The sequence below is a fragment of the Streptomyces sp. NPDC050548 genome (assembly GCF_044457385.1).
Classification (GTDB): domain Bacteria; phylum Actinomycetota; class Actinomycetes; order Streptomycetales; family Streptomycetaceae; genus Streptomyces.
Genome location: NZ_JBITGV010000001.1, coordinates 113,746 through 169,385, shown reverse-complemented (window position 1 = coordinate 169,385; position 55,640 = coordinate 113,746). Strand labels below are relative to the sequence as shown.

At 68.3% G+C, this 55,640-nt stretch carries 54 protein-coding genes, 1 pseudogene and 1 riboswitch (2 of these 56 only partly in view); of the genes and pseudogenes, 23 read left to right on the top strand and 32 right to left on the bottom strand.

Going from position 1 to position 55,640, the window contains the following annotated elements; all coding sequences use genetic code 11:
- The 5 genes and pseudogenes from ACIBJH_RS00780 to ACIBJH_RS00760 form a co-directional block, all read right to left on the bottom strand.
- Nucleotides 1-774: the 5' portion of an ABC transporter permease gene (locus tag ACIBJH_RS00780; protein WP_399114717.1), read on the bottom strand. 90 nt of this gene lie to the left of the window's left edge; the window shows 774 of its 864 coding nt (coding positions 1-774); the start codon lies at nt 772-774; its stop codon lies beyond the left edge, outside the window.
- Nucleotides 771-1,571: pseudogene (locus tag ACIBJH_RS00775) on the bottom strand (ABC transporter ATP-binding protein). The gene ACIBJH_RS00780 and the pseudogene ACIBJH_RS00775 overlap by 4 nt, the downstream one beginning before the upstream one ends.
- 158 nt (nt 1,572-1,729) lie before the next feature.
- Nucleotides 1,730-2,146, bottom strand: a complete 417-nt coding sequence (locus ACIBJH_RS00770) for a Fur family transcriptional regulator (protein ID WP_200689012.1) — start codon at nt 2,144-2,146, stop codon at nt 1,730-1,732.
- A gap of 97 nt (nt 2,147-2,243) precedes the next feature.
- A complete protein-coding gene (locus tag ACIBJH_RS00765; RefSeq protein WP_200710842.1) occupies nt 2,244-2,636 on the bottom strand; it encodes a cyclic nucleotide-binding/CBS domain-containing protein in 393 nt (130 codons plus the stop codon).
- Between the two features lie 525 nt (nt 2,637-3,161).
- Nucleotides 3,162-3,734 carry a TIR domain-containing protein gene (locus tag ACIBJH_RS00760; protein WP_399114716.1) on the bottom strand — a complete coding sequence of 191 codons (573 nt, stop codon included), beginning with the start codon at nt 3,732-3,734 and terminating at the stop codon, nt 3,162-3,164.
- A 490-nt stretch (nt 3,735-4,224) separates the two neighbouring features.
- Here ACIBJH_RS00760 and ACIBJH_RS00755 point away from each other — a divergent pair, with 490 nt between their 5' ends.
- Nucleotides 4,225-4,977, top strand: coding sequence for a TIR domain-containing protein (locus ACIBJH_RS00755; protein ID WP_399114715.1), 753 nt, complete (start codon nt 4,225-4,227; stop codon nt 4,975-4,977).
- Nucleotides 4,978-5,021: 44 nt separating this feature from the next.
- Here the strand turns inward: ACIBJH_RS00755 and ACIBJH_RS00750 are convergent, their stop codons facing one another.
- Nucleotides 5,022-5,744, bottom strand: a complete 723-nt coding sequence (locus ACIBJH_RS00750) for a hypothetical protein (RefSeq protein WP_399114714.1) — start codon at nt 5,742-5,744, stop codon at nt 5,022-5,024.
- A 430-nt stretch (nt 5,745-6,174) separates the two neighbouring features.
- On the opposite strand from ACIBJH_RS00750, the gene ACIBJH_RS00745 reads away from it, so the two are divergent.
- Nucleotides 6,175-7,938 (top strand): IS481 family transposase, encoded by a 1,764-nt coding sequence (locus ACIBJH_RS00745; RefSeq protein ID WP_399115568.1) that lies wholly within the window; start codon nt 6,175-6,177, stop codon nt 7,936-7,938.
- A gap of 91 nt (nt 7,939-8,029) precedes the next feature.
- Here the strand turns inward: ACIBJH_RS00745 and ACIBJH_RS00740 are convergent, their stop codons facing one another.
- The 4 genes from ACIBJH_RS00740 to ACIBJH_RS00725 all read right to left on the bottom strand — a co-directional run bounded on the left by ACIBJH_RS00740 (nt 8,030) and on the right by ACIBJH_RS00725 (nt 10,846).
- On the bottom strand, nt 8,030-8,986 hold the full coding sequence (locus ACIBJH_RS00740; protein ID WP_399114713.1) for an IS481 family transposase: 957 nt from the start codon (nt 8,984-8,986) through the stop codon (nt 8,030-8,032).
- Nucleotides 8,987-9,210: 224 nt separating this feature from the next.
- The gene (locus tag ACIBJH_RS00735; RefSeq protein ID WP_399114712.1) at nt 9,211-10,062 is read right to left on the bottom strand and encodes a helix-turn-helix domain-containing protein; all 852 of its coding nucleotides are present in this window, start codon (nt 10,060-10,062) and stop codon (nt 9,211-9,213) included.
- 24 nt (nt 10,063-10,086) lie between these two features.
- Nucleotides 10,087-10,614: a DUF6879 family protein gene (locus ACIBJH_RS00730; protein WP_399114711.1), complete on the bottom strand. Its 528-nt coding sequence runs from the start codon at nt 10,612-10,614 to the stop codon at nt 10,087-10,089.
- A complete protein-coding gene (locus ACIBJH_RS00725; protein WP_399114710.1) occupies nt 10,586-10,846 on the bottom strand; it encodes a hypothetical protein in 261 nt (86 codons plus the stop codon). Before ACIBJH_RS00725 ends, ACIBJH_RS00730 begins: the two co-directional genes overlap by 29 nt.
- A gap of 226 nt (nt 10,847-11,072) precedes the next feature.
- Between ACIBJH_RS00725 and ACIBJH_RS00720 the strand changes: the two genes are divergently transcribed.
- The gene (locus ACIBJH_RS00720) at nt 11,073-11,462 is read left to right on the top strand and encodes a DUF6415 family natural product biosynthesis protein (RefSeq protein WP_399114709.1); all 390 of its coding nucleotides are present in this window, start codon (nt 11,073-11,075) and stop codon (nt 11,460-11,462) included.
- Nucleotides 11,463-12,047: 585 nt separating this feature from the next.
- Here ACIBJH_RS00720 and hisN read toward each other — a convergent pair.
- Nucleotides 12,048-12,848 carry a histidinol-phosphatase gene (gene hisN / locus ACIBJH_RS00715; protein WP_019072141.1) on the bottom strand — a complete coding sequence of 267 codons (801 nt, stop codon included), beginning with the start codon at nt 12,846-12,848 and terminating at the stop codon, nt 12,048-12,050.
- Between the two features lie 252 nt (nt 12,849-13,100).
- Between hisN and ACIBJH_RS00710 the strand changes: the two genes are divergently transcribed.
- Nucleotides 13,101-13,721 (top strand): TetR/AcrR family transcriptional regulator, encoded by a 621-nt coding sequence (locus ACIBJH_RS00710; protein ID WP_381242997.1) that lies wholly within the window; start codon nt 13,101-13,103, stop codon nt 13,719-13,721.
- 4 nt (nt 13,722-13,725) lie between these two features.
- Here the strand turns inward: ACIBJH_RS00710 and ACIBJH_RS00705 are convergent, their stop codons facing one another.
- The 4 genes from ACIBJH_RS00705 to ACIBJH_RS00690 all read right to left on the bottom strand — a co-directional run bounded on the left by ACIBJH_RS00705 (nt 13,726) and on the right by ACIBJH_RS00690 (nt 17,293).
- A complete protein-coding gene (locus ACIBJH_RS00705) occupies nt 13,726-14,049 on the bottom strand; it encodes a multidrug efflux SMR transporter (RefSeq protein ID WP_200710829.1) in 324 nt (107 codons plus the stop codon).
- 75 nt (nt 14,050-14,124) lie between these two features.
- Nucleotides 14,125-15,135, bottom strand: a complete 1,011-nt coding sequence (rsgA, locus tag ACIBJH_RS00700) for a ribosome small subunit-dependent GTPase A (protein ID WP_200689025.1) — start codon at nt 15,133-15,135, stop codon at nt 14,125-14,127.
- A gap of 12 nt (nt 15,136-15,147) precedes the next feature.
- Nucleotides 15,148-16,470 (bottom strand): 3-phosphoshikimate 1-carboxyvinyltransferase, encoded by a 1,323-nt coding sequence (gene aroA, locus ACIBJH_RS00695; protein WP_399114708.1) that lies wholly within the window; start codon nt 16,468-16,470, stop codon nt 15,148-15,150.
- A gap of 100 nt (nt 16,471-16,570) precedes the next feature.
- Nucleotides 16,571-17,293 (bottom strand): M50 family metallopeptidase, encoded by a 723-nt coding sequence (locus ACIBJH_RS00690; protein ID WP_399114707.1) that lies wholly within the window; start codon nt 17,291-17,293, stop codon nt 16,571-16,573.
- Between the two features lie 105 nt (nt 17,294-17,398).
- On the opposite strand from ACIBJH_RS00690, the gene ACIBJH_RS00685 reads away from it, so the two are divergent.
- The 10 genes from ACIBJH_RS00685 (at nt 17,399) to ACIBJH_RS00640 (ending at nt 27,414) form a co-directional block, all read left to right on the top strand.
- Nucleotides 17,399-18,214, top strand: coding sequence for an SOS response-associated peptidase (locus ACIBJH_RS00685; protein WP_399114706.1), 816 nt, complete (start codon nt 17,399-17,401; stop codon nt 18,212-18,214).
- A 1-nt stretch (nt 18,215) separates the two neighbouring features.
- Complete coding sequence (locus ACIBJH_RS00680; protein WP_399114705.1) at nt 18,216-18,842, top strand: alpha/beta family hydrolase; 627 nt, start codon at nt 18,216-18,218, stop codon at nt 18,840-18,842.
- 290 nt (nt 18,843-19,132) lie between these two features.
- Nucleotides 19,133-19,816, top strand: coding sequence for an RNA polymerase sigma factor SigR (gene sigR, locus ACIBJH_RS00675; protein WP_019058309.1), 684 nt, complete (start codon nt 19,133-19,135; stop codon nt 19,814-19,816).
- Nucleotides 19,813-20,115 (top strand): mycothiol system anti-sigma-R factor, encoded by a 303-nt coding sequence (gene rsrA, locus ACIBJH_RS00670; RefSeq protein ID WP_262055769.1) that lies wholly within the window; start codon nt 19,813-19,815, stop codon nt 20,113-20,115. The genes sigR and rsrA overlap by 4 nt, the downstream gene beginning before the upstream one ends.
- A gap of 115 nt (nt 20,116-20,230) precedes the next feature.
- Nucleotides 20,231-21,538, top strand: coding sequence for an HD-GYP domain-containing protein (locus tag ACIBJH_RS00665; protein ID WP_399114704.1), 1,308 nt, complete (start codon nt 20,231-20,233; stop codon nt 21,536-21,538).
- Nucleotides 21,535-22,791: an HD-GYP domain-containing protein gene (locus tag ACIBJH_RS00660; RefSeq protein ID WP_399114703.1), complete on the top strand. Its 1,257-nt coding sequence runs from the start codon at nt 21,535-21,537 to the stop codon at nt 22,789-22,791. The genes ACIBJH_RS00665 and ACIBJH_RS00660 overlap by 4 nt, the downstream gene beginning before the upstream one ends.
- Nucleotides 22,792-22,895: 104 nt before the next feature.
- Nucleotides 22,896-23,876, top strand: coding sequence for a tetratricopeptide repeat protein (locus ACIBJH_RS00655; protein WP_399114702.1), 981 nt, complete (start codon nt 22,896-22,898; stop codon nt 23,874-23,876).
- 123 nt (nt 23,877-23,999) lie between these two features.
- Nucleotides 24,000-24,650 carry a peptide deformylase gene (def, locus tag ACIBJH_RS00650; RefSeq protein ID WP_399114701.1) on the top strand — a complete coding sequence of 217 codons (651 nt, stop codon included), beginning with the start codon at nt 24,000-24,002 and terminating at the stop codon, nt 24,648-24,650.
- A gap of 299 nt (nt 24,651-24,949) precedes the next feature.
- The gene (gene cyc1, locus ACIBJH_RS00645; RefSeq protein ID WP_399114700.1) at nt 24,950-26,047 is read left to right on the top strand and encodes an epi-isozizaene synthase; all 1,098 of its coding nucleotides are present in this window, start codon (nt 24,950-24,952) and stop codon (nt 26,045-26,047) included.
- Nucleotides 26,044-27,414, top strand: a complete 1,371-nt coding sequence (locus tag ACIBJH_RS00640) for a cytochrome P450 (RefSeq protein WP_399114699.1) — start codon at nt 26,044-26,046, stop codon at nt 27,412-27,414. The genes cyc1 and ACIBJH_RS00640 overlap by 4 nt, the downstream gene beginning before the upstream one ends.
- Before the next feature lie 16 nt (nt 27,415-27,430).
- Here ACIBJH_RS00640 and ACIBJH_RS00635 read toward each other — a convergent pair whose 3' ends face one another.
- On the bottom strand, nt 27,431-28,393 hold the full coding sequence (locus ACIBJH_RS00635) for a GlxA family transcriptional regulator (protein WP_399114698.1): 963 nt from the start codon (nt 28,391-28,393) through the stop codon (nt 27,431-27,433).
- Between the two features lie 93 nt (nt 28,394-28,486).
- On the opposite strand from ACIBJH_RS00635, the gene ACIBJH_RS00630 reads away from it, so the two are divergent.
- On the top strand, nt 28,487-28,645 hold the full coding sequence (locus ACIBJH_RS00630; protein ID WP_399114697.1) for a hypothetical protein: 159 nt from the start codon (nt 28,487-28,489) through the stop codon (nt 28,643-28,645).
- On the opposite strand, the gene ACIBJH_RS00625 is transcribed toward ACIBJH_RS00630, so the two are convergent.
- The 10 genes from ACIBJH_RS00625 to ACIBJH_RS00580 form a co-directional block, all read right to left on the bottom strand.
- The gene (locus ACIBJH_RS00625) at nt 28,620-29,081 is read right to left on the bottom strand and encodes a hypothetical protein (protein ID WP_399114696.1); all 462 of its coding nucleotides are present in this window, start codon (nt 29,079-29,081) and stop codon (nt 28,620-28,622) included. The genes ACIBJH_RS00630 and ACIBJH_RS00625 overlap by 26 nt on opposite strands.
- A 141-nt stretch (nt 29,082-29,222) precedes the next feature.
- The gene (locus ACIBJH_RS00620; protein WP_399114695.1) at nt 29,223-31,298 is read right to left on the bottom strand and encodes a putative Ig domain-containing protein; all 2,076 of its coding nucleotides are present in this window, start codon (nt 31,296-31,298) and stop codon (nt 29,223-29,225) included.
- A 286-nt stretch (nt 31,299-31,584) separates the two neighbouring features.
- Complete coding sequence (locus ACIBJH_RS00615) at nt 31,585-32,598, bottom strand: ribonucleotide-diphosphate reductase subunit beta (protein WP_399114694.1); 1,014 nt, start codon at nt 32,596-32,598, stop codon at nt 31,585-31,587.
- The gene (locus tag ACIBJH_RS00610) at nt 32,598-35,012 is read right to left on the bottom strand and encodes a ribonucleoside-diphosphate reductase subunit alpha (protein WP_399114693.1); all 2,415 of its coding nucleotides are present in this window, start codon (nt 35,010-35,012) and stop codon (nt 32,598-32,600) included. Before ACIBJH_RS00610 ends, ACIBJH_RS00615 begins: the two co-directional genes overlap by 1 nt.
- Before the next feature lie 144 nt (nt 35,013-35,156).
- Nucleotides 35,157-35,234: riboswitch (cobalamin riboswitch) on the bottom strand.
- A 77-nt stretch (nt 35,235-35,311) separates the two neighbouring features.
- Nucleotides 35,312-35,818: a GNAT family N-acetyltransferase gene (locus tag ACIBJH_RS00605; protein WP_399114692.1), complete on the bottom strand. Its 507-nt coding sequence runs from the start codon at nt 35,816-35,818 to the stop codon at nt 35,312-35,314.
- Between the two features lie 133 nt (nt 35,819-35,951).
- On the bottom strand, nt 35,952-37,553 hold the full coding sequence (mctP, locus tag ACIBJH_RS00600; RefSeq protein ID WP_399114691.1) for a monocarboxylate uptake permease MctP: 1,602 nt from the start codon (nt 37,551-37,553) through the stop codon (nt 35,952-35,954).
- Nucleotides 37,550-37,813, bottom strand: coding sequence for a DUF3311 domain-containing protein (locus ACIBJH_RS00595; protein ID WP_399114690.1), 264 nt, complete (start codon nt 37,811-37,813; stop codon nt 37,550-37,552). Before ACIBJH_RS00595 ends, mctP begins: the two co-directional genes overlap by 4 nt.
- Before the next feature lie 127 nt (nt 37,814-37,940).
- Nucleotides 37,941-38,141 carry a YbdD/YjiX family protein gene (locus ACIBJH_RS00590; RefSeq protein WP_399114689.1) on the bottom strand — a complete coding sequence of 67 codons (201 nt, stop codon included), beginning with the start codon at nt 38,139-38,141 and terminating at the stop codon, nt 37,941-37,943.
- Nucleotides 38,113-40,260: a carbon starvation CstA family protein gene (locus tag ACIBJH_RS00585; RefSeq protein ID WP_399114688.1), complete on the bottom strand. Its 2,148-nt coding sequence runs from the start codon at nt 40,258-40,260 to the stop codon at nt 38,113-38,115. Before ACIBJH_RS00585 ends, ACIBJH_RS00590 begins: the two co-directional genes overlap by 29 nt.
- A 68-nt stretch (nt 40,261-40,328) precedes the next feature.
- On the bottom strand, nt 40,329-41,093 hold the full coding sequence (locus ACIBJH_RS00580) for a GntR family transcriptional regulator (protein ID WP_019072168.1): 765 nt from the start codon (nt 41,091-41,093) through the stop codon (nt 40,329-40,331).
- Nucleotides 41,094-41,402: 309 nt separating this feature from the next.
- Here ACIBJH_RS00580 and ACIBJH_RS00575 point away from each other — a divergent pair, with 309 nt between their 5' ends.
- From ACIBJH_RS00575 to ACIBJH_RS00560, 4 genes are all read left to right on the top strand, one after another.
- Nucleotides 41,403-42,689 carry an extracellular solute-binding protein gene (locus tag ACIBJH_RS00575; RefSeq protein ID WP_399114687.1) on the top strand — a complete coding sequence of 429 codons (1,287 nt, stop codon included), beginning with the start codon at nt 41,403-41,405 and terminating at the stop codon, nt 42,687-42,689.
- Nucleotides 42,690-42,787: 98 nt separating this feature from the next.
- Nucleotides 42,788-43,771, top strand: coding sequence for a carbohydrate ABC transporter permease (locus ACIBJH_RS00570; RefSeq protein ID WP_399114686.1), 984 nt, complete (start codon nt 42,788-42,790; stop codon nt 43,769-43,771).
- Nucleotides 43,768-44,631 (top strand): carbohydrate ABC transporter permease, encoded by an 864-nt coding sequence (locus ACIBJH_RS00565; protein WP_019072171.1) that lies wholly within the window; start codon nt 43,768-43,770, stop codon nt 44,629-44,631. The genes ACIBJH_RS00570 and ACIBJH_RS00565 overlap by 4 nt, the downstream gene beginning before the upstream one ends.
- Nucleotides 44,632-44,640: 9 nt before the next feature.
- On the top strand, nt 44,641-46,161 hold the full coding sequence (locus ACIBJH_RS00560; protein ID WP_399114685.1) for a glycoside hydrolase family 3 protein: 1,521 nt from the start codon (nt 44,641-44,643) through the stop codon (nt 46,159-46,161).
- 76 nt (nt 46,162-46,237) lie between these two features.
- Here ACIBJH_RS00560 and nagB read toward each other — a convergent pair whose 3' ends face one another.
- Nucleotides 46,238-47,023 (bottom strand): glucosamine-6-phosphate deaminase, encoded by a 786-nt coding sequence (gene nagB / locus ACIBJH_RS00555; RefSeq protein WP_399114684.1) that lies wholly within the window; start codon nt 47,021-47,023, stop codon nt 46,238-46,240.
- A gap of 180 nt (nt 47,024-47,203) precedes the next feature.
- Between nagB and ACIBJH_RS00550 the strand changes: the two genes are divergently transcribed.
- Both ACIBJH_RS00550 and ACIBJH_RS00545 read left to right on the top strand, forming a co-directional pair.
- Nucleotides 47,204-48,274: an SIS domain-containing protein gene (locus tag ACIBJH_RS00550; RefSeq protein ID WP_399114683.1), complete on the top strand. Its 1,071-nt coding sequence runs from the start codon at nt 47,204-47,206 to the stop codon at nt 48,272-48,274.
- A gap of 349 nt (nt 48,275-48,623) precedes the next feature.
- On the top strand, nt 48,624-50,099 hold the full coding sequence (locus tag ACIBJH_RS00545; RefSeq protein ID WP_399114682.1) for a sensor histidine kinase: 1,476 nt from the start codon (nt 48,624-48,626) through the stop codon (nt 50,097-50,099).
- Between the two features lie 183 nt (nt 50,100-50,282).
- On the opposite strand, the gene ACIBJH_RS00540 is transcribed toward ACIBJH_RS00545, so the two are convergent.
- Both ACIBJH_RS00540 and ACIBJH_RS00535 read right to left on the bottom strand, forming a co-directional pair.
- Nucleotides 50,283-50,540, bottom strand: coding sequence for a WhiB family transcriptional regulator (locus ACIBJH_RS00540; RefSeq protein ID WP_006142322.1), 258 nt, complete (start codon nt 50,538-50,540; stop codon nt 50,283-50,285).
- Between the two features lie 319 nt (nt 50,541-50,859).
- A complete protein-coding gene (locus tag ACIBJH_RS00535; protein WP_399114681.1) occupies nt 50,860-51,828 on the bottom strand; it encodes a diacylglycerol/lipid kinase family protein in 969 nt (322 codons plus the stop codon).
- Between the two features lie 116 nt (nt 51,829-51,944).
- On the opposite strand from ACIBJH_RS00535, the gene ACIBJH_RS00530 reads away from it, so the two are divergent.
- Complete coding sequence (locus ACIBJH_RS00530; RefSeq protein ID WP_399114680.1) at nt 51,945-52,403, top strand: hypothetical protein; 459 nt, start codon at nt 51,945-51,947, stop codon at nt 52,401-52,403.
- Nucleotides 52,404-52,419: 16 nt separating this feature from the next.
- Here ACIBJH_RS00530 and ACIBJH_RS00525 read toward each other — a convergent pair whose 3' ends face one another.
- From ACIBJH_RS00525 to ACIBJH_RS00515, 3 genes are all read right to left on the bottom strand, one after another.
- Nucleotides 52,420-53,541, bottom strand: a complete 1,122-nt coding sequence (locus ACIBJH_RS00525) for an RNA polymerase sigma factor SigF (protein ID WP_399114679.1) — start codon at nt 53,539-53,541, stop codon at nt 52,420-52,422.
- Between the two features lie 17 nt (nt 53,542-53,558).
- The gene (locus tag ACIBJH_RS00520) at nt 53,559-53,972 is read right to left on the bottom strand and encodes an anti-sigma regulatory factor (protein WP_004925829.1); all 414 of its coding nucleotides are present in this window, start codon (nt 53,970-53,972) and stop codon (nt 53,559-53,561) included.
- A gap of 267 nt (nt 53,973-54,239) precedes the next feature.
- Complete coding sequence (locus tag ACIBJH_RS00515) at nt 54,240-54,500, bottom strand: UBP-type zinc finger domain-containing protein (RefSeq protein ID WP_019072181.1); 261 nt, start codon at nt 54,498-54,500, stop codon at nt 54,240-54,242.
- Nucleotides 54,501-54,562: 62 nt separating this feature from the next.
- Here ACIBJH_RS00515 and ACIBJH_RS00510 point away from each other — a divergent pair, with 62 nt between their 5' ends.
- On the top strand, nt 54,563-55,640 hold the 5' portion of the coding sequence (locus ACIBJH_RS00510; RefSeq protein ID WP_399114678.1) for a Na+/H+ antiporter. It continues 518 nt past the right edge of the window; only the first 1,078 of its 1,596 coding nucleotides appear in the window; the start codon lies at nt 54,563-54,565; its stop codon lies off the right edge, out of view.

The following is a 55,640-nucleotide window of genomic DNA, read 5'->3' as shown; positions in this document are numbered from 1 at the left end:
GACCGCGACGCACACGATGCCGACGAACATCACGTCGTTCTCGAACAGCGCGCGGGAGTCGAAGATCAGATGGCCCAGGCCGTTCGTGGCGGCGATCTGTTCCGAGGCGACGATGACCAGGACGGCCACGCCCGCCGCGATCCGCGCGCCCACCAGGACCGCGGGGAGGGAGGCGGGGAGCAGGACATGGCGGAACATCTGCCAGGGGGAGGCGCCGAAGACCTGGCCCGCGTCGCGGTGGCCGGAGGGGATCGCGATGACCGCCGACATGGTCGAGATCCACACGAAGAAGAACACCGTGGCGGCCACCAGGGCCAGTTGGGGGCCCTCGCCCAGGCCGAACATGTTCAGGAAGATCGGCAGCAGGGCCAGTTTCGGTACGACGTACAGGGCGTCCAACAGCGGTTCCAGCGCGGCCCGGACGAGGGAGAGCGAACCCATCAGCAGGCCCAGGGCGTAGCCGGCCGCCGTGCCGATCGCGTAACCGCCCAGGACGCGCCGGGTCGTGGCCCACACGTCCGGCCACAGCTTGCCGGCGGTGGCCCGGTCCCAGCCGTCGGAGAGGATCGTGGAGGGGGCCGGGTGGACGCGGGGGTCGATCCAGCCCTGGGTGGCGGCCAGTTGCCACCAGAGGACGAGGGCGAGGGGTACGGCGACGGCGAGGGACAGTTCCAGTCCGCGCCGGCGACGGTGGGTGCGTACGGGATGGAGTTCGTGCGGGCCGGGGCGGCGGACCAGGACCGATTCCTCGCGGTCGGGGGCGATCGTGGTCATGCGGGCACCGCCTCCTTGCGCAGCAGCTCCCACAACTCGCTTTTCAGGGCGGTGAATTCGGGGGTGTCGCGGATGTCGCCGGTGCGCGGTCGCGGGAACGGTGGACGGTGTTCGGCGATGATCCGGCCCGGGCGCGCGGACATCACCAGTACGCGGTCACCGAGCACGAGCGCCTCCTCCAGGCTGTGCGTGATGAAGAGGGTGGTGGTGCGCAACGCCTGGGTGAGGTCGAGGAGTTCGTCCTGGAGGATCGTGCGGAGTTGGGCGTCCAGTGCGGCTGGGGGTCCCCCCACGCCCGTTCAGGGCAGTGGGGGAGGCTCGTCCATCAGCAGGAGTTCGGGTTCTACGGCGAGTGCGCGGGCTATGGCGACGCGTTGCCGCATGCCGCCGGAGAGGGTCGCGGGGTAGGCGCGCGCGAAGTCGGCGAGGCCCATGCGGCTCAGCCACTCGTCGGAGCGGGAGTTGGCCTCGCGGCGCGGGACGCGCTGGACGTCCAGGCCGAAGCGGACGTTGGCGCGGACCGACTTCCAGTCGTAGATGCCGTAGTCCTGGAAGATCATGGCCGCCGGGCGGGGGCTGGACGTGCGGATCTCCAGGGTGCCCGTGCTGGGGCGCAGGAGGCCCGCGGCGATGCGCAGCAGGGTGGACTTTCCGCAGCCGGACGGGCCGACCAGGCAGACGAACTCGCCCGGGGCGACGGTGAGTTCGAGCGGGCCGAGGGCGTGGACCTGGTGCGGGGCGCGGCCGAAGGTGCGGGTCAGCTGGGTGGCGTGGAGTTTTGGGTGCGGGGCTCCCACGGTTGCTCCTCGCGGAGTTCGGTACGGGTGTGGGTACGGGGGGTGGGGAGTGCCGCACGACGATATGACGGATCGTCAGTTTGGGGAAGCCTGTAGACAGCACAAAGCCCCGGCGTCCGTCCGTGTGGAACGGATGCCGGGGCCTGTGGAAGGACGTGCTACGCGCTCGCGCAGTTCGGGCACAGTCCGCGGTACGTCACCTCGACGTCCGAGACCGTGAAGCCGAAGCGCTCCGAGTCGGGGAGGTCGGCGAGGGGGTTGCCGCCCGGGTGGACGTCACGGATCTGGCCGCAGTTGGCGCAGACCAGGTGGTGGTGCGGGCTGTGCGCGTTCGGGTCGTAGCGCTTCGCGCGCTTGTCCGTGGCGACTTCGAGGACCTCGCCGAGGGAGACCAGCTCGCCGAGGGTGTTGTAGACCGTCGCCCGGGAGATCTCGGGCAGCTTGGCCACGGCGCGGGAGTGGACCTCGTCGGCGGTCAGGTGGACGTGGTCGCCGTCGAGCACTTCGGCCACGACACGCCGCTGTGCGGTCATCCGCCATCCGCGTCCGCGCAGCCGCTCCAGAAGGTCACTCATGCAGGCCAGCCTAACAGCAACGTGACCAGTTCCCGAATAGGTGTGACTTTGGAGGACTGCCGGACTTGGACTCGATCCAACCAGGGCGGCGCGGTCGTCAGGCCGGTACCTGCTGCCGTGCGGGCGCCCAGCAGCGGATGATGTCGCGGACCGAGACGATGCCGGCGGGCTCGGCACGGTCGAGGACGATGAGATGGCGGAAGCCGCCGTGGGCCATCGCGCTCGCCGCGTCCTCCAGCGTCCAGGCCGGGGTGGCGAACACGACGTCGGTGGTGGTGTGGGCGTGGGCACGCTCGGTGTCCGGGTTCTGGCCCTTGCCGAGCGAGTTGAGGATGTCCCGTTCGGTGAGGATCCCGATGCCGCCGGCGTCGGGGTCGAGGACGACGGCCGCGCCGACATGGCGCGAGGCCATCAGGGCGGCTGCCTGGCGGAGGGTGTGGGCGGGGCCGATGGTGAGAACCACCGTGCTCATGGCGTCGCGGACCAGCATGGGATGAGGCCACCTCCTAGGGAATCCAGATGAGCTAGTTACCGGATTCACAAGTTCACAAGTGGGGGGACTCTCAGAGTCGCAGGTAAAGCACGGGTCAACAAGAGGGCGCGCGCGGCCGGTTGGGGGCGTGTGCGGGCGTCACGTTGTGCTCAGTAGCGCGTGTATTGATCGTGCTCGTTGGTGGGGTGCGGGGTCACTACCCACCTCGCCGACGAGCTGCACGGTTGCGGTCGTCGTTGGCTGCCCCCCGGACGGCTCACAGATGGCCCGGCGAGGCCGCCGTGGCAATGCCCAGCTCGTCTCCGGGCATCAGCTTGGGAAGTTTGGGTTGTCAGCGAGTGGTTGAGGGGCCTACCTGCGGAACGGATCCGGGCCCTGTCTGGCCCCTGGCCTGTTCCCCGCCATTCCCCGTGGTTCCCCGCACGATCTGGCACGGTTCTGGCACTCACACCGCAGCGTCAAGGACGCTGCCTCAACTCGCCTGCCCGTTTGGCGCGACATCGGCTTTGCGGCTCAGTCTCTTCACCAGCCTGAGCACCAGGTCCGCGCCCTCTTCTGGCAAGGCATTGAGGTCCTCGGCAAAGCGTCGCTCTCGCTCCGATCGCAGGTCGGGGAACCGGGTGTTCCCGTACCAAGAGTCCTCTTCCGTGGAATGTCCACACAGGGGGCAGCGGTAGGCAACTGGGGGACCGCGCTGCTCAGCTTCCGCGTTGGCTGGACGAACATGCCACTTAAACTGGCTTGCATAGCTCGGACACTCGCGTCGAAGAAACCCATCATGATCGCCCGGAAGGCTAACGGGAATATCCATGCTTCGAATAGAATATTGAGCCGTGGCTGTATTTGCGGATCGCACTCTTGGTCGCCGGGCTCAGTCAAACTCTCGTGCAAGTAAGTGACATCGTCTGGCGTCTGCAGGACGCCTACCGCCTGGGCGCTTCCGAATGCTGCAGCTAGAATCTCGCCAATATAGGGAGAGCTCTTACCCGTCATGCGGCTGGCCTCAGACCACTCGATCGGGTTTAGATCGACGGCTCGTAGGAACGTGAACGACCCCTGCCATGCTCGATCGTTATGTCCGTGAGTTGCGAGCACTTTACGTCTGTCTTCCCCAGTTTTTCCTTCTGCTGCTTCCGGCGAGCCTTGCTCTCTAGCTGCGTACGAGGTGCTCGCTGCAGTTCGACGGTGGCGGGCGGGTCTGACGGTTGGTCGCTCCTTCTGGGATCGAAGTCGGGACCGGGCACTGCGCGCCGCATCTAGCAGGCGATCCAGATTGCATGCCGCGCCCCTGCTAGCACATATTCAACGGCTACGCTATGCCTAAAAAGGATCATTCAGAACAGTATTACAATCAGCTAAATCTCTCCGTTGGGGTGACCCTCCGGTACACTCCAAATCGGCGCCGAGTCGAACCTCAAGTACTTACTGCGGAGTATGTATGCCATTTCACGTGCGGGTAACCAGGAAATCGAACCGCTCAGACGCTGAAGTTCGTCTTGACCTTAGCGAAAAGGAGCTTACGGAGCGTTTCCTGCAGCCGTACAACGAGGGTCGTCCCATCGTTGTCGGAGGAATCGCCGTACCGATGGACGACCTTGAGCGAATTCAGATCAACTGGACCGAGCTAGATGCTGCAAAAATTCTGCCAATTGTCAGAGAGGAGCGAAGGAAATCGCAAGTGGTTACACTCCTCCCGGATGAGTACTATATCGCATCCTATGGGAAAGAGGTGACGGACGAGTATATTACGGCGGAGCCAGGTCTCGAAAGATCATCATCCGTCAGCAGCGGTATCGGTGCCCCTTCTGGAGATGAGATGGATCCACGTCGCGTTTTCGTTGTTCATGGTCGCAATGGAAAGGCAAGGGGTGCCATGTTCGCATTTCTTCGGTCCATTGGACTGAGTCCTGTGGAATGGATTGAGGCGGTGAATGGCACGGGAAAATCATCTCCTTACGTAGGTGAGATTCTCGATACCGCTTTTCGCCAGGCAGCGGCTATCTTGGTGCTAATGACGCCAGACGATCTGGCGTGGCTTAAAGAGGAGTACCAGGAGCCACATGAGCCAGCACATGAGACACAGCCGACTGGGCAGGCCCGACCGAATGTGCTGTTTGAAGCGGGAATGGCCATTGGGCGAAATGAAGACAGGACGCTGTTGGTCGAATTGGGGGCCGTTCGTCCGTTCAGTGACATTGGCGGACGGCACGTAGTTCGGATGAATAATTCAACGCAGCGACGGCAAGAACTGGCTCAGCGTTTGCTTAGCGCTGGATGCGCGGTCAGTATGTCCGGAACCGATTGGCATTCGGTAGGCGATTTCGATTCCAGTCTCTAATGGCTTGTGGCTCCTTCGTCTAATTTCGAAGGAGCCTCGAATGTTTACCGGTAGATGGCAAGCACGTCGAGCATTGCGGCTGGCCCCTCCAGGTAGTTGCCCATCTGATCAGAAGTCGGTTTCGTGCGCTCCATTTTCCTGCGCTGCTCACGTGGAATCAAACTGGACCCGGGGAGAGCCAACAGCGGCTTCCATTGCCCAGAATTCCAGACACTTGACACCTTTCCCACAAGTCGAGCCTGTCCCTCAAGATCTGCCTTGATGTAGGAAGCGTCGAGTTGGCCAGCCAAGCGCCATTCTGATTGATCCATCTCGCCAACCACGATTTGTTTCCCGCCTAGCGAGTTGGCCACGAGTCGCACGGCATCTCGTTGTTCGCGGCTTGGTAGGTCATCGAGTTGCTCTGAACCAAACATTGACAGCGCTGGCAAGAATGCCTCGAACTGGTCCATCGCATCCAGCAAGCCTCCCTGGGGTGCCAGAGCTTTCACCGTGTCTGGTACGTAAATTTCACAATCCACTTCGATCAAGCTTCCGATCTTTACCGAATTGAACTCGTGATCTGATTTGGGTGTAATCCACCCGGCCAGCTCGGGCTCTGATTTTGCTAGTGACAGCATCCGCTCGAACTGCGCCTGAGGTGTGTCGGTGAAGGTGGTTCGTTCCGCTTCGCCTCCTCGTTCGAGCGATTGGCGAACGCCGTCCTCTAGAGCGCTGACGTAGTCGGAGAGGGCGCCTGTGTCGAGGTACATGAATCGTTTGAGCATGAGATTGAGCTTACTGTGAGTGTCTGTTTCATGTCAGCAGAAGTAACTTCATCCCTTGTCATAGGCGATGGGATATTATGATTTTTCGTATTCTGGCACTCTGTTTGAGATCCTCGATGCATGGGCGCCCGGCGTACGGGTTAGGCAGGGGAGAGTTGCCAAGTATTTATAGAGCCGCAAGTGAATCCGCGCAGTGTGGTCAGAACTTACTACTCTGTTTGACGAAACGGCGACTTCGATTCGTGGTGCTGGCCGCGTTGGCGGGTGTTTGAACCAGTGGAGAAAGTTGTAACTCAGTAGGTCGTATGGGGCTGTCCTACTTCGTTTGATGCTTGACGTGTTGACGTCACTTGATGCTTGACGGTTCCGTCCTCGGTTTGCTGTCTGCGACTGCTGTCGTGGAGGCGGGGTGAGGCCGGTGTTAGTGGAGCTGAGCGTGGTCGAGCAGCGCTATCACGCGGTCATGGAAGTGCTGGCCGCCGGTGCGTCGAAGACGGAGGTCGCGGCCCGGTATGGGGTCTCGCGACAGTCGGTGCATGCCTGGGTGCGCCGGTATGAGCAGGGCGGTCTGGAGGGTTTGGCGGACCGGTCGCATCGTCCGAGGTCGCATCCGTGGCAGATGCCGGCCGGGGTGGAGGCGGCGGTGCTGGAGCTGCGCAGGCTGCATCCTCGGTGGGGTCAGCGACGGTTGCGTCATGAGCTTGCGCGTCGTGGGGTGGAGCCGGTGCCGTCGGAGGCGTCGGTGTATCGGATCCTGGTGCGCCATCAGCTGATCGTGCCGGTCAAGCGGCGCAGACGCCGGGAGGATTACCGGCGGTGGGAGCGGCCGGGGCCGATGCAGTTGTGGCAGCTGGATGTGATGGGCGGGTTCTGGCTGGCCGACGGGCGTGAGCTGAAGCTGGTGACCGGGGTCGACGATCATTCGAGGTTCTGTGTGATCGCCTCGGTGGTGGAGCGGGCGACCGGGCGGGCGGTGTGCGCGGCCTTCGCCGCGGCGCTGACGGTGTTCGGCTGTCCGGAGGAGGTGCTGAGCGACAACGGTAAGCAGTTCACCGGCCGGTTCGGGACTCCCGGGCCGTCCACGGAGGTGCTGTTCGACCGGATCTGCCGGATGAACGGCATCAAGCACCGGCTGACCAAGCCGAGATCGCCGACGACCACGGGCAAGATCGAACGGTTCCATCAGTCACTGCGGCGTGAACTCCTCGACGACCACGGGCCGTTCGCCGACCTCCATGCGGCGCAGGCGCTCATCGACGGCTGGCGCGAGGACTACAACACCGTGCGTCCGCACCAGTCGCTGGACATGGCCATGCCCGCGAGCCGGTTCACTCCCGCTGTGGTCGATGGGCTTGAGCTGCGGCTTCCGGCCCGGCTGACCGGTCTGACGGCTGCCGACGGACAGCGGGGGCAGCGGGTCGAGGCGGTCGGGGAGGCGGTACTGGGCTCCCCGGACGCGGTGGAGGTGGACCGGGTGGTGCCGCCGAGCGGCAACCTGGCGGTGGCCGGTCAGCAGTTCTGGTTCGGGCCCAAGCACGCGGGCCGGCCGGTCACGCTGTGGATGGACAGCACCACCGTCCACGTCACCCTGGACGGCAAGCGGATCAAGACCGTGCCGTCCCGGCTGAGCACCGCGGATCTGGTCCGGCTGCGGGCCTCCGGGGCCCGGCCGGCCGGTCCCGCTCCAGCCGGACGTGCGCCCGGCCGGCTTGCGGTGCGGGTGCCCATCGAGGTGGCCCGCACCGTGAACGCCTCGGGGGTCATCGGCCTGGCCGGACAGCAGATCACCGTCGGGTTCCCGCTGGCCGGGCAGCGCGTGACCCTTCGGCTGGACGGGCCCTTGATGCAGGTCGTCGCCGACGGCGTGCTGGTGCGCACGCTGCCCTGCCCGATCCCACCCGCACGGCGGGCCTACATCAGCGACGCCCAGCTCAGCCCGCTGCCGCCGAAAACGCCGCAGGAGCCGGTCCGGGTCGGCCGCAAGGTCTCCGCCCGCGGCAGCATCCAGGTCTGCGGCCAGCAGGTCCAGGTCGGCATGGTCCATGCCCGCACCGTGGTCAGCGTCGAGGTCACCGACACCACCCTGCACGTCTTCGACCACGACGGACACCGCCTGCGGACGGTGCCCCGCACCACCAGCAAGGAGGTGACCCGCTACAAGGCCTACGGCACGAAGAATCGCACAACAGGCTAGGAACCGGAAAGCATCAACCGACACACAACCGTCAAGGATGAACTGAACCTAGACATCGGTCGGTTGGGGCTGTGCAACTGACGATCTTCGATTACGCCTGGGTCGTGGTCTTCTGCCTGAGGCGTTCGTAGGGGGTTTGGCCGCCGAGGCCGCCGTGGGGGCGATGGTAGTTGTAGTAGTCCTCCCACTCGCGGAGTTTGTCGTTGAAGACCTCGGCGTCGTCGATGATGACGCCGTCGAGGAGCCGGTAGAACTCCTCGGCGTCGATGCGGTGGGAGCGTTCGACCTTGCCGTTCAAGCGTGGGGTGCGGGGCTTGATGTAGGCGTGGGCGATGCCCTTGTCGAGGACGTGCCAGTGGAAGGCGGACTGGAATTCGGCGCCGTTGTCGGTCTGGATGACCTCGACCTGGATCGGCAGGCGCTGGATGACGTAGTCGAGGAACTGGATCGCGGTGGCCTGGTTCAAGGTCGGGTAGATCCGCAGCACCCGCAGGCGGGTGCAGTCGTCGATGGCAGTGAACTGGAAGTACTTGTTGCGCCCGCCGCGTCGGCCCTGGGGCATCGAGGCGAGCGGCTCGATGAACTTCACGTCGATCTGCACCCGGTGGCCGGGCAGTTGCTTCTCGTAGCGCTTCCATCGGCGGTCGTGGCGCTTGTAGCGCTGAGAGGCCGGCAGGCGGCCCATGTCCAGGCGGTTGAGGATCCGCCACACACCCGATTTGCTGATGGTGACGTCGTAGTAGCGCTTGAGGTACATCGCGATCTTCTCAGGCCCGAAGTGGTAGTTCTGCCGCAGGTAGATGATCTTCCCGACCACCTCGACGTGCGTCGCGTTGGGGCTGTGCTTGGGGGCCTTGGAGCGGGTGCGCAAGCCCTCGATTCCCTCGGTCTGGTAGCGGCGGTACCACGTGTAGTAGGCCTGCCGGCTGATCCCGAAGTAGCGGCAGGACATCGCGACGTTGCCACTGACTTCTTCGACGTGGCGTATCACCGCCAGGCGCCGCCTGGCCTCACGGTCAAGCGGCGGGGTGGGGTTGGACTTCGACATGTGGATCTCCGTAGTGATCAGAGACCCAGGTGTCAACGATGATCGGCAGTTTTATAGATCAACTAGTCGTGGATGTTTAGCATGGCCTGGATCTTAAGCCGCTTCCAGGACGGACCCGTGGATGCGGCTTGCAGAACGGCAAGGCCTACAGATGCGGTGACGATGGCGAAGCGGCAACTGGAGGTTGGATGTAGATCGACCACCGACTTGGGCAAAGCTTGCGCTCAGGACAGGGCTTCGATGGCCTTCACGATCAGAGCGCGAGCGTCCGCGCCGTACACGGCCATGCTGCGCAACCGCTCGAACGCCTTAACGTACAGGGTGATCTCGGAGGGCTGGGTGACGTTCACCTCGGCAGAGACCAGCTCGACGGAGACGTGCTTGTCGTCGTAGATGTGGAAGGTCTCCTCGGGCCAGTGCGACCGGCGGGTGGTCATGGGGATGACACCGAGGGAGACGGCCGGTAGGGCGCCAGCGGTGAGGAGATAGCCGAGTTGTGCGGCCATCGCGTCTGTGTCGGCCACCTGGGAGTGAAGGACGGCCTCCTCGACGACCACGATGAAACGGTGTCCCTGCTCGTGAATGATGCGGGATCGTTCGAGCCGAGCGCGCGCGGCCTCCGCGCTGTCGTCGATGTCCAGGTCGTGGACGCTCGCAGCGATACCGAGGACAGCGAGCGCATAGCCCTCTGTCTGCAAGAGGCCGGGCACGATGCTAGAGGAGTAGATCCGGAAGGTCTCGGTCTCGCGAGCCGCCTGCATCCTGCTGTCCTGGATGTGGCGCAGTCCGGCGCGGACCTGGTCGCGCCATTCCCGGTACATCGACTCGGCGTTGATGGACTGCACGACGAGATCCTGCGCTTGTCCGTCCGACCCGGTCGCGCTGCACCACCGTCGGATGTCGTTCGCGGACGGCCCGGTGAGGGCGTTCTCGATGCGTGAGGTTTTGGAGTAGTGCCAGCCGCACGCGGCAGCCAACTGCACGACCGTCAGGCCGGCTTCCTTGCGCAGGTCGCGCAGCCGATGGGCGACGGCTTCACGTGCGGCCTGGGCAGATGAGGAGGGCGAGGCGGGCATGGGTTGGCTGCCGGTGCTTTCTGGTCAGTGGATCTGGTACTGGTCGTGCGGGATCGCGCGCGCCCATACGGCCTCGAAGGACTCAGCGCACAGCTTCGCGGCGGCTGGATCCTCGGAGATCTCGTGGCCGATCATGGCCCCGTCGCCGGAGAAGTAGCCCCACCGGATCACCTGGTCGTCGAAGAGCCAGAAGTCGTTGCCCGGCAGGGCGATGTCCGAGGCGCGGCAGCGGGGCAACCAGCGGACCTGTTCCCCGGCGTGCACGTTGACGCCGGTGGAGGCGTGTTCGTAGCGGATGTAGTCCGTGACGGGTTCGGACACGATCCGGGCGCGCCGCACCGCGACGCCGCGCGCCACGGCACGGGAGACCAGGTCCACCCAGGGTGCCCAGTCCGGCGATCCGGGGTCGGCGTCGAGACGGCCGGTCTCCAGCCATGTCCGGAAGTCGTCAGCCTCTGCGGCCACTCCGTAGTGATCTCGCATCTCAAGGTGCACAGCGGAGCGTGTGCACTCGTTCATGAGGTCAGCGATCGTCGGAACGATCGAGGGCATCGCACGCCTCCCTGATCAAGTGCACCATCCTGGCAGGGATGCGGACGACGGCCTCGTCCACCGGAATGCCGACGGCATGACCTGGTACTTCGAACGCGGCGCACTCTGCTTCGAGTTGAGAATCGGGCTTCCATCCCTGGAAGACGAGTTCGCCCTTCTCCTGGTCGACCCATACGGTCGGTGAGTCCGCGGTCTTGGTCTCGGGGTCGATCCCGATGAACCGTAGCGACATGACTGTCTCCATCCATGAGATGTGCAGTTCTTTGCGACACAGTCCGGCAGATGGCGTAGCTGGTCAAGAGGCCGAACTTGCCAAGGAACAGGGCAGGTTGGCATGAATGCAAAGATCTGCACATTGCTGGCATGGGCGTCCATCGCACTCCTAGCTTCAAGAGGCACGACGAGACCCGGCGACCACGCGAACGGCCCCGGGCGTGGCCGACTGGGCAGGGGTCGACATGGCGAACCGCACCACCGCAGCATCCGAACGCACTGAGCGCCGACAAGCCGATCGACCTGACATCACCGTCATGCGCGAGACCGTGCAGATTCTGCTGGACCCAGACGCCGTGGCGCTGCCCCCGACCGCTGATGAACTGGAGACGCTGACCCAGATGATTCGGGGCCACCTGGAGCTGCTCATCCCCGAGGTCGAACAGTCCGTCAGGCGGTTGAAGAAGGACAGCATCCCCCGGTACTGCGCGCTCGCCTGTGTAGGCGAGGCGCGGGGAAAACTCCGGGCCGAGCCGATCCGGAGATTCGGCGAAGAAGTCGGCCATGCCCGACGCCTGGCACGCACCTTGAACGCTTTGTGCGACCACTACGAGAACCTCGGCGCGCGCCCGTGACCGCGCCCATCGACGACACTTCGATGCGCTCCGCCGAGTGCGCGCTGGCTGCCCAGGACGGCTACCAGGAACTGCACCACTACTGCCGTCAGACCAAGGACATCCCACTACCCCACGGGGGCGGCCTGGTCCTCTTACGACGGTGCATCTGTCCCTGCCACACGCGTAAGGCGGGTGGGTCATGACCTTGCGCTTCTGCCACTACTGCGACGAGCCGATCACCGATCTTGACGACGCAGTTCACCTCTGGCGCGAGGAAAGCATGAGCGGACCGGGGCGGGACGTGTGGGCACACCGCGAGCACGCCTGCCTCGTCGAGCCGGACACCGCGACGGTGCGCATGCCGGCTCGCGTACTGATCGCGGAGCGGCGGAGGTCCTGTGGCAGAACAACCCCGATGACGCGATGCTGCCAACGGTCATGCCATTCGTGATCGTCGGCAGAGCCGTTGATTTCAGGATGCCGTGCACTTTTCGTTGGTCAAGTCACCATTGACAGAAGGCCACTGCGGCCACCGGCGTCCAGCGTGGACCCTGGCCTCGACCCTGCGTACGGTGTCGATCAGTTCGCGGGGACCCCAACAGGTCAGTAGCGCATATTCAGATACCCCAGGAACTCGTCGTGCAGGATGCCGTTCGACGCCGCCGCGTTGCCGCTGTGCGGGCCCGGGCGGCCGTCGAGGCCTGTGAAGGTGCCGCCGGCCTCGGTGACGATGATCGCGTTGGCGGCCATGTCCCACAGGGAGAGTTCGGGTTCGGCGCAGATGTCGACGGAGCCCTCGGCGACCATCATGTAGGGCCAGAAGTCGCCGTACGCGCGCGTGCGCCACACCTCGCGGGTCAGGTCCAGGAAGCCGCCGAGGCGGCCCTGGTCCTCCCAGCCGGTGAGCGAGGAGTACGCGAAGGAGGCGTCCGTCAGCTTCGAGACCTGGGAGACGCGGAGTCGGGACGCGGAGGACAGGCTGCGCCCGGTGTAGGCGCCGTGGCCCTTCGCGGCCCACCAGCGGCGGCCCAGCGCGGGCGCGGAGACCAGGCCGACGACGGGCTGGTAGCCGCCCTCCGCCGCCTCCGTGAGGGAGATCAGCGTGGCCCACACGGGGACGCCGCGTACGTAGTTCTTGGTGCCGTCGATCGGGTCGATCACCCAGCGGCGGGGGCCGGTGCCCTCGACGCCGTACTCCTCGCCGATGACCGCGTCGCGGGGGCGGGCGCGCTGCAGATGGCCGCGGATGAGTTCCTCGGCGGCCTTGTCCGCCTCGCTGACCGGAGTCATGTCCGGCTTGGTCTCGACCTTGAGATCGAGCGCCTTGAAGCGGGCGGTCGTCGCGGCGTCGGCGGCGTCCGCGAGGACGTGGGCGAGGCGCAGGTCATCGTGATAGTCGGCCATGCGTGAACCGTATCTTCAGGGGTCGGCGCGGGGCTACAGGGTCCGGTGGGCGGAACGGGAGGTGAGGGACCTCCAGGAGGGGCCGCGGGAGGGACCTCCCGGAGGGCGTCCTGGCCGGCCCCGACCCGCCGTCACCGCCCCAACTCCCGCGCGCAATGGCCGAAGTGCGCCCCCCGGCGCAGCCGCGAACCCTTGACAGTGCTCCCGTGCGCGTCAAATCTGGGCGCAGAGCCGCTCGCCCCCGGGAGGCGAATGATGCCTGCAGCGCGGGAATCCCTGTTGGACGCCGCCTATACGGCGCTGGCACGCAGGTCGTGGTCCACCGTACGGATGGTGGACGTGGCCGCCGCGGCCGGAGTGTCCCGGCAGACGCTGTACAACGAGTTCGGCAGCAAGGAGGGGCTCGCGCGGGCGCTGGTCAGAAGGGAGGCCGACGGCTATCTCGTCGGCGTCGACCGGGCCCTCGGCGCGCATGCCGACGCCCGCGAGCGGCTGACCGCGACCGCCGAGTGGACCACGTCGGCGGCCCGCGAGAACGCGCTGGTGCGGGCCATGCTCACCGGCTGCTGGAGCGAACGGCTGCCCTCGCCGACCCTGTCCGCGGTGCCGTCCTCCTCCGCCGTACCGGCGCAGCGCCGGGCCGACGGGCCGCTGCCCTCGCCCGGCGACTTCGTGGCCGTCGTCCGCGACCGTGCCGTGGCCGCGCTCGCCGGTCCCGGAGCGGCCCGGCCGGACACCGCCGACCTGGCCCGCTCCTGCGAACTCGTCGTGCGGCTCGCGCTGTCCTGTGTGGCGGCGCCACCGGGCGAGGGTGGCGTCGGCGAACTCGTACGGAGTGCGCTGACCCCGGCCCACCGGGCCCTGCTGACGTAGAGGTTCAGTGCGCGGAACCGGACAGCTGGAGTCCGATCACGCCGACGATGACGAAGCTGATCGACACGAGCTTCAGCGTCGACACCAGGTCGCCGAGGAAGACCATGCCGTAGATAGCGGTACCGGCCGCGCCGATGCCGGTCCACACGGCGTAGGCGGGGCCCACGTCGAGCTTGCGCAGCGAGAGGGTGAGGAGACCGAAGCTGCCCAGCGCGAAGGCGCAGAAGGCGACCGTCGGCCACAGGCGGGTGAAGCCGTGGGACAGCTTCAGGCACACGGCGAATCCGGTCTCCAGAATTCCGGCCACGACAACCAGCAGCCACGCCATGTGCTGTCCTCCCGTTTGTCCGGCTCGGTGCGATTATGCACTTACCGAACTTGAGTCCCCACAAACACGCGGTGGTCAGTCGCCGTCTGTTCGCTCACGAGTGGCCAACAACCGGCGCAGCGAGTACAGCCGCTGCGGGTCCGCGTGGCCGTCGGCCACCCACTGGTCCAGGGCGCAGTCCGGCTCGTCGTGGCTGCACGCGCGCGGGCAGTCGACCGTGCCGGGCTCCAGGTCGGGGAAGGCCTTGATGACCCGGGACGGGTCCACGTGGTGCAGGCCGAAGGAACGGACGCCCGGGGTGTCCACCACCCAGCCCGAGTCGTCCGGCAGCGGGATCGCGCGGGCCGAGGTCGTGGTGTGCCGGCCGCGCCCGGTGACGGCGTTGACGATGCCGGTGCTGCGCCGCCGCTCCAGCGAGACCAGCGCGTTCACGAGAGTCGTCTTGCCGACGCCGGAGTGCCCGACGAACGCGGTGATCTTGCCGTCGAGCTGCTTGCGGACCCGCTCCACCGCGCTGCCGTTCTCCAGCTCCTCGCGGCTCGTGACGACATACGGCACGCCCAACGCGCCGTACAGCTCAAGGAGTTGGTCCGGTGACGCCAGGTCGGACTTCGTCAGGACGAGGAGCGGGTCGAGGCCGCCGTCGTAGGCCGCGACCAGACAGCGGTCGATGAGGCGGGGGCGCGGCTCGGGGTCGGCGAGGGCGGTGACGATGGCGAGCTGGTCGGCGTTGGCGACGACCACGCGCTCGTACGGGTCGTCGTCGTCGGCCGTGCGGCGCAGCACGGAGGTGCGCGGCTCGATGCGGATGATGCGGGCGAGGGTGTCCTTGTCGCCCGACAGGTCACCGATGATGCCGACCCGGTCGCCGACCACCGCCGCCTTCCGGCCCAGTTCGCGGGCCTTGACCGCCATCACGACCCGGTCCTCGACGAGGCAGGTCAGCCGGCCACGGTCGACGGTGAGGACCATGCCCTCGACCGCTTCCTCGTGCTTGGGGCGGATGTTCGTACGCGGCCGGTTGCCCTTGCGGTTCGGGCGCTGGCGGATGTCGTCCTCGTCGGTGTTCTTGCCGTAGCGGCGCATGGCGTGAGTCCCCTACGCCCCATCGCTCCCGAGCATCCCGGCCCACAGATCGGGGAAGTCCGGAAGCGTCTTGGCGGTCGTCGCCACGTTCTCGATCTGCACACCCTCGACCGCGAGGCCGATGATCGCCCCGGCCGTCGCCATCCGGTGGTCCTCGTAGGTGTGGAAGATCCCGCCGTGCAGGCGGCGCGGGCGGATGTGCAGGCCGTCGGCGGTCTCGGTCACGTCACCGCCGAGCTCGTTGATCTCCTTGGTGAGTGCGGCCAGCCGGTCCGTCTCGTGCAGGCGCAGGTGCGAGACGCCCCGGAGCGTGGACGGCGAGTCCGCGAGGGCGGCCACGGCCGCGATGCCCGGGGTCAGTTCACCGACCTCGCCCAGGTCCACATCGATACCGTGGATCGCACCCGAACCGGTGAACTCCAGCCCGTACTCGGTGAGTTCGCAGGAACCACCCATCTCGGTGAAGATCTCCCGCAGCCGGTCGCCGGGCTGGGTCGTACGGGACGGCCAGTCCGGTACGACCACCTTGCCGCCGGCGACCAGCGCCGCCGCGAGGAACGGCTGCGCGTTCGACAGATCCGGCTCGATCGTCAGGTCCCGGCCCAGCAGCGCGCCCGGCGTCACCCGCCAGACGTTGGGCTCGCCGCCCGACTCCGGGGTGTCCACCTGGGCACCGACCGCGCGCAGCATGTCGACGGTCATGCGGATGTGGGGCATGGAGGGGAGGGAGGAGCCGGTGTGGCGGACCTCGACGCCCATGTTGAAGCGGGGGCCGGAGAGCAGGAGCGCCGACACGAACTGCGACGAGGACGACGCGTCGATCTCCACCGGACCGCCGTCCAGCGCGCCTCCGCCGTGCACGGTCAGGGGCAGCGCGCCCCGGCCGTCGTCGTCGATGCGGGCGCCGAGTACGCGGAGGGCGTCGATGACGCCGTTCAGGGGGCGTTCGTACGACCTCGGGTCGCCGTCGAAGCGGATGGGGCCGTCGGCGAGCGCGGCGACGGGGGGCAGGAAGCGCATCACGGTGCCCGCGTTGCCGACGTCCACCGTGGCCGGGCCGTGCAGGCCCGACGGGATGACCCGCCAGAACTCGCCGGAGCCCTTCTCCGTGCCTACGCCCTCCTCGATGCCGACGCCCATCGCGCGCAGGGCGCCTGCCATCAGGAGGGTGTCGCGGGAGCGGAGGGGGCGGCGGAGCCAGCCCGGTTCGCTGGCGAGGGCGGCGAGGACGAGGGCGCGGTTGGTGACGGACTTGGACCCGGGGACGTGGACCGTCGCGTCGACGGCTCCGCGCGCGTGGGGGGCGGGCCAAAGGGCGGTTTCGTTCGGGGCCATGGGCTCCACTGTATAAGTACGTCGTGTTTCGAGTGCTGCGCCGTTGGGGCTGGTCGGGCAGTTCCCCGCGCCCCTGAGTGACTCGCCCCTTCGGGGCTTGTCACAGCTCCAACAACCACCTGCCGCCGCCTATCAGCGAGCACAGCGACACCAAGTGGAACAGGAAGAGCCACAGACCCGCCGGTACGTGCGTCAGACGCGCCAGCTGGTCGGCGTCGGAGTCCCCGGCCCCGCCCCTCGACCTCTTCGCCTGGAGTTCGAAAGCCGGACGCACCCCACCCAGCAGCAGGAACCACACCACCGCGTACGCGAACGCCGCCTGCACCTGGGGACCCGTAAGCCACGAGACCAGGAGGAAGGCTGCGCCACTCAAGATCACCGTCAAGGCGCCGTAAGCGTTGCGGATCATCACCAGCATGGCTATCAACAGCAGGGTCGACAGCCACAACAAGAGCGTGATGTGGCCGGCGGCCAGGAGGGCGGCCCCGCCCAGGCCGAGGAGTGGGGGAGCGGTGTAGCCGGCGGTCGCCGTGAGGATCATGCCGAGGCCGTGCGGTTTGCCCCGGCTGACTGTGAGGCCGCTGGTGTCGGAGTGGAGGCGGATGCCGGTGAGCTGGCGGCCGGTGAGGAGGGCCACCAGACCGTGGCCGCCCTCGTGGGCGATGGTGATGGCGTTGCGGGAGACGCGCCAGAGTCCGTGCGGGACGACCACCGCGAGTGCGGCGACCAGGGTGGCGATCACCACCCACAGGTCCGGGTCGGGCTGGCTGCCGAAGACCTCGTCCCAGAGGGCGGGTATCGAGGCGATTGCGGTGCTGTCCATTGGCGGCGGAGGCTCCCGTGGGTGTCGATATACAGGGGCTGGCGCGTAGCGCCATCGTTGAGGGGTGGTGGTCGGGTGACGGGCGGGCCTGGCAGTCTGGCACGTATGTGCGGACGGTATGCAGCTAGTCGTGGGCCCGAGGATCTCGCAGGAGTCTTTGAGATCGAGAAGTGGGAGCCCGAGGAGGTTCTGGCTCCCGACTACAACGTGGCCCCGACCAAAGAGGTCTATGCCGTCCTCGACCGTCCACTTAAGGACGCGGACAGCCCGAAGCCGGTTCGCCAGCTGCGCAAGCTGAAGTGGGGGCTGGTGCCGAGCTGGTCGAAGACGCCCGAGGGCGGTGCGCGGATGATCAACGCCCGCGCGGAGACCGTGCACGAGAAGCCGTCGTACCGTCGCGCCTTCGCCGCCCGGCGCTGCATCATCCCCGCCGACGGCTACTACGAGTGGGTCACCGCCAAGGACGAGCGGGAGCTGGAGGTCGAGGGGAAGAAGAAGCGGCAGCGCAAGCAGCCGTACTTCGTGCTGCCCGCCGACGGGTCGGTGTTCGCGATGGCCGGTCTCTACGAGTTCTGGCGGGACCGGACCCTGCCCGACGACCATCCGCTGGCCTGGTGGGTCACCTGCTCGGTGATCACCACCGAGGCCGAGACGACCCCGCTCGCGGTCGCGCCCGCCGACGGGCCGTACGCGCTCGCCGACATCCACCCCCGGATGCCCCTGATGCTCACCCCGGACCGCTGGGACGCCTGGCTCGACCCGGCCCGTACCGACCCCGACGAACTGCGCGAGCTGCTCGCCCCGCCGCCCGCCGGGCTGATGCGCGCCTACCCGGTGTCCACGGCCGTCAGCAACGTCCGCAACAACGGACCGGAGCTGCTGAAGGAGCTGGAGGGGCCCGAGGAGGGCACACTCTTCTAGCGTGACCGAGATCATTGAGACCGACGCGGGTGCGGCCCGCGTCACCTGGCACCCGGCGAAGAAGGCGCGGCTCGTCCTCGCCGTCAGTCATGGCGCGGGCGGTGGCATCGAGGCGCGGGATCTTCAGGCTCTCGCCGCCGCACTTCCCGCGCACGGGGTGACCGTCGCGCTGGTCGAGCAGCCGTGGCGGGTGGCGGGCAAGAAGGTGGCGCCCGCGCCGAAGACGCTGGACGTGGGGTGGCGGGGGATCTGGCCGGCCGTCGCGAAGCCCGGGCTGCCGGTGGTCTCCGGGGGCCGTAGCGCCGGAGCGCGTGTGGCCTGTCGTACGGCGACGGAGCTGGGCGCCGCCGCCGTCCTCGCCCTGAGTTTCCCGCTGCATCCGCCCGGAAAGCCGGAGAAGACGCGGGCCGACGAACTGCTCGGGGCCGGGGTGCCCACACTCGTCGTGCAGGGCGGCAACGACCCCTTCGGGAAGCCGGCGGAATTCCCGCGGGGCGAGTTCGAGCTGGTCGAGGTGCCGTACGGCGATCACGGCTTCGCGGTGCCGAAGCGGGCGGAGATCGGTCAGGAGGAGGCGCTGGAGATCATCACGGGGCGCGTGGTGGAGTGGACTCGAACACTCGGGTGATGGGCGGGAATGCCGGGACCCTTACCACTGTTGTGCCGAGCACAGAGAGTCGTAGAAAGGAAGTCCTCCGCATGGGTTCGACCTTCTGCCCACCCGTCTCCCGCCACCACCCCGTGGACGGGCTTCGCCCGGCAGAGTCAGATGGGGCCCGTAGCAGCCGTTCCGACCTGGACTGGTCTGTGCTGCACGCGACCAAGGCCACCCCTATTGGGGCGGCGGGCGGACCGGATCGTCGTCTATCCTCCGATTCTGGTGGCATCGGCTTCGGTGCTGCCCGGAATCTTGAGGAGGTGGGTCCGGTTCCCGGTACCGACGCAGGGACCGAACACGGCCAGGCGGAGCAGCCCGAGGGCCAGGGCACGAGCACGGAGTCCACGACGGAGCGCAGTGCGCGCTTCGAGCGGGACGCGCTCGAATTCCTCGACCAGATGTACTCGGCCGCGCTGCGTATGACCCGCAATCCGGCCGACGCCGAGGACCTGGTGCAGGAGACGTATGCCAAGGCGTACGCGTCCTTCCACCAGTTCCGGGAGGGCACCAACCTCAAGGCGTGGCTGTACCGGATCCTCACGAACACGTTCATCAACTCGTACCGCAAGAAGCAGCGTGAACCCCAGCGCTCCGCGGCCGAGGAGATCGAGGACTGGCAGCTCGCGCGTGCCGAGTCGCACATGTCGACGGGTCTGCGCTCCGCCGAGTCGCAGGCGCTCGACCATCTGCCCGACTCGGATGTGAAGGAAGCCCTCCAGGCCATCCCGGAGGAATTCCGTATCGCCGTGTATCTCGCGGACGTAGAGGGCTTTGCGTACAAGGAGATCGCGGACATCATGGGGACACCCATCGGTACGGTGATGTCCCGGTTGCACCGGGGCCGCCGTCAACTGCGCGGCATGCTTGAGGACTACGCGCGTGACCGCGGGCTGGTCCCGGCCGGTGCCGGGGAGTCGAACGAAGCGAAAGGCTCGGGCTCATGAGCTGCGGTGACCATCACGAGACGGACTGCAGTGAAGTCCTGGCGCATCTCTACGAGTTCCTGGACCGGGAGATGCCGGACGCGGACTGCACCAAGTTCGAGGTGCACTTCGAGGAGTGCTCGCCGTGCCTGGAGAAGTACGGCCTCGAACAGGCCGTGAAGAAGCTCGTGAAGCGGTGCTGCGGGCAGGACGACGTGCCGTCGGACCTCCGCTCCAAGGTGATGGGACGCCTGGAGATGATCCGGTCGGGGCAGGTCGTGCCCGAGCATGATGTGGCGGCTTCCCCGCAGGAGTCCTGAACGGGCTGTCGTCACTCGAATGTGCTAATCCGCGGGTGATACGCCCGCTCCCTCCCCCTGATCGTCCTAGGCTCCTCGGCCTGGACAGGCATGGTCGGGGGGAAGGGCGTCAGCCATGGAGGCGACACCGGCACGGGCACGTGCGTACGTCCTCTGTGTCGTCGCGGGCGCCCTGTTCTGCCTCCTCCCTCTGCCGGCCGTCCACGCACCCTGGTGGGCGGTCGCGCTGTTGGCGGCCCTCTACGCCGGCTGCGAGCAGATCGCCCGCCGCCGCTTCGCGGGCACCTTCTACCCGGTGCTGCTCGCCGCCGCCTTCCTCCTGCCGCCGCCCGCCGCCGCGCTCGTACCGCTGCCGGGCGCGTTCTTCTCCCACGTCGACGAGGGCTCGCCCTGGCTGCGGCGGAGCTGGCGGGCCGCACAGCTCGCGCTCGCCGTGTGGGCGGCGGGCCGCGTCCACTGGGCGCTGGGCGGCCGGAACGCGGTCGTCGCCTCCGACTTCCCCTACGCCCTGCTGCCCGCCCTCGCCGCCGTCCTCGCCTTCTGCCTGGTCCTGACCGCCCTCGACGGCGGGATTCTCGCCCTTGCCGAACGAGTGCCGCTACGACGGGCCTGGCGCGGCCTGTTCCCACGGTCCCTGGCGCCCATCGGCGTGCACGGCCTCGCCGGGCTGATGATGGCCGTCCTGTGGCGCAGCCCCTACGGCCCGGTCGCCGCGCTGCTCGTGCTGCTGCCGATGGGGGTGTCCTGGTGGGTGTTCGCCCAGTACCACCGGGAGCACGCCGCCCACCAGGCCACCATCCGCGCCCTCGTCCAGGCCGTCGACATCAAGGACGGGTACACCCGCGGGCACAGTGAGCGGGTCGGACAGGCCTCGATGATGATCGCGCGGGAGTTGGGGATGGACGACTCGCGGGTGGAGGTGCTGCGCTTCGCCGGAATCCTGCACGACGTCGGCAAACTCGGCGTGCCCACGCGGTTGCTGCGCAAGGACGGGCCGCTCACCCCCGAGGAGCGGCGGGTGATCGAACTGCATCCCGAGTACGGCCACGAGATCGTGCGGGGCATCGGCTTCCTGGGGGAGGCCCGCGCGGCCGTCCTGCACCATCACGAACGGCTGGACGGCAGCGGGTATCCCTACGGGCTGTTGGGCAGTCAGATCCCCGAGTCCGCACGGGTAGTTGCCGTGGCCGACGCCTTCGACGCGATGACGTCCACGAGGTCCTACCGGAGGGCTCGGCCGGTTCCGGCAGCTCTGGCGGAGCTGGAGCGGTGTGCGGGGGCGCAGTTCGATCCGCGCATGGTGGCCGCGCTGATGCTGGCTCTCGGCAAGTACGGCTGGCGGCCCGCCGTCACCGCGGACGAGCCCGCCGACCTCGTGCCGCCGCCCGCGCCGGTCCCGAGCCGGCCGGGAGTACACCGATGACGCGGCGCCGCAACCTCCTGCCCCTCACCCTCATCCACACCTCCGCCGCCCTCCTCGCCACCACCTCCCTCGCCCTCACTCTCTGGACCGGCCTCGAAGAACGCGGAGTCGCCCTCGCCTTCGGACTCCTCGTCGCCGTAGGGGAGTTGAGCCGCTGGAGCGGCACGACCGGGCTCGGGCTCCGGGAGACCGCCCCGCTCGGCGCCGCCGGTGCCCTCTCCTACGCACTGCTCGGCGCCGACGCCGGACAGCCCACCCACCACGGCGCCTTCCAGGTCGTCACCGTGGTCGTCGCCGCCTCCCTCGTCGGCTGTGTGCCGCACATCGCGCGCGGTCAGAGCCGTGTCCCCGACCATCTGGCGCGCCGCGTACTGACCGTCGGCTTCGCCGCCGTCTGCTTCCAACCCCTTTACAACCAAGGGGTGTTCGGCCACTGGGGCGGCCCCGCCTACGCCCTCCTGCTGCTCGCGCTGCTCTCCCTCACCGTGCTCTGCGACGCCGTGCTCGCCGCCGCGCTCGCCCACTCCCGCACCCGCTGGCCCTTCGGTCCGCTGCTCCGCGACGAGCTGCGGGGCATGCTCGGCATCGGGTCGGCGGTCTGCGCGACCGGCGCGGTGATGGCGCTCGCGGTCGCCGTCGTGGGGCTGTGGGCGCTGCCCGTCTTCTCCGTGCCGCTGCTGCTGACCCAGCTGTCCTTCCGGCGGTACGCGTCCGTACGGGACACGTACCGGCAGACCATCACCTCCCTCGCCCGCTCCACCGAGATCGCCGGATACACGCCGGCCGGGCACGCTCGCCGGGTCGCCGCGCTCTGTCAGGCGGTCGGGCGGGACATGGGACTGTCCGAACCCGACCTCACCGTCCTGGAGTACGCAGCCCTGATGCACGACATCGGCCAGCTCAGCCTCGTCGACCCGGTACCGGCCGGCGCCACCGCCGTACTCCCCGTGGCCGAGCAGCGGCGGATAGCACTGCTCGGCGGGGCCGTCGTACGGCAGACCGGGGTGAGCCCGCAGGTGGCGGCCGTCGTGGAGCGGCAGGCCGACCCGTGCCGGGAACAGCCCGTCTCCGCGCGGATCGTGCGGGCCGTGAACGCGTACGAGGAGAAAACCCGGGCAGGAGGCCCCGGCGGGCCCCTCCAGGCGCTGGAGGAGCTGCGCCTCGGGACCGCCGGGGACTACGCTCCCGAGGTTGTGGAAGCGCTGGCCCGGGTGCTCTCCCGTGGCTGTCTGACCTTGCCCTCGGCTGGGTAACCCATGGGTAATGAGCGCCCTCCCAGCCGTACGTGGTTGGATGCGAAGAAGAGGGTGTCCGGGGGCAGAGCCAGCCCAACGAACGGAACTGGCAGGCGGGAATCGTGAGGATCTTCGGCAAGGGACGGCACCGGCCCTCCGCCTCCTGGCGGCAGGCCACAGACCGCGCGTTCACGCTGATCGGCGACGGTCGCTACGAGGATGCGGGCGCGCTGCTGACACGTGCCGCCGATCTGGAACCCTGGCTGTCCGAGTCCTGGTTCAACCTCGCCCTGCTGCACAAGTTCCGGCACGACTGGGAGCAGGCCCGGGCGGCCGGGCTCCGTGCGGTCGCGCTGCTGGAGCGGGAGGCCGGCGCGCCCGACTGGTGGAACGTGGGCATCGCGGCCACCGCCCTCCAGGACTGGCCGCTGGCCCGGCGGGCCTGGCAGGCGTACGGGCTGCGGGTGCCGGGCGGGGTGACTGCGGCGGGCGAGCCCGCCGGCATGGACCTCGGCAGTGCGGCCGTACGGCTGTCTCCCGAGGGCGAGGCCGAGGTGGTGTGGGGGCGGCGGCTGGATCCGGCGCGGATCGAGGTGCTGTCCATTCCGCTTCCCTCGTCCGGGCGACGCTGGGGTGAGGTCGTGCTGCACGACGGGGTGCCGCACGGTGAGCGGACGACTGCGTCGGGCCATGCGTATCCGGTGTTCGACGAGATCGAGCTGTGGGCGCCGTCGCCTGTGCCTACGTGGGTGGTGCTGCTGGAAGCTGCCGCCGAGGCCGACCGGGACGCGTTGGAGCAGCTGGCTGCTGATGCCGGGTTCGCGGCGGAGGACTGGTCGTCTTCCGTGCGGTTGCTGTGTCGGATGTGTTCGGAGTCGCGGATGCCGTCCGACGAGGGTGACGGGGAGCATCTTGATCCGCACGATCACAGTGAGCCCGGGCATCCTGGGCCGCTGGGGCATCGGACGGATGGGCAACTGTGGGTGCCGGAGCGGGAGTGTGGGTTGGCTGCGCCCGCGTCGCTCGTGAGGGGGCTGTTGGACGGGTGGGTTGCCGACAGCCCTGATTCCCGGGACTGGCGGGATTTGGAAGAGGTCTGCTGAGACCGTTGTCGTCTGCCGCGCCGTCGTGGCTGGTCGCGCAGTTCCCCGCGCCCCTTAAGGGGCGCTCCACGTACCCTGTATCAGCAACTCACCCCCTTGGTTTTCAGGAAGGCGTTCGTCGGCATGGCGCAGCAGGACACCGATCAGCAGCACGTGGGCGTGCTTCCCGTGGACGACGAGGGGTTTGTCGTCGATACCGAGGGGACCGAGGAGCGTGAGGCGGCCTGGCGGGAGCGGGGGACCTCGCGGGCGATCACGGTCGTCGGGAATCCGGTGCTGCACAAGGAGTGCGCGGACGTCACCGAGTTCGGCGCCGAGCTGGAGGCGCTGGTCGCGGACATGTTCGCCTCGCAGCGCACCGCCGAGGGTGTCGGCCTCGCCGCCAACCAGATCGGCGTCGGTCTGAAGGTCTTCGTCTACGACTGCCAGGACGACGAGGGCAAGCGGCACGTCGGTGTCGTCTGCAATCCCAAGCTGGTCGATCTGCCCGCCGACAAGCGGCACTTGGACGAGAGCAACGAAGGCTGTCTGTCGGTGCCCACCGCGTATGCGCCGCTCGCGCGGCCCGACTACGCCGCGGTGACCGGGCAGGACGAGCGCGGCAACCCGATCAGGGTCCGCGGCACCGGCTACTTCGCCCGGTGTCTGCAGCACGAGACCGATCACCTCTACGGCTACCTCTACATCGACCGGCTCTCCAAGCGCGACCGCAAGGACGCGCTGCGGCAGATGGCCGAGAACGAGCCCCGGTACGCCGTGGTCGCCAACGACTGAGTCCAGGAGAGTCCCAGGGACGATCACAACCCCCTTACGTACGGCGTCTGTTCAGGTGCACCTCCCTGACCAGGCGCCGTTCGCATGTCCGTCGTACATTCGATCGTTTCTGCTCTTGTAGTGATCCAGAATCAGTCACACAAGGACGGGTTCTCGGCACTTGGGGGTAGTGAAGGAAGCAAATCCGTTCCCAGAACGGTCAGTTGTGGTGCTGAATGGGAAGTGCGGGGATACGCAACGGCGCACGCCCGGCACGGCGGGAGGGGCGTGTGCAACTGGCTGCTGAGAGGGGTTTGTTCGTGCCTGCTTTCTCGTACAGCACCACAACGGCATCGACGTCGGCAGCGACGGCGATCGCGGTTCCACCATCGCTCTCTCTCCCGGTGATCGAGGCGGCGTTTCCCCGGCGACTGCATCCGTATTGGCCGAGGCTCCAGGAGAAGACACGCGCCTGGCTGCTGGAAAAGCGTCTGATGCCGGCGGACAAGGTACGCGAATATGCCGACGGTCTTTGCTACACGGACTTGATGGCCGGGTACTACTTGGGCGCACCGGACGAGGTGCTCCAGGCGATAGCGGACTACAGCGCGTGGTTCTTCGTCTGGGACGACCGCCATGACCGGGACATCGTGTACGGCCGGCCCGACGCCTGGCGGCGGCTGCGGTTCCGGTTGCACGCGGCGCTGGACTCACCACGCCACCACCTGCTTCACCCGGATCCCCTGGTCGCCGCGTTCGCCGACAGCGTGATGCGGATCTACTCGTTCCTCCCCGCCACCTGGAACGCGCGGTTCGCCCGGCACTTCCACGCCGTGATCGAGGCCTACGACCGGGAATTCCGCAATCGCTCCGAGGGGATCATTCCCACGGTCGAGGAATATCTGGCGCTGCGTCGGCTCACCTTCGCGCACTGGATCTGGACGGATCTGTTGGAGACCAGTGCCGGCTGTGAACTCCCGGACGCGGTGAGGAAACACCCGGGATTTCGGCGGGCGGCACTGCTGAGCCAGGAATTCGCCGCCTGGTACAACGATCTCTGCTCGCTGCCCAAGGAAATCGCGGGCGACGAGGTCCACAATCTCGGAATCAGTCTCATCAAACACGAGGGACTGACTCTTGAGGAATCGGTCGCCGAAGTGAGGCGCCGGGTCGAGGAATGCATTGCCGATTTCCTCGTCGCGGAGCAGGAGACCTTACGATTCGCCGACCGCCTCGACGACGGCACCGTACGGGGAATGGAATTGAGCGCCGCCGTACGGTCCTGTCTCGGCAATATGCGGAACTGGTTCAGTTCCGTCTACTGGTTCCACCACGAGTCCGGCCGTTACATGGTCGACAGCTGGGACGACCGGTCCACACCCCCGTACGTCAACAACGAAGCGGCAGGTGAGAAATGACCGTCGAATCTGTGAAGCCCGCGGCACCAGAGGTGCCGGAACTCCTTGAGCCGCCCGTCGCGGGCGGCGGAGTCCCGCTGCTCGGCCACGGCTGGAAACTGGTCCGCGATCCGCTGGCCTTCATGGCCCAACTCCGTGACCACGGCGAGGTCGTACGCCTTCGCCTCGGTCCCAAGACGGTGTACGCCGTCACCGCGCCGGCCCTCACCGGGGCGGTCGCGCTGAGCCCCGACTACATCATCGCGGGCCCGCTGTGGGAGTCCCTGGAGGGACTGCTCGGCAAGGAGGGGGTGGCCACCGCCAACGGGCCCACCCACCGGCGCCAACGGCGCATCATCCAGCCCGCGTTCCGGCTCGACGCGATACCCGGCTACGGGCCGATCATCGAGGAGGAGGTGCACGCCCTCACCGAGCGCTGGCGGCACGGCGGGACGATCGACTGCACCTCCGAGGCCTTCCGGGTCGCTGTGCGGATCGCGGCCCGCTGTCTGCTGCGCGGCGACTTCATGGACGAGCGCGCCGAGCGGCTGTGCGTCGCCCTCGCCACCGTCTTCCGGGGCATGTACCGGCGGATGGTCGTCCCGGCCGGACCGCTCTACCGGCTGCCCCTTCCGGCCAACCGCGAATTCGACCGGGCGCTGGCCGATTTGCATCTCCTCGTCGACGAGATCGTCGCCGAACGCCGGGCATCTGGTCAAAAGCCGGACGATTTGCTGACAGCGCTGCTGGAGGCGACGGACGAGAATGGCGAGCCGATCGGGGAACAGGAGATCCACGACCAGGTCGTCGCGATCCTCACCCCCGGAAGTGAAACCGTGGCGTCCACGATCATGTCGCTGCTTCAGGTCCTCACCGAACACCCGGAACACACCGACAAGGTATGTGCAGAAGTTGAATCCGTGACGGGCGGACGCCCGGTGGCATTCGACGACGTCCGCGCGCTCACCCACACCAACAATGTCCTCGTCGAGACCTTGCGCCTGTGGCCCGCCGTATGGATATTGACGCGGCGGGCGGTCACCGACACCGAACTGGGCGGCTATCGGATTCCGGCCGGGGCCGACATCATCTACAGCCCCTACGCGATCCAGCGCGACCCGCGATCGTATGCGCGCAACCTGGAGTTCGACCCCGACCGCTGGCTTCCGGAACGGTCCAAGGACGTACCGAAGTTCGCCATGAGCCCGTTCAGCGTGGGCAACCGGAAGTGTCCCAGCGACCACTTCTCGATGGCCCTGCTGAGCCTGTTCACGGCGGCGGTGGCGGCGAAGTACCGCTTCGAGCTGGTGTCCGGCTCCTACGACACCACTCGCGTCGGCATCACCCTCCACCCGCACCGGCTGATGCTCAGGCCGATCCCCAGGTGAGACGAGAGGCGTGCGTTCAGGCGGCTTCCGGGCCCCTGAACGTGCGCCGGTAGGCGTTCGGGGTGGTGCCCAGGGCGCGGACGAACTGATGGCGCAGCGCGGGCGCGGTGCCGAAGCCGGTACGCCAGGCGATCTCGTCCATCGTCTCGTCCGTCCCCTCCAGCAACTGCTGTGCCAGCAGCACCCGTTGACGCAGGATCCAGCGGTACGGCGTGGTCCCGGTCTCCTGCTGGAAACGGCGGGCGAAGGTCCGCGGCGACATATGGGCGCGGGCGGCGAGCTGTTCGACGGTGACCTCCTGGTCGAGGTGCTCCGCCATCCACACCAGCACCTCGCCCACGGTGTCGCACTGCGAGCGCGGCAACGGCCGCTCGATGTACTGGGCCTGCCCGCCGTCGCGGTGCGGCGGTACGACCATTCGCCGGGCGATGGCGTTGGCGACCTCGGGCCCCTGCTCCTTGCGCACGATGTGCAGACAGGCGTCGATACCGGCGGCCGTACCGGCGGAGGTGATCACCGGGCCCGCGTCGACGTACAGCACGTCCGGCTCCACGACGATCTTCGGATACCGCCGGGCCAGCAGCTCGGCGTGATGCCAGTGCACCGCGCACCGCCGCCCGTCCAGCAGCCCGGCGGCGGCCAGCACGAACACCCCCGAGCAGACGCTGAGCACCCGGGCACCCCGGTCCACGGCCCGTCGCAGCGCGTCGAGCAGTTCCTCCGGGTACTCCCGCGCCGCGTAGGTCGCACCCGCCGGTACGGCGATGAGATCCGCGCTCTCCAGCCGATCGAGCCCGTGCCGGACCGCCAGCGAGAAGCCCGCGTGGGTGGCGAGCGTCGGCCCCTCGGCCGAGGCGACCGCGAAGTCGTAGACCGGCAGGCCCTCGTCGCTGCGGTCGAGGCCGAACACCTCGCAGACGACGCCGAGTTCGAAGGGATGGACTCCGTCGAGCAGGACCACGGCCACGTTCTTCAGCATGCTGCCAGTGTGCGCCAGGACTGGCAGTAAATCGAGGGTGTACGGCAGTTCTGCCACTCACGGTAAGGAGTGTAAGTCGCGACACTGGTGTCTATGAACGCAGCCATGGACAACCTCATCGCCCTACTGACCGTCCTCGGCGTCATCGCGGCCGTGGCCTTCCCGTCGCTGCTCGGCATCGCGCACGACCGACGCATCGACCGTCAGATCCGGACCGCTCACCGGATCATGACTTCGTCACCACGACGGTGACCGACCACTCCTGAATGCCCTTGCAGGAGATCTTGTGCGGGGCGGTCGCACACAGCGGCCGGGACGACGTGAGCTTCACGGTCCCGGCCGAGACCGCCTTGAACGCGTTGCTCGCGTCGCCGGGCCGGATCAGGATCCCGCTGTTGGTGGCCTCCAGGCCGCTGCCCGCGGTCTTGACCTGCGCCCACGGCCGGGACGCCGTCCCGTCCAGCAGGATCCGGACCGTACTGCCGGTGGCCAGACAGAACGTGTCGTTGCTGTCGGTGGCGGTGAGGGTCTCCTTCGCCGCGCAGGCCGACTCGGTCTTGCTCGGTGTGGGGGACGAGGACGGCGACACGCTGCTGCTGCCGCTGTCGGAATTCGTGCCGCCGCAGCCCGTGAGGGCGAGTGCCAGGGCGGCGACGGCGAGGGACGGAGCGAGGATGGATCGGCGCATGGGGGGCCTCCTTGCCCCTTTGACGTGTCACGGACGCATCCGGATCCGCCGTGAGAAGTGAAGTATTCGTGGACATGACACTCGTGTACGTGACAGAGCCCCGGCCGCTGCGAGACGGCCGGGGCTCAGCTCATGAGGAGGTCAGCCGGTCGTGACGGCGGTGTCGTCGACGACGAAGCTGGTCTGGAGCGAGGAGTCCTCGACTCCGCTGAACTTCAGGGTGACGGTGGTACCGGCGAAGGCCGACAGGCTGAAGGACTTCGCGACGTATCCGGTGGCCGCGTTGAGGTTGGAGTAGGTGGCCAGGGTGGTCGATCCGGCGGTGACCGTCAGCTTGTCGTACGCGGTGCTGGTGCTGGTCTCGGCCGTGTCGACGTGCAGGTAGAAGGTGAAGGTCGTGCCCGTGCAGCCGCTCGGGACCGTCACCGACTGGGACAGGGTGTCGGTGTGGGTCGAGCCGTAGCCGTCGAGCCAGGCCTTGTACGAACCGGTGCGGGCCGCCTCACCGGTGTCACTGGTGATGACACCGCTGCTCGCGGTCCAGGTGGTGTTGCCCGACTCGAAGCCCGGGTTGCCGAGCAGCTGGGTCGAGGTGCAGGAGCCGCCGCCGGAGGTGCTGACCGTCCAGGTGAAGGAGGCCGAGCCGGAGGCGCCGGTGGAGTCGGTCGCGGTCACCGTCACGGCGTAGGTGCCGGCGGTGGACGCGGTGCCGGAGATCAGCCCGGTCGAGCTGCTGATCGACAGGCCGGTCGGCAGCCCGCTCGCGCTGTAGGTGAGGGTCGCGCCCGCGCTGTCCGAGGCCGAGATCTGCAGACTGGCCGTGGAACCGGTCGCCGTGGACTGGCTGCCCGGGTTGGTGACGGTCACCGTGTTGCCGGTCGTGGTGCCGGCGGTGAAGGCGGCGGTGCCGTCCGGGGTGCCCCAGCCGGTCGGGCCGTCGTAGCCGGTGCCCGCGGTGCAGAAGTACGAGGTCGAGCAGGTGCCGTTGTTGCCGCTGGTGACGTCGTACAGGTTGCTGGTGTGGGAGTAGGGGTACTTCGCCGGGTAGTCGCTGGAACCCGGGGTGCCGGCCAGCGCGTAGACGCCCGCGATGATCGGGGACGAGGCGCTGGTGCCGCCGTAGACCGCCCAGCCGGAGCCGCCGTAGGTGTCGTAGACGGCCACGCCGGTGGCGGGGTCGGCGACGGCGGAGACGTCGGCCTCCATGCGCTTGGTGCAGCCCGTGTCGGTCTGCCAGCTCGGCTTCGCGTCGTAGGCCGAGCAGCCGGAGCCGGTGCCCTCGGTGCTGCTGGTCTTCCACACGGACTCGGTCCAGCCGCGGGAGTTGGAGGAGGTGGACAGCGCGGTGCCGCCAACTGCCGTCACGTACTGGGACGTTGCGGGGTACTCGGCGCCGTAGGCCTCGTCACCGGAGGAGACGGTGATCGCGACACCCGGGTGCTTGAAGTACGAGGTGTCCTCGCTGGTCTGCGAGGAGGACTCGGAGCCGCCCCAGCTGTTGGAGACGAACTTCGCGCCCAGGGCGACGGCCTCGTTCTCGGCGGTGCCGAGGTCCGAGTCGGTCGCGGAGTTGGCCTCGACCAGGATGATGTTGCAGTTCGGGCAGACCGCGCTGACCATGTCGATGTCGAGCGCTTCCTCGCCCGCCCAGCCGGTGTCGTTGCTCGGCAGGGACGTGGTCGAGCCGGTCTGGCTGACCTGCTTGAAGCAGCCGCTCGCCACGGTGCAGGCCGACAGGCCGAAGTTCGAGCGGTAAGTGGCCAGGTCCGAGGCCGCGTTGGGGTCGTTGTACGCGTCGACCACGGCGACCGTCATGCCGGAACCGCCGGTCGAGGGCAGCGCGTACGCGCTGTGCAGGTTGGCCGGGCTGAGCCCGGAGACCGCGGCGGCGGCGTCCGCGTGCACGGCGGAGGCCAGCTGCTGCTTGATGTCGGTGCGCCGCTGCGCGAAGCAGGCCGCCGAACCGGGGGCCGCGGTCGCGCACAGGTGCTCGGTCGGCACCTTCTGCCCGGCCTTGCCGGTGGAGTGGACGGCCTGGGCCGCGGGGGCGGTCAGGGCCTTGGCGTTCTGGGTGACCTTGGAGACCTGGGTGGTGGCGTGGGGGACGGGCTGCGCGTCGGCGGGGGAGGCCGCCGCGAGCCCGAAGACGCTGAGGGTGAGGGCGGGTATGGCGGCGGTCAGCAGTCTTCGCAGACTCCGTCGGGGCTTTTCACGCATGGGGTACTGCCTCCATCGTGGGAGTGGGGTTCCTCGGCGTGGTGGCAGGCCTGTGACGCGCGTAGCGGCGGCAGATGACGTCGTCATGGGCATGACACTTTGAGCGTCCTGTGGGGCACTGGTGAATGACATGAACAGGACGGGCAGAACGTAGCCGGGCCGACGAGACCGCGAACAGACGCACCCCATGAACTTTGCCGCTCCATAGAAACTCCATGGACGGCCCATGGAAGCTCCATGGGCCGTCCGCGAAGTAAGCGATACATAAAGGGGGTCGGAGGCGGGGCTAGAAGTCCTCGTCGAGGTCGACCGTGCCCTCCACCGCCACCTGGTACGCCGACGGGCGGCGCTCGAAGAAGTTGGTCAGCTCCTGCACGCCCTGCAACTCCATGAAGGAGAAGGGGTTCTCGGAGCCGTAGACCGGGGCGAAGCCCAGCCGCTGGAGGCGCTGGTCGGCGACGCACTCCAGGTACTGGCGCATCGAGTCGGTGTTCATACCCGGCAGGCCGTCACCGCACAGATCGCGCCCGAACTGCAGCTCCGCCTCGACGGCCTCCTTCAGCATGTCCGTGACCTGCTGCTGGAGTTGGTCGTCGAACAGCTCCGGCTCCTCCTTGCGCACGGTGTCGACCACCTCGAACGCGAAGGACATGTGCATGGTCTCGTCGCGGAACACCCAGTTGGTGCCGGTGGCCAGACCGTGCAGGAGACCCCGGCTGCGGAACCAGTAGACGTACGCGAACGCGCCGTAGAAGAACAGCCCCTCGATGCACGCGGCGAAGCAGATGAGATTGAGGAGGAAACGGCGGCGGTCGGCCTGGGTCCGGAGGCTCTCCAGCTTCTCGACCTCGTTGATCCACTTGAAGCAGAACTCGGCCTTCTCGCGGATGGAAGGGATGTTCTCCACCGCGTCGAAGGCGGCGGCCCGGTCCTCCGGGTCGGGGAGGTAGGTGTCGAGGAGCGTCAGGTAGAACTGGACGTGGACGGCCTCCTCGAAGAGCTGACGGCTCAAGTAGAGCCGCGCCTCGGGGGAGTTGATGTGCTTGTACAGCGTCAGCACGAGGTTGTTCGCCACGATCGAGTCGCCCGTCGCGAAGAACGCGACCAGCCGGCCGATCATGTGCTGCTCACCCGGCGTCAGCTTCGCGAGGTCGGCGACGTCAGAGTGGAGGTCGACCTCCTCGACGGTCCAGGTGTTCTTGATCGCGTCCCGGTAGCGCTCGTAGAAGTCCGGGTAACGCATGGGGCGGAGGGTCAGCTCGAAGCCCGGGTCGAGAAGGTTCTTGGCTTCGGTCGTCATTACTGGCAGGCCTCGCAGGACTCGGGGTTTTCCAGGGAGCAGGCGACCGCGTCTTCGTCGGGCGTCAACTGCTGTACGGGGACGGTGGGTTGGGCCTGGGCCGCGCGGGCGATTCGCGTCGCCGGGCGGGAGCGCAGGTAGTACGTCGTCTTCAGGCCCTGCTTCCAGGCGTACGCGTACATCGAGGAGAGCTTGCCGATCGTCGGCGTCTCCAGGAAAAGGTTCAGGGACTGGGACTGGTCCAGGAACGGGGTGCGGGCCGCGGCCATGTCGATCAGGCCGCGCTGCGGGATCTCCCACGCGGTGCGGTACAGGGCGCGGACGTCCGCCGGGATCCAACTGAACGCCTGCACCGAGCCGTTGGCGTCACGCAGCGCCTCCCGGGTGCGGGCGTCCCACACGCCGAGCTGCTTCAGCTCGTTCACCAGGTACGAGTTGACCTGGAGGAACTCACCGGACAGCGTCTCGCGCTTGAAGAGGTTGGAGACCTGCGGCTCGATGCACTCGTAGACGCCCGCGATGGACGCGATGGTGGCGGTGGGCGCAATCGCCAGCAACAGGCTGTTGCGCATGCCGACTTGGGCGATACGTTCCCGCAGCGCGGCCCAGCGCTCCGGCCAGGTCAGCTCCACGCCGTAGTGGTCGGGGTGCAGGACACCCCGGGCGGTACGGGTCTTCTCCCAGGCCGGCAGCGGGCCGTTGCGCTCGGCGAGGTCGGCGGAGGCCTCGTACGCGGCGAGCATGATGCGTTCCGCGATACGGGTCGAAAGCGCCTGCGCCTGGGGGGAGTCGAAGGGGACGCGGAGTTTGAAGAAGACGTCCTGGAGGCCCATCGCGCCCAGACCGACCGGGCGCCAGCGGGCGTTGGAACGGCCCGCCTGCTCGGTCGGGTAGAAGTTGATGTCCACGACCCGGTCGAGGAAGGTGACGGCGGTGCGGACGGTCTCGTCCAGCCGCTCCCAGTCCAGCTCACCATTGGTGACGAACGCGCCCAGGTTCACCGAACCGAGGTTGCAGACCGCCGTCTCGCCGTCGTCCGTGACCTCCAGGATCTCCGTGCAGAGGTTCGAGGAGTGGACGGTGTGGCCCGGCTCGGCCGTCTGGTTGGCGGTGCGGTTGGCCGCGTCCTTGAAGGTCATCCAGCCGTTGCCGGTCTGCGCGAGGGTGCGCATCATGCGGCCGTAGAGGTCGCGGGCCGGGATGGTCTTCTTGGCCAGACCCTGTGCCTCGGCCTTGCGGTAGGCCGCGTCGAACTCGTCGCCCCACAGGTCGACCAGCTCGGGCACGTCGGCGGGGGAGAACAGCGACCAGACGCCGTCCTCGTTCACCCGGCGCATGAACTCGTCCGGGATCCAGTGCGCCAGGTTCAGGTTGTGCGTACGGCGGGCGTCCTCACCGGTGTTGTCCCGCAGCTCCAGGAACTCCTCGATGTCGGAGTGCCAGGTCTCCAGGTAGACCGCGGCGGCACCCTTGCGTCGGCCGCCCTGGTTCACGGCCGCGACCGAGGCGTCCAGCGTCTTCAGGAACGGGACGATGCCGTTGGAGTGCCCGTTCGTGCCCCGGATCAGCGAACCGCGGCTGCGGATACGGGAGTACGACAGTCCGATGCCGCCGGCGTGCTTGGAGAGGCGGGCGACCTGGTGGTAGCGGTCGTAGATGGAGTCCAGCTCGTCCAGCGGGGAGTCGAGGAGGTAGCAGGACGACATCTGGGGGTGCCGGGTGCCGGAGTTGAAGAGGGTGGGGGAGGAGGGGAGGTAGTCGAGGCGGCTCATCAGGCGGTAGAGCGCGGCGACTTCGTCCAGGGCGCGGGTCGAGTCGTCCTCGGCCAGACCGCTCGCCACGCGCAGCATGAAGTGCTGGGGCGTCTCGATGACCTTGCGGGTGATCGGGTGCCGGAGGAGGTAACGGCTGTGCAGGGTACGGAGCCCGAAGTAGCCGAAGCGGTCGTCGGCACCCTCATCGAAGGAGGCGGCGATCAGCGCGTCGAGACGGGCCGCGTGCAGCGTCACGAACTCGGCGGTGCGGTCCGCGATCAGGCCCTCGCGGTGGCCCACGGCGACGGACTCGGTGAACGTCGTCACGCCCTGGGAGGCGGCCTCGGCGGCGATGCTGACCGTCAGGAGGCGGGCGGCGAGCCGGGAGTAGACGGGGTCCTCGGAGATGAGGCCGGCGGCGGCCTCCGTGGCCAGTTCGCGCAGTTCCGTCTCGTCCGCGTGCGCGGACCGGCCGCGCAGCGTGGCGGCGGCGACCCGGCCGGGGTCGGCGTCGGGAAGGTCGGCGGTCAGCTCGGTCAGGGTCCGCAGGATCGCGGCACCGGGACCGTCGGCACCGGGAACTGCCGTTCCGGGCACGTCGGTTCCGGACGCTGCGTTCGCCTCGATCGCTGATGCCGGCTCTGCTGGCGCGATGGTCACGGTGGGGCTCTCCCTCGCTCGGCACGGGGCCTTGCGGAGGGCAGGCGGCAGCTCACGAGCGCACGGGGCGTCGCGTCCACCGGCCCACTCCACGAGACCCGGACGTCATGCGCCCTGACCGGGTGGCCGGGCGCGCCGTCGGCAGGTCCTCGGACTGACCAGGCGTGCGTATGCACGCAAGTACACCGTTGCGGGACAGTTCCGGATTCGCACCGGATTCCCCTGCGGCGACAGCGAGCATGAGCATACATCTTGTGCCGGGCTGTCGTGGTACCCCCAGATGTTGTGTCGCGGCTGTTTCAGAGCGTCAACTTGTAAGTGAGGAGAGTGATCTCGTCCAGCTCCGGCAGGGGGTTCCAGTCGCGCTCCGGAGTGCGGGTGAAACCGAGGCGTTCGTAGATGCGGTGGGCGGCACGCATGGTGCGCTGGGTCGACAGGACGACGGCTGTGCAGCCCGCGGTGGCTCGTGCGCGGTCGACGCAGGCGCGGACGAGGGCCTCGCCGGCGCCCTTGCCGCGGGCCTCGCGGGCGATCGCGAGCATCCGGATCTCGGCCTCGCGCGCCGTCGCGAGATCGGCCATCGGTCCCCCGGACGGGACGAAGGTCACGCCACCGAGGACCTGGTCGCCGTCCAGGGCGACCAGGACCTCCGCCGCGGCGGCGCGCTTGGCCACGTCCCTCAACTCGCCGAGGTACCAGTCGCTCTCGCCGAAGTCGAGGAGGCCGTCCTGTAGGTAGGCCTGCGCTGTGATCTCGCCGAGAGTTTCGTATTCGGTGGGGTCTGCTGGGCGGATGAGGATGTCCATGTACGTGAGTGTGTACGAAAGAGCGGGCCGCCGAGGGTGGTGCTCTCGGTGGCCCGCTGCGGGTCGTGTGTGGCTGGGCGCGCCCACGCGGCGGAGCCGCAAATTGATACAGCCCCGCGCCCCTGGGGTGGGATCAGTGGCCGGCGATTACCGGTAGCTCTTCCTTTACTCCCGGGTCGCCCGCGTCCGCCGTGTAGTCCGCCGGGCTTGTCTCGTCCACGCCCTCCGGGGCCTTCGCCGCCTTCAGGATGAACGTCAGGACCACCGTCACCGCCACGTTCAGCACGAACGCCGTCAGGCCGATGTAGCCGATCTCGCCGATGCCGGGGATCTTCTTGGACGAGCCGCCGAAGTGGTTCTGGGTCGGGGAGGCGACGCCGTAGGCCGCCAGCGTGCCGTAGAGCATGCCCACCGCCCAGCCCGCCAGGAGGGCCCAGCGGTGGAACCAGCGGGTGAAGAGGCCGCCCACCAGGGACGGGAAGGTCTGGAGGATCCAGATGCCGCCCAGGAGCTGGAAGTTGATGGCCACTGTTTTGTCCATCGTCAGGACGAAGGCCAGGGCGCCGACCTTCACCAGGAGGGAGACCAGCTTGGAGACCTTGGTCTCCTGGGCCGGGGTCGCGTCCGGGTTGATGAAGTCCTTGTAGATGTTGCGGGTGAAGAGGTTCGCCGCCGCGATGGACATGATGGCGGCGGGGACCAGGGCCCCGATGCCGATCGCCGCGAAGGCCACGCCCGCGAACCAGTCCGGGAACATGTTCTCGAAGAGCTGCGGGATGGCCAGTTGGCCGTTGGTGACCTTGACGCCCGCCGCGATCGCCATGAAGCCGAGCAGCGCGAGCAGGCCCAGCATCAGTGAATACAGCGGCAGGATCGTGGTGTTGCGGCGGATCACGTTGCGGCTCTTGGAGGAGAGGGTCGCCGTGATCGAGTGGGGGTACATGAAGAGCGCGAGTGCCGAGCCCAACGCCAGGGTGGCGTACGTCCATTGGCCTGCCGGGGCCGGTACGAGTCCGCCCGCCCCGGCCGCCTTGAACTTGGCGCCCGCCGCGCTGAAGATGTCGTCGAAGCCGCCGAGCTTGATCGGGATGTAGATGATCGCCACCGTGATGACGAGGTAGATCAGGCCGTCCTTCACGAACGCGATCAGCGCGGGGGCGCGCAGGCCTGACGAGTAGGTGTACGCGGCCAGTACCGCGAACGCGATCAGCAGCGGCAGGTCCTTCACGAACCAGTTGGAGTTGGCGCTGCCACCTACGCCCATGACGTCCAACACGGCCTGGATGCCGACCAGTTGGAGCGCGATGTACGGCATGGTCGCGAGGATGCCGGTGACCGCCACCGCCAGCGAGAGGCTCTTGGAGCCGAAGCGTCCGCGCACGAAGTCGGACGTCGTCACGTATCCGTGCTTGTGCGACACCGACCAGAGGCGGGGCAGGAACGTGAAGATCAGGGGGTACACGAGAATCGTGTACGGCACCGCGAAGAAGCCGGCCGCGCCCGCCGCGTAGACCGCCGCGGGGACGGCGACGAACGTGTACGCGGTGTAGAGGTCGCCGCCGAGCAGGAACCAGGTGACCCAGGTGCCGAACGACCGTCCGCCCAGGCCCCATTCGTCGAGGCTGTGCTCGTTGGCGGCCCGGCGCCAGCGTGCGGCCAGGAAGCCCAGGACCGTGACGGCCAGGAAGAAGAAGATGAAGACGCCGAGAGCGACGCCGTTCACGCCGTCGTTCACCGGTTACCTCCGTGGCGGGCCCGCTGGTCGCGCTGCCAGAGCTTGTAGGCGGTCATGGTCAACGCCGTCGAGATCAGCACCCAGAGCATCTGGTACCAGTAGAAGAACGGGATGCCGATGAACACGGGATCCGTCTTGGTGTAGGAGCCGACCCAGAGCAGCGCCACGAAGGGTGCGAACAGGCACACCGCGATGGCGACGCGGACCGGGGTCACCACCGGTGCGGCCACTTCGGGCGGAACTTCAGGCACATCTGACATTTCGCGGCTCCCGTCCCCTCACTGATCACCTGTGTAACGCGCAGGCAATGTAGGTCACGGGGTCACCGCAGCGAAAGACCCCGTCCGCATATCGGCATGTCGATTTAGTGAAAGCCCGACATCGGTGTCAACAGCAGCGGAAACCCTGGCGTGGATCGGCCTCCTGGCGGTCCGTCCGCATGCGTTCGAAGTCGCGTCGGCTCGGGACCTCCGCGTCCGGGTGGTCCCGGCGTGCATGCGCGACATACCGCTCGTACGCCGACTCGTCCGTCAACTCCCGCACGTACCAGCGCACTCCGCTAGTCGCCCGCCTGAGCACCGACCACATCGCGTGCCCTCGCCTCCTCTTCCTTCTCCTCCCGGGTCGGGATCAGCCCCGCCGGTGCCACGATCTTCGACTCGACGTACGGCGTCTCGCTCAGCGTGGAGAGTGCCGGGCGGCGGACGTGTCGAACGCAGACGCGAAGGGCGTCCGCGATCACGACCACGACCAGCACCGCGAGAATGGCCGAAAGCACTCCGTCCACCGTGGAGTTGGTGACGACGGTGTGCATGTCGTCCATCGACTTGGCGGGCGGCAGTACCTTGCCCGCGTCGATCGCGTCCTGGAACACGGACCGTTGCTTGAAGAAGCCGACCTTGGGGTCGCTGGAGAACACCTTCTGCCAGCTCGCGGTCAGCGTGACCGTCGCGTCCCAGGCCAGCGGAATCCCGGTGATCCAGGCCCACTTCAGGCGGCCGGACTTCACCAGGAGGGTGGTGCAGACGGCCAGGGCGACGGCGGCGAGCAGCTGGTTGGAGATGCCGAAGATCGGGAAGAGCTGGTTGATCCCGCCGAGGGGTTCGTGGACGCCGACCCAGAGGAAGTAGCCCCACAGTGCGCACACGATCGCGCTGGTCACCGCCAGGCCGGGCTTCCAACTCACGTTCTTGAACGGGCGGTAGAGGTTCCCCAGCATGTCCTGGAGCATGAACCGGCCCACCCGCGTGCCCGCGTCCAGCGCGGTCAGGATGAACAGCGCCTCGAACATGATCGCGAAGTGGTACCAGAAGGCGCGCAGACTCCCGCCGGTGACCTTGGCGAAGATCTCCGAGACACCGACCGCGAGGGTGGGCGCACCGCCGGTGCGGGAGAGCAGGCTGGCCTCGTCGACGTTCTTCGCGGCCTGCGCGAGGTCGGCGGGGGAGATGTGATAGCCCCAACCGGTCACCACCTGCGAGGCGTTCTGCACCGTCGTGCCGATCGCGCCCGCCGGTGCGTTCATCGCGAAGTACAGGCCGGGGTCGATGATGCTCGCGGCGACCAGCGCCATGATCGCGACCGACGACTCCATCAGCATGGAGCCGTAGCCGATCATCCGGATCTGCGTCTCCTTCTGGATCATCTTCGGCGTCGTACCGCTCGATATCAGCGAGTGGAAGCCGGACAGCGCCCCGCAGGCGATCGTGATGAAGACGAAGGGGAAGAGGGAACCGGCGAAGACCGGGCCGTTGCCGTGCTTCGCGAAGTCGGTGACGGCGGGCATCTTCAGGTCGGGCAGGGCGACCACGACCCCGATCGCGAGCAGGGCGATGGTGCCGATCTTCATGAAGGTGGAGAGGTAGTCGCGTGGGGCGAGCAGGGTCCAGACGGGGAGGATCGAGGCGATGAAGCCGTACGCCACCAGCCAGATCACCAGCGTCGAGGGCGCGAGGGTGAAGGTGTCGGCCCAGGACGACTCGGCGACCCAGCGGCCCGCGACCAGCGCGAGCAGCAGCAGGGCCACGCCGATCAGCGACACCTCGGAGACGCGGCCGGGGCGGAGTACCCGTAGATAGAAGCCCATCAGCAGGGCGATCGGGATGGTCATGCCGATGGAGAAGGTGCCCCAGGGGGAGGAGGCCAGCGCGTTCACGACGACCAGGGCCAGCACCCCGAGCAGGATGATCATGATGGCGAAGGTGGCGAGGAGCGCGGCGGCTCCGCCGAAGGGGCCGATCTCCTCGCGGGCCATCTGGCCAAGTGACCTGCCGTCGCGGCGAGTCGAGAAGAACAGCACCACCATGTCCTGGACCGCGCCCGCGAAGATGACGCCGACGATGATCCAGATCGTGCCGGGCAGATACCCCATCTGCGCGGCCAGTACGGGTCCGACGAGCGGGCCGGCGCCGGCGATCGCGGCGAAGTGGTGGCCCAGCAGGACGCGGCGGTCGGTGGGGTGGTAGTCGATGCCGTTGTTCAGGCGTTCGGCCGGGGTGGCCCGGGTCGCGTCGACCTTCAGGACCTTGTACGCGATGAACTTGGCGTAGAAGCGGTAGGCGATGGCGTACGAGCCGAGAGCGGCGGCCACCATCCAGGCGGCCGACACGTTCTCGCCCCGCGCCAGCGCGAGGACGGACCAGCCGGCCGCGGCGACGAGCGCGACAAGGGTCCAGACGACGATGGTTCGGACGTTCGCGGTACGCACCGGGTTGTCCTCCCGTCCATGCGGCGACGGGAGGAACGTAGAGCAACCGGCGTAACTCCGTAAGTCCCCTAGTCCTGTGGGCGCTTGAGTCGCGCCACGAACTTGTACCGGTCGCCCCGGTACACCGACCGCACCCACTCCACCGGCTTGCCCTCCTTGTCGAGGGAGTGGCGGGAGAGCATCAGCATCGGGAGGCCGACGTCGGTGCTGAGGAGGCCGGCCTCGCGCGGGGTGGCCAGGGAGGTCTCGATGGTCTCCTCGGCCTCGGCGAGATGGACGTCGTAGACCTCGGCGAGCGCGGTGTAGAGGGACGTGTACTTGACGAGGGACCTGCGCAGCGCGGGGAAGCGCTTCGCGCTGAGGTGGGTGGTCTCGATGGCCATCGGCTCGGCGTTGGCCATGCGGAGGCGCTCGATGCGCAGGACCCGGCCGCCGGTGGTGATGTCGAGCAGGTCGGCGAGGGTGTCGTCGGCCGTGATGTAGCCGATGTCCAGGAGCTGCGAGGTGGGTTCGAGGCCCTGGGCGCGCATGTCCTCGGTGTACGAGGTGAGTTGGAGCGCCTGCGAGACCTTGGGCTTGGCGACGAACGTGCCCTTGCCCTGGATGCGTTCGAGGCGGCCCTCGACGACCAGTTCCTGCAAGGCCTGGCGGACCGTCGTGCGCGAGGTGTCGAACTCGGCGGCCAGGGTGCGTTCGGGCGGGACCGGAGTGCCGGGCGGCAAGGTCTCCGTCATGTCCAGCAGGTGTTTCTTCAGGCGGTAGTACTTGGGCACACGCGCGGTGCGGACGGTAGCCCCACCCTCGTTCTCCGCACTGCTGACGTCGGTGCTCATGCTCCGCCTTTCCGGCTCCGGACAAGGGTCACTTCGTGATCCCTTCTGTATACCGTCGCGGTCGCTTTTGGTCTAGTCCACAAGGCCAAGTGGTCTAGCGGAAGAGAGTACTCCGGCACGGTTGTTTTCGCTGCCTTCTTACTTAAAGGTTCCTGCATATGTAGGTCCCATAACGGCTGGTCAGGGCGGTTTCGGGAACCCTTGACAGGCCCTGTGGTCTGGTCCAAGCTCCCGGTACTGGTCTACACCATTGGTTCAGGTCCCGGCCCATGGGCGGGAGGTGTGGCAGGCATCCCTGAGGAGGGTGGCGTGAAGCGCAAGCTGATAGCCGCGATCGGTATCGCGGGCATGATGGTCTCCATCGCGGCGTGCGGGGGCAACGACGACAAGAGCTCTTCGAACAGCGGCGCCGACGCCAAGGAGCTGACCGTCTGGCTCACCGTCGACGCGCAGAACAACTGGCCCCAGCTGGTGGCCGCAGCGGACGCGGCCGTGAAGAAGGCGCACCCGGGCGTCACGATCAAGCACGAGTACTACGGCTGGCCGGACAAGAACACCAAGCTCGACGCGGTCCTCGCCACCGACAAAGCCCCCGACGTGGTCGAGATGGGCAACACCGAGATGCTGAGCTACATGGTCAAGGGCGCCTTCGCGCCGGTCGACCCTTCCAAGTTCACCAACTCCTCCGCCTGGCTCGACGGCCTCAAGGCCTCGGTCACCTACTCCGGCAAGACCTACGGCGTCCCCTACTACGCCGGTGGCCGCGTCGCCAACTGGCGCAAGGACATCGCCGCTTCGGTCGGCATCAAGTCCACCCCCACGACGTACGCCGAGCTGACCGCCGACCTGGACAAGATCCAGAAGAAGGAGGGCGACAAGTTCAGCGCCTGGTACCAGCCCACCCGTGACTGGTACGCGGCCATGTCCTTCGTCTACGACGCCGGCGGCGCCATCGCCACCCAGTCCGGGGACCAGTGGAAGGCCAGCCTCTCCTCGCCCGAGTCCATCAAGGGACTCAACGAGTGGAAGTCGGTCATCGACAAGTACATGCACGGCGACAAGACCAAGGACGAGTCCGACCGTTACATCGTCTACGGCCAGGGCAAGGCGTCCATGATCTTCGGCGCCGCGTGGGAGGGCGCGAGCGCGGCCGACCCGAAGGTCGACAAGACCGGCGGCAAGCTGAAGACCGACCTCGTCAACTTCGTGATGCCCGGCCCGTCCGGCAAGAACATGCCCGTGTTCCTGGGCGGTTCGGACCTGGCGATCCCGGTCAAGTCCAAGGCGCAGGCGCTCGCCGCCGAGTGGATCAACGCCTTCACCGGCCCCTCCGGCCAGAAGGGCCTGATGGCCAAGGGCAACCTGCCCAACAACAAGACCGACCTCGCGACGCTGAAGAACGACCCCGCGACGGCGGTCCCGGCCACCGCGGCCGAGTCCAACTGGTTCGTCCCGATGGCACCGGGCTGGGGCCAGGTCGAGAAGGCTCAGGTCCTGCAGACCATGCTGCAGAACATCGGCACCGGCAAGCAGTCGGTCGAGGACGCCGCGAAGGCCGCGGACGTAGCGATCGACAAGGTCATCAACACCAAGTGACCTGAGGGTGGGGCCCTGTTGGACACCCAGGTGTCCTCGGGGCAGGGCCCCGCCTCACGTACGGCCGTACGACCTGAGGGACCGCTGAGGAGCGCGCGATGAGTGCCGACACGACCACCCCCGCCAAGGTGCCGCCGCCGCGGCAGGCGCCCCCACCGCGCGCCTTGGGCGCACCTCGCAGAAAGCGGACGTCGAGAGGTACCGGGATCCCCTGGCTGCTGCTCGCCCCCTGTCTGCTCGTCCTCGCTCTGGTCATGGGCTATCCGCTGGTCCGCCTGGTCACGCTCTCCTTCCAGACCTTCGGACAGTCCCAGCTGTGGGGCTTCAAGCCCGCCGAGTGGGTCGGCTTCGACAACTTCTCCGGGATCCTCGGCGACAGCGAGTTCTGGGGCGTCGTCGTCCGCACGATCGTCTTCGCGGCGGGCTCGGTCATCCTCACGATGGTCGCCGGCATGGCCCTCGCCCTGCTCCAGCAGCGGGTCTCCGGCTGGATGAAGACCCTCATCAACATTGTCCTGGTGGCCAGTTGGGGCATGCCGGTCATCGTCGCGACCACCGTCTTCAAGTGGCTCTTCGACACCGACTACGGCGTCTTCAACGCGCTGCTCAGCAAGCTCCCCGGCGTCGACATGGTCGGCCACAACTGGTTCGCCAGCGGACCCCAGGGCCTCCTCGTCATCATGCTGCTGGTGGTCTGGGGCGCGGTGCCCTTCGTGGTGATCACCCTCAGCGCCGGACTCACCCAGGTCCCCCAGGAACTGGAGGAGGCCGCCCGCCTCGACGGCGCCGGCGCCTGGGGCGTCTTCCGGTACGTCACCCTGCCCATCCTCAAGCCGATCATCGTGATGCTCACGACCCTCTCGGTGATCTGGGACATGGGCGTCTTCCCCCAGGTGTTCGTGATGCGCGGCGGCCATCCCGAGGCCGACTTCCAGCTCCTGAGCACCTACTCGTACGACCGTGCCTTCGTCGTCAACGACTACGGACAGGGTTCCGCGATAGCCCTGGTCACGGTGGTGCTGCTGCTCGGTGTCGTCGCCGTCTACATGCGTCAGATGCTTCAGATCGGAGAGGTCGAATGAGCGCGCTCACGACCGACGCGCCCCGCAGGCCGACCGGCGGGCGCAAGAAGTCCAAGCTCGGCTGGAACCTCGTCGGCCTCCTCGTCTTCCTCGTCGTCGGCTTCCCGCTCTACTGGATGGTCGACACGGCGTTCAAGCCGGCCAAGGACGCCATCGACCCGGACCCGAGCCTGCTGCCCACCGGGATCACGCTCGACAACTTCCGCCGGGCGCTGGACATCGCGGACTTCTGGGGCCCGGTCGGCCGCAGCCTCATCGTGTCCCTGTCGGTCGTCGTGATCGGCATCGTCGTGGGCCTGCTGGCCGCGCTCGCCATCTCCCGCTTCGCCTTCCGCGGCCGCAAGATCGTGATCGTCGGCATCCTCGCGGTCCAGATGGTCCCGCTGGTCTCGATGATCATCCCGGTCTTCCTGCTGCTGAACGACCTCGACCAGTACGACAAGCTCTCCGGCCTGATCATCACGTACCTGACCTTCATCCTCCCGTTCACGGTGTGGACCCTGCGCGGCTTCATCGTCAACATCCCGAAGGAGCTGGAGGAGGCGGCCATGGTCGACGGCTGCTCCCGCACCGGCGCCTTCATCCGCGTGGTCTTCCCGCTGCTGGCCCCCGGCATGGTCGCGACCTCGGTCTACGGCTTCATCCAGGCCTGGAACGAGTACCTCTACGCCCTGATGCTGCTCAGCCAGGAGCACCAGACGGCGACCGTCTGGCTCGGCAACTTCACCACCAAGCACGGCACCGAATACGCCCCGATGATGGCCGGCGCCACGATGATGGCCGTGCCGATCGTCGTCCTCTTCCTCCTCGTCCAGCGCAAGATGGCCGCGGGTCTGACCGCCGGCGCTGTGAAGGGATAACGCCAACCGATGACGACATTCGCCAGCGGTACAGACACCCTGACGCGCGACGCACTCACCGTCCTGCAGCCCGGCTTCCCCGGCACCACGGCCCCCGACTGGCTGCTGCGGCGCCTCGGCGAAGGCCTGGCCTCGGTGGGCCTGTTCGGCCGCAACATCGCGTCACCCGAGCAACTGTCCTCCCTGACCGCCCAGTTGAGGGCCGAACGGGACGACGTGCTGGTCGCGATCGACGAGGAGGGCGGCGACGTCACGCGCCTTGAGGTGCGCACGGGCTCCTCCTTCCCCGGTAACCACGCGCTCGGCGCGGTGGACGACGTGGACCTGACGAGGGAGGTGGCCCACGAGTTGGGCCGCAGGCTCGCCGCATGCGGTGTGAACCTCAACTGGGCCCCGTCCGCCGACGTGAACTCCAACCCCTCCAACCCGGTCATCGGCGTCCGCTCCTTCGGCGCCGACCCCGAACTGGTCGCCCGCCACACCGCCGCCTACGTCACCGGCCTCCAGGCGGCGGGCGTCGCCGCCTGTACCAAGCACTTCCCGGGCCACGGCGACACCGCGGTCGACTCCCACCACGCGCTCCCGCGCATCGACGCGGAGTCGACGGTCCTGGAGCGACGCGAACTCCTCCCGTTCCGCGCGGCCATCACCGCCGGCACCCGCGCGGTGATGAGCGCCCACATCCTGGTCCCCACCCTGGACCCGGACCACCCGGCCACCCTCTCCCCGCACATCCTGACCGACCTCCTGCGCGGCCGGCTCGGCTACGACGGCCTCATCGTCACCGACGCCATCGAGATGCAGGCCATCGCCGCCACCTACGGCATCGAACGCGGCAGCGTCATCGCCATCGCCGCCGGTGCCGACGCCCTGTGCGTGGGCGGCGGCCTCGCGGACGACGAGACGGTACGACGGCTGCGCGACGCCCTGGTGAGCGCGGTCCGCGCGGGCGAACTCCCGGAGGAACGCCTGGCCGAAGCGGCGGAACGGGTACGGGGGTTGGCCCAATGGGCTGCCTCGGCCTCGGCCTCGGCCTCGGCCTCCGCCTCGGACGAAGGCGCCGTTCCCGCGGCGGACGTGACGCGCGTCGACATCGGCCTCGTCGCCGCCCGCCGCGCCCTCACGGTCACCGGTGCCGAAGGCTTCACCCCTCTCACCGAACCGCCCTACGTCGCTCTCCTCACCCCCGTCGCCAACATCGCCGTGGGCGACGAGACGCCCTGGGGCGTGGGTGTGGAGCTGACCCGGACGTTGCCCGGTACGGAGACGGGGAGCTTCGCCGGGGAGGCCGCGGGGGATGCGGTACTGGAGGCGGCGGGGACGCGGCGGGTCGTGGTCGTGGTCCGGGACGAGCACCGGCACCCCTGGATGGCGTCCGCCCTCGACACCGTGCTGGCCGCTCGCCCCGACACCGTCGTGGTCGAGATGGGCATCCCGCAGGCCGCCCCCCGAGGCGCCCTCCACATCGCCACCCACGGCGCGGCCCGAGTCTGTGGCCAGGCCGCGGCGGAGGTCATCGCGGGGAAGTGACCTCAGGTGATACGCCGGTGCCGGGCCCTCCACGAGGGAGCCCGGCACCGGTATGTACGCGTGCGGAACCCGCGCCTCAAATCCCCTGCCAGTCCGGCTTGTTGACGAACGTGTGCCGGAAATAGTCCGCGAGCTTCAGCCTGGACGCGGCACCCTCGTCCACCACGACCGTCGCATGCCGGTGGAACTGCAGCGCCGACGCCGGGCACACCGCGGCGACCGGTCCCTCCACGGTCGCGGCGACCGCGTCCGCCTTGCCCTCGCCGGTCGCCAGCAGCACCAGGTGCCGCGCCTCCAGGATGGTGCCGATGCCCTGCGTGATGACGTGGTGCGGGACCTGGCCCATGTCGCCGTCGAAGAAGCGCGCGTTGTCCACCCGCGTCTGCTCGGTCAGCGTCTTGATCCGGGTCCGCGAGGCCAGCGACGAGCACGGCTCGTTGAACCCGATGTGCCCGTCGGTCCCGATCCCCAGTATCTGCAGGTCGACCCCGCCGGCCTCGCCCAGCGCCCGGTCGTACGCCTCGCACGCCGCCTGCACGTCCTCGGCCGTCCCGTCGGGCCCGAGGAACGAGTCGATCCCGACCCCGAGCGGCTCCAGCACCTCACGGCGCAGCACCGAGCGGTACGACTCCGGGTGCTCGGCGGGCAGCCCCACGTACTCGTCGAGCTGGGCGATCCGCGCCCGCGAGGTGTCCACGGCCCCGGCGCGGACCTTGGCCGCCAGCGCTTCGTAGATGGGCAGGGGCGTCGAGCCGGTGGCCACGCCCAGCAGGGCGTCCGGCTTGCGCCGGAGCAGCTGCGCCATGGCCTCGGCGATCAGCTCGCCGCCCGACTTGGCGTCCGGAACGATGACAACTTCCACGCTGGGCCTGCCGTTCTGAAGTGAGCCATGTGGTTTAGACCAATCGTGGGTCAATCTAACAGAATCGGTACCGCCCTCCCAGAGTGATCCGCGTCCCACCGCCCCGCACGGGCGCCGCCGTGGAAGAAGGGGTGAAATGGACATCGCACCGCCGCCACGACCCACCTCCGGAGGACCCGCATGACCGCCACACCCCCGGCCCCCGACAGCGAACTTCCCGGCCGGATCATGGCCCGTGAGATGGCCGAGCAGCCGGCCGTCCTGCGCCGCATCCTCGACGAGGGCGCCCCGCGCATCCGGCAGGTGGCCCAGGACGTGGCCGCCCGCAAGCCCCGCTTCGTGCTGCTCACCGCCCGCGGCACCTCCGACAACGCCGCCCTGTACGCCAAGTACCTCCTGGAGATCCGCCTCGGCCTGCCCTGCGGACTCACCTCGATGTCGACCACCACGGCCTACGGCGCCCGCCCCGATCTGACCGACGTCCTCGTCGTCACCGTCAGTCAGTCCGGCGGCTCCCCGGACCTGGTCGCCTCGACCCGCGCCGCCCGCGAGGCCGGAGCGATCACCGTCGCGGTGACCAACAACCCGGACTCACCGCTGGCCGCCGTCTCCGAGTACCACATCGACGTCATGGCCGGACCGGAGAAGGCTCTCCCCGCCACCAAGACGTATACGGCCTCCCTGCTCGCGCTCTATCTCTTCGTCGAGGGGCTTCGCGGCGGCGACGGCGCCGCGGCCAAGGCGCTGCCAGATCTCGCCGAGCAGCTGCTCGCCCGCCAGGGCGAGGTCCGCACCCTGGCCTCCCGCTACCGCTTCGCCGAGCGCATGGTCATCACCTCCCGCGGCTACGGCTATCCCACCGCCAAGGAGGCCGCCCTCAAGCTGATGGAGACCAGCTACATCCCCGCCCTCGCCTACTCCGGCGCCGATCTGCTGCACGGCCCCCTCGCCATGGTCGACAACGTCTCGCCGGTCATCGCGGTCGTGACGGACGGCAAGGGCGGCGCAGCCCTCCAGCCCGTGCTCGACCGGCTGCGCGGCCGGGGCGCCGACCTGGTCGTCATCGGCCCGGCCGGCCAGGTCGAACAGGCCTCGGCCGGATTCGTCCTGCCCGTCGAGGGTGTCCCCGAGGAACTCCAGCCGATCCTGGAGATCCTCCCGCTCCAGCTCCTCGCCTACGAGGTCACCATCGCCCGGGGCCAGGACCCGGACGCGCCCCGCGCGCTGGCCAAGGTGACGGAGACCCGCTGAGCCTCCATGTACCGGCCATGGAAATTCCCATGACCAATCAGTCCCGCACAGGACCCGACACGGTTAGGCTTTCCAAAAGCCTTCAAGGCATGGACACCGAATGTGGTCTAGTCCACAATGTGTTAAAGGCGCAAGCCTCCGTCTTCCCCGCACAGGAAGGCGGACCGAGGAACCGGAGCTCTCTGCCCTGACTGCCCCGGGTCCTCATCCATCGGCCGATCGGGACCGCACACCCCGCGGCCGTTGCTGCTCCGGGCTGCGGTGCCGAGAGGGCTGAGGGTCCCTCTCAGGCGCCGCGGCCCGCGGGTGTTTTTAGGACAGGTACAGACCGGCGGGTACGCTCGCAGACGTGCCCTCCATGAACGAACTCGTACGCCAGCACACCGCACTCGGTGACTCCGACCTTGAGTGGCTGCACCTGCTGGTCTCGGAGTGGCAGCTGCTCTCCGACCTCTCCTTCGCCGACCTAGTCCTGTGGGTCCCCACGCGTGACGGCACCCGCTATGTCTCCGTCGCCCAGATGCGCCCGAACACCGGCCCCACCTCCTACCAGGACGACATGGTCGGCCACCTCGTCCCGCGCGGCCGCCGCCCCATGCTGGACGCCGCCCTCGACGAGGGCCGGATCGTGCGCGAGGGCGACCCGGAGTGGCGCGAAGAGGTCCCTGTCCGCGTCGAGTCGATTCCGGTACGACGGGACGGGCGCGTCCTGGGGGTCATCGCGCGCAACACCAATCTGCTCACCGTGCGCACCCCGAGCCGCCTCGAACTGACCTATCTGCAGAGCGCGTCGGACCTCGCCCAGATGATCGCGGCCGGTTCCTTCCCGTTCCCGAACCAGCAGGTCGACATGGACGCCTCGCCGCGCGTCGGCGACGGGCTGATCCGGCTCGACGGCGACGGCATCGTGCAGTACGCCTCGCCCAACGCCCTGTCCGCGTACCACCGGATGGGCCTCGCCACCGACCTCGTCGGCCAGCACCTGGGCGTGACCACCGCCGAACTCGCCCCTACCCGGGGCCCGGTGGACGAGGCGCTCGCCAAGGTGGCCAGCGGATGGGCGCCGCGCGAGTTCGAGATCGAGGCGCGGGACGGGGTGATCCAGTTCCGGGCGATCCCGCTCAAGCCCAAGGGCACCCGCATCGGTTCCCTGGTGCTGCTCCGGGACGTCACCGAACTGCGGCGCCGCGAGCGGGAGTTGATCACCAAGGACGCGACCATCCGGGAGATCCACCACCGGGTGAAGAACAACCTCCAGACGGTCGCCGCCCTGTTGCGCCTCCAGGCCCGCCGGATCGAGTCCGAACGCGGCCGGGAGGCCCTGGAGGAGGCCGTACGCCGGGTCGGTTCGATCGCGATCGTGCACGAGACGCTGTCCCAGAACCTGGACGAGCGCGTGGAGTTCGACGAGATCGCCGACCGGGTGCTCGCGATGGTCGCCGAGATCTCCCCGGGCAAGGTCACCGGCCGGCGCAGCGGCCGCTTCGGAATACTGGACGCCGAGGTCGCCACCCCGCTCTCCATGGTCCTCACCGAGATCCTCCAGAACGCCCTGGAGCACGGCTTCCGCGAGGGCGAGACCGGCACCGTCGAGGTCTCGGCGGTGCGCGGCGGCAGCGCGAAGGACGCCCGCCTCCTGGTCACCGTGCAGGACGACGGCGTAGGACTCCCCGAGGGATTCGACCCGCACCGCTCGGGCAACCTGGGCCTGCAGATCGTACGGACGCTGGTCGAGGGCGAGTTGGGCGGCACGTTCGACATGGTGCCGGGGCCGGAGCGGGGGACCCGGGTGATCCTGGATGTGCCGGTCGAGGCGCACAAGTGACGTACGGGGACGGGGTGTTCGGAGACGGCTTCGGGGACGGCAAAGAGCCCCGGATCATCAACTGATCCGGGGCTGCTCGCTCGTTGCTATGCGCATCGGGGGTACTGCGCGCTGCGGCTCGGGGGCGGGAGATGCGTACTCGCTGTACGCGCCGCCAAGCTCAGGCTGTTAGCAGGGTGGATGTCAGGCGGAGGCCTGACGGGCCCGGTTGCGAGCGGCGCGGCGCTTCATGGCGCGGCGCTCGTCCTCGCTGAGACCACCCCAGACGCCGGAGTCCTGGCCGGACTCAAGCGCCCACTGCAGACACTGATCCATAACGGGGCAGCGACGGCAGACGGCCTTGGCTTCCTCGATCTGCAGCAGCGCAGGACCGGTGTTGCCGATGGGGAAGAAGAGCTCGGGGTCTTCCTCGCGGCAAACGGCGTTGTGACGCCAGTCCATGGCTGCTACCTCTCCTTGGTATTACGTGCGGGTTGCTTGTGAATGTGAACGCTTTCACGAATCCCTCAACAAGTGAAGGGCCGTACGCCAGGTTCACTGGCGGGGTCCTGTGGATTGAAGAGGGGTTCCGGTGATCCGTGGAGGCCGGTGTTGCGGGCCGTCTCGATCGCCACGTAGAGACTCGCAAACCTCAGCGGCGGATACAACCCCTTCTGGAAAGTTTTTTTTGATTCCTCGGTGTCGACTAGGTCACAGCCGTACTTCCATGGGGTGGATCCTGGTCTAAACGTTCGAGTGAAAGGACTTCAGCCCTTTCTGCTCACACAATCACACGCAGTGCACGGCGTACGCCTGTGAACGTCACGCTCGTACGCAGTCCGAGGTGGTCGCCGTCCATCTGGAGGGGCAACGGGGCCTTCGAATGCAAGGTGAACTCGCTCAGGTCGTGCAGAGCCGCAGCGTGCTTGCCATGAGGTCCACGCTCGGGGGACGAAGTGAGCAACTGGGTGCCATACCGGGCAACCGCGGCGCTGGACAGGCGGGTGAGACCGAGTACGTCGAGGCCTTTATCGAACGACGCCTTAGGTGACGTGTACATCGGGCGATTGCCGAGATACGTCCAGGGCGAGGTGTTCGAGACTATGGCCACCACAAGATCCGTGACCGGATCCTCCCCGGGCTGCTCCAGCGTGATCGTCCCGTGCCGGCGGTGCTGTTCCCCGAGGAACTGCCGGACCACCTGGCGCACATACAGCGCGTGCGTGGACTTCTTGCCCTGCTCCCGCTGCTGCTCGACCCGCCCGACGACCCCCGCGTCGAACCCGAGCCCGGCGTTGAACGTGAACCAGCGCGACGGCACGGCCTCGTCCTCGGTGCCGGGTGTCCCGGAGGTCAGCCCGAGCCCGACCGTGCGCTCGCTGCCCTCGCGCAGGGCGTCGAGGATGGCGCCGGTGGCCTCCACGGCGTCGTTGGGCAGGCCCAGGGCACGCGCGAAGACGTTGGTGGAGCCGCCGGGAACCACCGCGAGACCGGGCAGGCGCTCCGGGTCCGGGCCGGTGTGCAGCAGGCCGTTGACGACCTCGTTGACGGTGCCGTCGCCGCCGAGGGCCACCACCAGGTCGACGTTCCCGCTCTCCGCCGCCTGCCGGGCGAGGTCGCGCGCGTGGCCCCGGTACTCCGTGGTGACGGCCTCCAGCTTCATCTCGCTGGCGAGCGCGTGGAGCAGGACGTCGCGCGTACGTGCGCTTGTGGTGGTTGCCGCCGGATTGACCACGAGAAGTGCACGCATGAGTTGCAGCGTACCTACTGAGGGGTACCCGTCCCATACCGAGGTAGGGGTTCGGTAAGAGGAGACGGCGTGAGCCTGAACACCTGGGGCCGTTTTCCGAGGGCTACCCTTCTGGGGTGAGCGCTGAGCAGACCCCCGCCCCGGAGACCGACGGCCCCGACGGACCCCGTCCGCGCCGGCTGACCTACGCGGCGGTCCTCGTCGCGCTGGAGGGTCTCGCGCTCGCCGTCGGCGGTGTGTGGATGCTCGTCCTGGGGTTCACCGGAGACCCGGACGACCGGCAGCAGGCCGTGACCGGAGGCGTGACCCTGGTGGTGCTCGCGCTGCTGCCGCTGCTCGCCGCGCGCGGACTGCTCGGCCGGCGCGGCTGGAGCCGGGGTCCGGCCGTCATCACACAGATCATGGCGCTGCCCGTGGCCTACAACCTGCTCCAGGCCGACAGCGTGGCCATCCCGGCCGGGATCGCGCTCGCCGTGGTCGCGATCGCCTCACTGGTGCTGCTGGTGAACCCGGCGACGACACAGGCCCTCGGAATCCGAGGGCCCGGCCGCCGTACCGAAGAGCCGAAGAGCTGACCTCCGGCTCGCTGTCCTACTCCTCGACGAGAAGCTTCTCCCGCAGCTGGGCCAGTGTCCGGGCCAGCAGCCGGGACACGTGCATCTGGGAGATGCCGACCTCCTGCGCGATCTGCGACTGCGTCATGTTGCCGAAGAAGCGCAGCAGCAGGATGCGCTTCTCCCGGGGCGGCAGGTCCTCCAGGAGAGGCTTGAGCGACTCCCGGTACTCGACGCCCTCCAGAGCCTCGTCGTACGCGCCCAGGGTGTCCGCGACCGCCGGGGACTCGTCGTCCGTGTCCGGGACGTCCAGGGACAGCGTGGAGTAGGCGTTCGCCGACTCCAGGCCCTCCAGGACCTCCTCCTCCGAGATGCCCAGCTTCTCGGCCAGCTCGTGGACCGTGGGGGAGCGGCCGTGCCGCTGCGAGAGCTCCGCCGTCGCCGTGGTCAGCGACAGGCGCAGCTCCTGGAGCCTGCGCGGGACGCGCACCGCCCAGCCCTTGTCACGGAAGTGCCGCTTGATCTCGCCGACGACCGTCGGGGTCGCGTACGTCGAGAACTCGACCCCGCGCTCCGGGTCGAAGCGGTCCACCGACTTGATCAGGCCGATGGTGGCGACCTGCGTCAGGTCGTCCAGCGGCTCGCCACGGTTGCGGAAGCGGCGCGCGAGATGCTCGACGAGCGGCAGGTGCATACGGACCAGCCGGTTGCGCAGCTCCGCGTACTCGACGCTGCCGCCATCGAGCGTGCGCAGCTCGATGAAGAGCGCACGCGCTCCGCTGCGGTCCTGGGGGTCGTGCCGGGTGCTCTGGGCACTCTGCACGGCCTGCGCGCCCGCCACGTCGTCCCGCTCGTGCTCGCTCATCGCCTGGTCCGTCGCCCTTCCCCGAGCTTTCGCCTCCTCCCCCACGCTCGACTGAGTCGGAGCGGGGGAACCCCCGGCAACAGGGGAGACCCCACCAATACGCACGGCACCGTCCTGCTCACGTTGACCGTCGTCCGTCACACCGGCCTCCGAGGGTTCGTCCTCCGGATGCGGCCGGGCCTGCTCGGGGATTCCGCCGCGGGGCACCAGGGGGCCGGCGTCCGCCGTACGGCTTGTTCCGACCGTGCCGCCCTCGGCCGGCAGCTCCCGTGTGCCGCGCTCTTCGTCCCGCACCGGCCCGTCCCCGTTCCTCACGCCGGCCCGGGTCCCGCGCCGCGCTGTTTGTAGAGGCTGATCGAAACGGTCTTGTCCTCGTCGACTGCCGATGAGACCTTGCCCGCGAGGGCCGAGAGCACGGTCCAGGCGAAGGTGTCGCGCGAGGGCGCGTGACCGTCCGTCGTCGGGGCGGAGACGGTGACTTCGAGCGAGTCGTCCACGAGGCGGAAGACACAGCTGAGCACTGAGCCGGGCACGGCCTGCTGGAGCAGGATCGCGCAGGCCTCGTCCACCGCGATGCGAAGGTCCTCGATCTCGTCGAGGGTGAAGTCCAAACGGGCTGCGAGGCCGGCCGTGGCCGTACGCAGCACCGACAGGTAGGCACCCGCAGCCGGCAGCCGGACTTCCACGAAGTCCTGGGTCGCGGGCTCGCCTGCGATCTGGGACACCCTCACCTCCAAGGTGGTACAAGCTCTTTCGGGGGCCCAGGGGTCGCCCCCCGGGGTAACGCGATACTTGGTTCAGCGGTGACGCTACCGCGCTCCGAACTTTCCTGTCCCCGGGACCCCAACCCCATGCTGTCACTCATAGTAAACCTACGGATACGCTCCGTGGCTAGGGGTCCTGCGGGCCCAATTGGGAAGAGCGCGCGCCGGGTTGACGTACCCACACGTCAGACGGTCGAACCGTCGAAACCGCCGGTCGGAATTACGAGGTCACAGGAGCACGTGGTCGACGAAGCACCAGCGCCAGCTCTCCCCGGGTTCGTAGGTCCGCATCACCGGATGCCCGGATTCCTTGTGATGTGCTGTCGCGTGGCGCAGGGGCGAGGAGTCGCAGCAGGCGACATGGCCGCAGTAGAGGCAGAGTCGCAGCTGCACGGGGTGGGTGCCGGCCGCCAGACATTCGAGGCAGGTCTCGCTCTGGGGCTTCGGTTCCGGGAGCGGCAGCGCGTCGGCGTGCGTGCACTGTTTCATGATTGCCAGATTACGACGGCTGTGCGGTTGGCCGCGCGGAAAAACGAGGGCGGGCGAGGACGATGGACGTGATGCCACTGCTGTTGCTGGTGGCGGGAAGTGCCGTGGTGGCCGCGGGGGCCCGGCGCACCCCGGTTCCGGCGCCGCTGCTGCTGGTCGCGGTCGGGCTGGCCGTCTCGTACGTCCCGGGGGTACCGGACTACACCCTGGACCCGGACGTCGTCCTGCCGCTGCTGCTGCCCCCGCTGCTGTACACGTCGGCCACCGACAGCTCGTACCTCGACCTGCGAGCCCAAGTGCGGCCCGTGGCACTGCTGTCGGTGGGGTACGTGCTCTTCGCCACGTTCGTCGTCGGCTGGGCCGCGTACGTGATCGTGCCGGGGCTGCCGCTGACCGCGGCGCTGGTGCTCGGCGCGGTGGTGGCGCCGCCGGACGCGGTCGCCGCGACCGCGGTGGCCCGCCGGGTCGGACTGCCCTCGCGGATCACGACGATCCTCCAGGGCGAGTCCCTGCTGAACGACGCCACCGCGATCACCGCCTACAAGGTGGCCCTCGCGGCGGCGGTCGGCGAGGGCGCCACCTGGGCCGGCGGCATCGGGGAGTTCCTGCTCGCGGCCGTCGGCGGGGTCGGGGTCGGGCTCCTGATGATGGTGCCGATCCACTGGCTGCGCACCCACCTCAAGGAGGCGCTGCTGCAGAACACGCTCTCCCTGCTGATCCCGTTCGTCGCCTACGCGGTCGCCGAGCAGGTGCACGCCTCCGGAGTGCTCGCCGTCGTCGTCGTGGCGCTCTATCTGGGCCACCGCGCGTGGGAGGTCGATTTCGCGACCCGCCTCCAGGAGGAGGCGGTCTGGAAGATGGTCGCCTTCGTCCTGGAGTCCGCGGTGTTCGCCCTGATCGGACTGCAACTGCCGGTGGTCCTCAAGGGACTTGGCGAGTACCGGGGCCTGGACGCCGCCCTCTACGCGATCGCCCTCTTCCTTGTCGTCGTCGCGACCCGCTTCGTGTGGGTGTACCCGGCGGCCTTCCTGCCCCGCATGTTCTCGGCACGGATCAGGGAACGCGAGGACAACCCCACCTGGAAGGGGGCGATGACCACCGCGTGGGCAGGCATGAGAGGCGTGGTCTCCCTGGCCATCG

Excerpts from the sequence above, each read along its gene's own strand:
- ACIBJH_RS00540 (WP_006142322.1), bottom strand. The coding sequence starts at position 50,540 with ATGGACTGGCGTCACAACGCCGTTTGCCGCGAGGAAGACCCCGAGCTC.
- ACIBJH_RS00765 (WP_200710842.1), bottom strand. The coding sequence starts at position 2,636 with ATGCTGGTCCGCGACGCCATGAGCACGGTGGTTCTCACCATCGGCCCC.
- ACIBJH_RS00740 (WP_399114713.1), bottom strand. The coding sequence starts at position 8,986 with ATGTCGAAGTCCAACCCCACCCCGCCGCTTGACCGTGAGGCCAGGCGG.
- ACIBJH_RS00570 (WP_399114686.1), top strand. The coding sequence starts at position 42,788 with ATGAGTGCCGACACGACCACCCCCGCCAAGGTGCCGCCGCCGCGGCAG.
- hisN (WP_019072141.1), bottom strand. The coding sequence starts at position 12,848 with ATGGCCGACTATCACGATGACCTGCGCCTCGCCCACGTCCTCGCGGAC.
- ACIBJH_RS00635 (WP_399114698.1), bottom strand. The coding sequence starts at position 28,393 with ATGCTGAAGAACGTGGCCGTGGTCCTGCTCGACGGAGTCCATCCCTTC.
- ACIBJH_RS00755 (WP_399114715.1), top strand. The coding sequence starts at position 4,225 with ATGGACGACCTTGAGCGAATTCAGATCAACTGGACCGAGCTAGATGCT.
- ACIBJH_RS00730 (WP_399114711.1), bottom strand. The coding sequence starts at position 10,614 with ATGCCCTCGATCGTTCCGACGATCGCTGACCTCATGAACGAGTGCACA.
- ACIBJH_RS00640 (WP_399114699.1), top strand. The coding sequence starts at position 26,044 with ATGACCGTCGAATCTGTGAAGCCCGCGGCACCAGAGGTGCCGGAACTC.
- ACIBJH_RS00750 (WP_399114714.1), bottom strand. The coding sequence starts at position 5,744 with ATGCTCAAACGATTCATGTACCTCGACACAGGCGCCCTCTCCGACTAC.
- ACIBJH_RS00580 (WP_019072168.1), bottom strand. The coding sequence starts at position 41,093 with ATGAGCACCGACGTCAGCAGTGCGGAGAACGAGGGTGGGGCTACCGTC.
- ACIBJH_RS00660 (WP_399114703.1), top strand. The coding sequence starts at position 21,535 with ATGACGCGGCGCCGCAACCTCCTGCCCCTCACCCTCATCCACACCTCC.
- rsgA (WP_200689025.1), bottom strand. The coding sequence starts at position 15,135 with ATGCGCCGCTACGGCAAGAACACCGACGAGGACGACATCCGCCAGCGC.
- ACIBJH_RS00705 (WP_200710829.1), bottom strand. The coding sequence starts at position 14,049 with ATGGCGTGGCTGCTGGTTGTCGTGGCCGGAATTCTGGAGACCGGATTC.
- aroA (WP_399114708.1), bottom strand. The coding sequence starts at position 16,470 with ATGGCCCCGAACGAAACCGCCCTTTGGCCCGCCCCCCACGCGCGCGGA.
- ACIBJH_RS00710 (WP_381242997.1), top strand. The coding sequence starts at position 13,101 with ATGATGCCTGCAGCGCGGGAATCCCTGTTGGACGCCGCCTATACGGCG.
- ACIBJH_RS00690 (WP_399114707.1), bottom strand. The coding sequence starts at position 17,293 with ATGGACAGCACCGCAATCGCCTCGATACCCGCCCTCTGGGACGAGGTC.
- ACIBJH_RS00665 (WP_399114704.1), top strand. The coding sequence starts at position 20,231 with ATGGAGGCGACACCGGCACGGGCACGTGCGTACGTCCTCTGTGTCGTC.
- ACIBJH_RS00595 (WP_399114690.1), bottom strand. The coding sequence starts at position 37,813 with ATGTCAGATGTGCCTGAAGTTCCGCCCGAAGTGGCCGCACCGGTGGTG.
- ACIBJH_RS00725 (WP_399114710.1), bottom strand. The coding sequence starts at position 10,846 with ATGTCGCTACGGTTCATCGGGATCGACCCCGAGACCAAGACCGCGGAC.
- ACIBJH_RS00550 (WP_399114683.1), top strand. The coding sequence starts at position 47,204 with ATGACCGCCACACCCCCGGCCCCCGACAGCGAACTTCCCGGCCGGATC.
- ACIBJH_RS00515 (WP_019072181.1), bottom strand. The coding sequence starts at position 54,500 with ATGAAACAGTGCACGCACGCCGACGCGCTGCCGCTCCCGGAACCGAAG.
- ACIBJH_RS00535 (WP_399114681.1), bottom strand. The coding sequence starts at position 51,828 with ATGCGTGCACTTCTCGTGGTCAATCCGGCGGCAACCACCACAAGCGCA.
- ACIBJH_RS00565 (WP_019072171.1), top strand. The coding sequence starts at position 43,768 with ATGAGCGCGCTCACGACCGACGCGCCCCGCAGGCCGACCGGCGGGCGC.
- ACIBJH_RS00770 (WP_200689012.1), bottom strand. The coding sequence starts at position 2,146 with ATGAGTGACCTTCTGGAGCGGCTGCGCGGACGCGGATGGCGGATGACC.
- ACIBJH_RS00615 (WP_399114694.1), bottom strand. The coding sequence starts at position 32,598 with ATGACGACCGAAGCCAAGAACCTTCTCGACCCGGGCTTCGAGCTGACC.
- ACIBJH_RS00630 (WP_399114697.1), top strand. The coding sequence starts at position 28,487 with ATGAACGCAGCCATGGACAACCTCATCGCCCTACTGACCGTCCTCGGC.
- ACIBJH_RS00685 (WP_399114706.1), top strand. The coding sequence starts at position 17,399 with ATGTGCGGACGGTATGCAGCTAGTCGTGGGCCCGAGGATCTCGCAGGA.
- ACIBJH_RS00560 (WP_399114685.1), top strand. The coding sequence starts at position 44,641 with ATGACGACATTCGCCAGCGGTACAGACACCCTGACGCGCGACGCACTC.
- def (WP_399114701.1), top strand. The coding sequence starts at position 24,000 with ATGGCGCAGCAGGACACCGATCAGCAGCACGTGGGCGTGCTTCCCGTG.
- ACIBJH_RS00590 (WP_399114689.1), bottom strand. The coding sequence starts at position 38,141 with ATGTGGTCGGTGCTCAGGCGGGCGACTAGCGGAGTGCGCTGGTACGTG.
- ACIBJH_RS00605 (WP_399114692.1), bottom strand. The coding sequence starts at position 35,818 with ATGGACATCCTCATCCGCCCAGCAGACCCCACCGAATACGAAACTCTC.
- ACIBJH_RS00720 (WP_399114709.1), top strand. The coding sequence starts at position 11,073 with ATGGCGAACCGCACCACCGCAGCATCCGAACGCACTGAGCGCCGACAA.
- ACIBJH_RS00620 (WP_399114695.1), bottom strand. The coding sequence starts at position 31,298 with ATGCGTGAAAAGCCCCGACGGAGTCTGCGAAGACTGCTGACCGCCGCC.
- ACIBJH_RS00625 (WP_399114696.1), bottom strand. The coding sequence starts at position 29,081 with ATGCGCCGATCCATCCTCGCTCCGTCCCTCGCCGTCGCCGCCCTGGCA.
- rsrA (WP_262055769.1), top strand. The coding sequence starts at position 19,813 with ATGAGCTGCGGTGACCATCACGAGACGGACTGCAGTGAAGTCCTGGCG.
- ACIBJH_RS00735 (WP_399114712.1), bottom strand. The coding sequence starts at position 10,062 with ATGCCCGCCTCGCCCTCCTCATCTGCCCAGGCCGCACGTGAAGCCGTC.